The 43,742-nt window shown below is 71.7% G+C and carries 43 protein-coding genes and 2 pseudogenes (1 of these 45 only partly in view); 18 read left to right on the top strand and 27 right to left on the bottom strand.

Translation table 11 applies throughout. The annotated features are described in order from the left end of the window. Nucleotides 1–94 precede the first annotated feature (94 nt). From ACWGJB_RS32555 to ACWGJB_RS32545, 3 genes are all read right to left on the bottom strand, one after another. A complete protein-coding gene (locus ACWGJB_RS32555) occupies nt 95–1,120 on the bottom strand; it encodes a 6-phosphofructokinase (protein ID WP_453383629.1) in 1,026 nt (341 codons plus the stop codon). A 179-nt stretch (nt 1,121–1,299) separates the two neighbouring features. Beyond that, nucleotides 1,300–2,028, bottom strand: a complete 729-nt coding sequence (locus tag ACWGJB_RS32550) for a type 1 glutamine amidotransferase (RefSeq protein ID WP_453383628.1) — start codon at nt 2,026–2,028, stop codon at nt 1,300–1,302. Nucleotides 2,029–2,051: 23 nt separating this feature from the next. After that, the gene (locus ACWGJB_RS32545; protein ID WP_453383627.1) at nt 2,052–3,290 is read right to left on the bottom strand and encodes a MurT ligase domain-containing protein; all 1,239 of its coding nucleotides are present in this window, start codon (nt 3,288–3,290) and stop codon (nt 2,052–2,054) included. A gap of 151 nt (nt 3,291–3,441) precedes the next feature. Between ACWGJB_RS32545 and def the strand changes: the two genes are divergently transcribed. Beyond that, the gene (gene def / locus ACWGJB_RS32540; RefSeq protein WP_453383626.1) at nt 3,442–3,981 is read left to right on the top strand and encodes a peptide deformylase; all 540 of its coding nucleotides are present in this window, start codon (nt 3,442–3,444) and stop codon (nt 3,979–3,981) included. A gap of 95 nt (nt 3,982–4,076) precedes the next feature. Here the strand turns inward: def and ACWGJB_RS32535 are convergent, their stop codons facing one another. Beyond that, entirely contained in the window at nt 4,077–4,721 is a 645-nt protein-coding gene (locus ACWGJB_RS32535) for a TetR family transcriptional regulator (protein ID WP_453383625.1), read from the bottom strand. 172 nt (nt 4,722–4,893) lie between these two features. On the opposite strand from ACWGJB_RS32535, the gene ACWGJB_RS32530 reads away from it, so the two are divergent. Next, entirely contained in the window at nt 4,894–6,120 is a 1,227-nt protein-coding gene (locus tag ACWGJB_RS32530) for an acyl-CoA dehydrogenase family protein (protein WP_453383624.1), read from the top strand. A gap of 83 nt (nt 6,121–6,203) precedes the next feature. Here the strand turns inward: ACWGJB_RS32530 and ACWGJB_RS32525 are convergent, their stop codons facing one another. From ACWGJB_RS32525 to ACWGJB_RS32515, 3 genes are read right to left on the bottom strand one after another with little or no spacing between them, the layout of a single operon-like run. Further along, on the bottom strand, nt 6,204–6,725 hold the full coding sequence (locus tag ACWGJB_RS32525; protein WP_453383623.1) for a cupin domain-containing protein: 522 nt from the start codon (nt 6,723–6,725) through the stop codon (nt 6,204–6,206). A 7-nt stretch (nt 6,726–6,732) separates the two neighbouring features. After that, on the bottom strand, nt 6,733–7,992 hold the full coding sequence (locus tag ACWGJB_RS32520; RefSeq protein ID WP_453383622.1) for a cytochrome P450: 1,260 nt from the start codon (nt 7,990–7,992) through the stop codon (nt 6,733–6,735). After that, nucleotides 7,989–9,053: a type III polyketide synthase gene (locus ACWGJB_RS32515; RefSeq protein WP_453383621.1), complete on the bottom strand. Its 1,065-nt coding sequence runs from the start codon at nt 9,051–9,053 to the stop codon at nt 7,989–7,991. The genes ACWGJB_RS32520 and ACWGJB_RS32515 overlap by 4 nt, the downstream gene beginning before the upstream one ends. Before the next feature lie 185 nt (nt 9,054–9,238). On the opposite strand from ACWGJB_RS32515, the gene ACWGJB_RS32510 reads away from it, so the two are divergent. Continuing rightward, nucleotides 9,239–9,892, top strand: coding sequence for a thiaminase II/PqqC family protein (locus ACWGJB_RS32510; protein WP_453383620.1), 654 nt, complete (start codon nt 9,239–9,241; stop codon nt 9,890–9,892). Between the two features lie 59 nt (nt 9,893–9,951). On the opposite strand, the gene ACWGJB_RS32505 is transcribed toward ACWGJB_RS32510, so the two are convergent. The 5 genes from ACWGJB_RS32505 to ACWGJB_RS32485 form a co-directional block, all read right to left on the bottom strand. Continuing rightward, nucleotides 9,952–10,188 (bottom strand): DUF6213 family protein, encoded by a 237-nt coding sequence (locus ACWGJB_RS32505; RefSeq protein WP_382530053.1) that lies wholly within the window; start codon nt 10,186–10,188, stop codon nt 9,952–9,954. Between the two features lie 24 nt (nt 10,189–10,212). Then, nucleotides 10,213–11,598 (bottom strand): NADP-dependent succinic semialdehyde dehydrogenase, encoded by a 1,386-nt coding sequence (locus ACWGJB_RS32500; protein WP_453383619.1) that lies wholly within the window; start codon nt 11,596–11,598, stop codon nt 10,213–10,215. 75 nt (nt 11,599–11,673) lie between these two features. Beyond that, complete coding sequence (locus ACWGJB_RS32495) at nt 11,674–12,141, bottom strand: NUDIX domain-containing protein (RefSeq protein ID WP_453383618.1); 468 nt, start codon at nt 12,139–12,141, stop codon at nt 11,674–11,676. Next, nucleotides 12,138–13,676, bottom strand: coding sequence for an ATP-dependent DNA ligase (locus ACWGJB_RS32490; RefSeq protein WP_453383617.1), 1,539 nt, complete (start codon nt 13,674–13,676; stop codon nt 12,138–12,140). Before ACWGJB_RS32490 ends, ACWGJB_RS32495 begins: the two co-directional genes overlap by 4 nt. A gap of 29 nt (nt 13,677–13,705) precedes the next feature. Further along, nucleotides 13,706–14,635: an NAD(P)/FAD-dependent oxidoreductase gene (locus ACWGJB_RS32485; protein WP_453383616.1), complete on the bottom strand. Its 930-nt coding sequence runs from the start codon at nt 14,633–14,635 to the stop codon at nt 13,706–13,708. Between the two features lie 78 nt (nt 14,636–14,713). Between ACWGJB_RS32485 and ACWGJB_RS32480 the strand changes: the two genes are divergently transcribed. The 6 genes from ACWGJB_RS32480 to ACWGJB_RS32455 all read left to right on the top strand — a co-directional run bounded on the left by ACWGJB_RS32480 (nt 14,714) and on the right by ACWGJB_RS32455 (nt 19,991). Further along, complete coding sequence (locus tag ACWGJB_RS32480; RefSeq protein WP_351698402.1) at nt 14,714–15,289, top strand: helix-turn-helix domain-containing protein; 576 nt, start codon at nt 14,714–14,716, stop codon at nt 15,287–15,289. A gap of 91 nt (nt 15,290–15,380) precedes the next feature. Continuing rightward, nucleotides 15,381–16,349: an NADPH:quinone oxidoreductase family protein gene (locus ACWGJB_RS32475; RefSeq protein WP_453383615.1), complete on the top strand. Its 969-nt coding sequence runs from the start codon at nt 15,381–15,383 to the stop codon at nt 16,347–16,349. Next, nucleotides 16,346–17,527 (top strand): acyl-CoA dehydrogenase family protein, encoded by a 1,182-nt coding sequence (locus ACWGJB_RS32470; RefSeq protein ID WP_453383614.1) that lies wholly within the window; start codon nt 16,346–16,348, stop codon nt 17,525–17,527. Before ACWGJB_RS32475 ends, ACWGJB_RS32470 begins: the two co-directional genes overlap by 4 nt. Beyond that, on the top strand, nt 17,524–18,606 hold the full coding sequence (locus ACWGJB_RS32465) for an acyl-CoA dehydrogenase family protein (protein ID WP_453383613.1): 1,083 nt from the start codon (nt 17,524–17,526) through the stop codon (nt 18,604–18,606). The genes ACWGJB_RS32470 and ACWGJB_RS32465 overlap by 4 nt, the downstream gene beginning before the upstream one ends. 224 nt (nt 18,607–18,830) lie before the next feature. Further along, a complete protein-coding gene (locus ACWGJB_RS32460; RefSeq protein WP_453383612.1) occupies nt 18,831–19,694 on the top strand; it encodes a phosphatidylinositol-specific phospholipase C/glycerophosphodiester phosphodiesterase family protein in 864 nt (287 codons plus the stop codon). Between the two features lie 102 nt (nt 19,695–19,796). Continuing rightward, on the top strand, nt 19,797–19,991 hold the full coding sequence (locus tag ACWGJB_RS32455) for a hypothetical protein (RefSeq protein ID WP_453383611.1): 195 nt from the start codon (nt 19,797–19,799) through the stop codon (nt 19,989–19,991). Between the two features lie 49 nt (nt 19,992–20,040). Here the strand turns inward: ACWGJB_RS32455 and ACWGJB_RS32450 are convergent, their stop codons facing one another. The 4 genes from ACWGJB_RS32450 to ACWGJB_RS32435 form a co-directional block, all read right to left on the bottom strand. Next, nucleotides 20,041–21,213, bottom strand: coding sequence for a phosphodiester glycosidase family protein (locus tag ACWGJB_RS32450; RefSeq protein WP_453383610.1), 1,173 nt, complete (start codon nt 21,211–21,213; stop codon nt 20,041–20,043). Nucleotides 21,214–21,356: 143 nt separating this feature from the next. After that, complete coding sequence (locus tag ACWGJB_RS32445) at nt 21,357–21,722, bottom strand: DUF779 domain-containing protein (protein ID WP_453383609.1); 366 nt, start codon at nt 21,720–21,722, stop codon at nt 21,357–21,359. A gap of 79 nt (nt 21,723–21,801) precedes the next feature. Beyond that, nucleotides 21,802–24,144: an FtsX-like permease family protein gene (locus ACWGJB_RS32440; RefSeq protein ID WP_453383608.1), complete on the bottom strand. Its 2,343-nt coding sequence runs from the start codon at nt 24,142–24,144 to the stop codon at nt 21,802–21,804. Next, nucleotides 24,141–24,833 (bottom strand): ABC transporter ATP-binding protein, encoded by a 693-nt coding sequence (locus tag ACWGJB_RS32435; RefSeq protein WP_453383607.1) that lies wholly within the window; start codon nt 24,831–24,833, stop codon nt 24,141–24,143. Before ACWGJB_RS32435 ends, ACWGJB_RS32440 begins: the two co-directional genes overlap by 4 nt. 173 nt (nt 24,834–25,006) lie before the next feature. On the opposite strand from ACWGJB_RS32435, the gene ACWGJB_RS32430 reads away from it, so the two are divergent. From ACWGJB_RS32430 to ACWGJB_RS32420, 3 genes are all read left to right on the top strand, one after another. Beyond that, complete coding sequence (locus tag ACWGJB_RS32430; protein WP_453383606.1) at nt 25,007–26,242, top strand: sensor histidine kinase; 1,236 nt, start codon at nt 25,007–25,009, stop codon at nt 26,240–26,242. Further along, complete coding sequence (locus tag ACWGJB_RS32425; protein ID WP_453383605.1) at nt 26,239–26,913, top strand: response regulator; 675 nt, start codon at nt 26,239–26,241, stop codon at nt 26,911–26,913. Before ACWGJB_RS32430 ends, ACWGJB_RS32425 begins: the two co-directional genes overlap by 4 nt. A 163-nt stretch (nt 26,914–27,076) precedes the next feature. After that, nucleotides 27,077–28,408, top strand: coding sequence for an enolase C-terminal domain-like protein (locus tag ACWGJB_RS32420; protein WP_453383604.1), 1,332 nt, complete (start codon nt 27,077–27,079; stop codon nt 28,406–28,408). Between the two features lie 12 nt (nt 28,409–28,420). Here the strand turns inward: ACWGJB_RS32420 and ACWGJB_RS32415 are convergent, their stop codons facing one another. Next, nucleotides 28,421–29,284, bottom strand: a complete 864-nt coding sequence (locus ACWGJB_RS32415) for an SDR family NAD(P)-dependent oxidoreductase (RefSeq protein ID WP_453383603.1) — start codon at nt 29,282–29,284, stop codon at nt 28,421–28,423. Between the two features lie 120 nt (nt 29,285–29,404). Between ACWGJB_RS32415 and ACWGJB_RS32410 the strand changes: the two genes are divergently transcribed. After that, nucleotides 29,405–29,968: a TetR/AcrR family transcriptional regulator gene (locus ACWGJB_RS32410; RefSeq protein ID WP_453383602.1), complete on the top strand. Its 564-nt coding sequence runs from the start codon at nt 29,405–29,407 to the stop codon at nt 29,966–29,968. A 46-nt stretch (nt 29,969–30,014) separates the two neighbouring features. Here ACWGJB_RS32410 and ACWGJB_RS32405 read toward each other — a convergent pair whose 3' ends face one another. From ACWGJB_RS32405 to ACWGJB_RS32395, 3 genes are all read right to left on the bottom strand, one after another. Further along, nucleotides 30,015–31,097: a hypothetical protein gene (locus ACWGJB_RS32405; RefSeq protein WP_453383601.1), complete on the bottom strand. Its 1,083-nt coding sequence runs from the start codon at nt 31,095–31,097 to the stop codon at nt 30,015–30,017. 48 nt (nt 31,098–31,145) lie between these two features. Continuing rightward, nucleotides 31,146–32,279 (bottom strand): SPFH domain-containing protein, encoded by a 1,134-nt coding sequence (locus tag ACWGJB_RS32400; RefSeq protein ID WP_453383600.1) that lies wholly within the window; start codon nt 32,277–32,279, stop codon nt 31,146–31,148. 433 nt (nt 32,280–32,712) lie between these two features. Next, nucleotides 32,713–34,305, bottom strand: a complete 1,593-nt coding sequence (locus ACWGJB_RS32395) for an MFS transporter (RefSeq protein WP_453383599.1) — start codon at nt 34,303–34,305, stop codon at nt 32,713–32,715. Nucleotides 34,306–34,495: 190 nt separating this feature from the next. On the opposite strand from ACWGJB_RS32395, the gene ACWGJB_RS32390 reads away from it, so the two are divergent. Beyond that, nucleotides 34,496–35,491 (top strand): Lrp/AsnC family transcriptional regulator, encoded by a 996-nt coding sequence (locus tag ACWGJB_RS32390; RefSeq protein WP_453383598.1) that lies wholly within the window; start codon nt 34,496–34,498, stop codon nt 35,489–35,491. On the opposite strand, the gene ACWGJB_RS32385 is transcribed toward ACWGJB_RS32390, so the two are convergent. From ACWGJB_RS32385 to ACWGJB_RS32365, 5 genes and pseudogenes are all read right to left on the bottom strand, one after another. Further along, the gene (locus ACWGJB_RS32385) at nt 35,488–36,711 is read right to left on the bottom strand and encodes a cytochrome P450 family protein (RefSeq protein ID WP_453383597.1); all 1,224 of its coding nucleotides are present in this window, start codon (nt 36,709–36,711) and stop codon (nt 35,488–35,490) included. The two genes, ACWGJB_RS32390 and ACWGJB_RS32385, sit on opposite strands and share 4 nt — an antisense overlap. Before the next feature lie 89 nt (nt 36,712–36,800). Beyond that, nucleotides 36,801–37,550, bottom strand: a complete 750-nt coding sequence (locus tag ACWGJB_RS32380; RefSeq protein ID WP_453383596.1) for an SDR family NAD(P)-dependent oxidoreductase — start codon at nt 37,548–37,550, stop codon at nt 36,801–36,803. 11 nt (nt 37,551–37,561) lie between these two features. Then, complete coding sequence (gene mdlC / locus ACWGJB_RS32375) at nt 37,562–39,172, bottom strand: benzoylformate decarboxylase (protein ID WP_453383595.1); 1,611 nt, start codon at nt 39,170–39,172, stop codon at nt 37,562–37,564. Nucleotides 39,173–39,214: 42 nt separating this feature from the next. After that, nucleotides 39,215–39,637 (bottom strand): hypothetical protein, encoded by a 423-nt coding sequence (locus ACWGJB_RS32370; RefSeq protein ID WP_453383639.1) that lies wholly within the window; start codon nt 39,635–39,637, stop codon nt 39,215–39,217. 23 nt (nt 39,638–39,660) lie between these two features. Continuing rightward, a pseudogene (locus ACWGJB_RS32365) lies at nt 39,661–39,879 on the bottom strand (zinc-binding dehydrogenase); the annotation flags it as partial. A 164-nt stretch (nt 39,880–40,043) separates the two neighbouring features. Here ACWGJB_RS32365 and ACWGJB_RS32360 point away from each other — a divergent pair. Then, nucleotides 40,044–40,448 (top strand): tautomerase family protein, encoded by a 405-nt coding sequence (locus ACWGJB_RS32360; RefSeq protein ID WP_453383594.1) that lies wholly within the window; start codon nt 40,044–40,046, stop codon nt 40,446–40,448. A gap of 97 nt (nt 40,449–40,545) precedes the next feature. On the opposite strand, the gene wrbA is transcribed toward ACWGJB_RS32360, so the two are convergent. Next, nucleotides 40,546–41,148, bottom strand: a complete 603-nt coding sequence (gene wrbA, locus ACWGJB_RS32355) for an NAD(P)H:quinone oxidoreductase (RefSeq protein WP_453383638.1) — start codon at nt 41,146–41,148, stop codon at nt 40,546–40,548. A gap of 180 nt (nt 41,149–41,328) precedes the next feature. After that, nucleotides 41,329–41,787 (bottom strand): annotated as a pseudogene (locus tag ACWGJB_RS32350) (YceI family protein); the annotation flags it as partial. 178 nt (nt 41,788–41,965) lie between these two features. On the opposite strand from ACWGJB_RS32350, the gene ACWGJB_RS32345 reads away from it, so the two are divergent. The 3 genes in view from ACWGJB_RS32345 to poxB are tightly spaced (at most 47 nt apart) and all read left to right on the top strand, a layout consistent with a single transcriptional unit that may run on beyond the window. Beyond that, nucleotides 41,966–42,598, top strand: a complete 633-nt coding sequence (locus tag ACWGJB_RS32345; RefSeq protein WP_453383593.1) for a MarR family winged helix-turn-helix transcriptional regulator — start codon at nt 41,966–41,968, stop codon at nt 42,596–42,598. After that, entirely contained in the window at nt 42,595–43,440 is an 846-nt protein-coding gene (locus tag ACWGJB_RS32340) for an acetoacetate decarboxylase family protein (protein ID WP_453383592.1), read from the top strand. Before ACWGJB_RS32345 ends, ACWGJB_RS32340 begins: the two co-directional genes overlap by 4 nt. Before the next feature lie 47 nt (nt 43,441–43,487). Continuing rightward, on the top strand, nt 43,488–43,742 hold the beginning of the coding sequence (gene poxB, locus ACWGJB_RS32335) for a ubiquinone-dependent pyruvate dehydrogenase (protein WP_453383591.1). The gene runs 1,569 nt beyond the window's last position; 255 of the gene's 1,824 nt are visible here — the first part of the coding sequence; its start codon is at nt 43,488–43,490; the stop codon falls past the right edge of the window.

Below are 43,742 nucleotides of genomic sequence, written 5' to 3'. Positions count from 1 at the left end.
ATGGGAGCGACGCGACGACATCCACGAGGCCTTCCTCGGCCTCGCCACCTGCCTCATCACCCACCGCCACGTACAGCGCCTTTGTTAGGACCTCTTAAAGCACGGTCTCCGCTTCCTCGTACCGCTCCGCGGGAACCGTCTTCAACGTCTCCACCGCCTCGGCGAGCGGCACCATCACGATGTCCGTCCCCCGCAGCGCGGTCATGTGACCGAACCCCCCGCGATGCACGGCCTCCACCGCATGCCACCCGAACCGCGTCGCCAGCACCCGGTCGTACGCCGTCGGCGTGCCACCCCGCTGCACATGCCCGAGGATGACCGGCCGCGCCTCCTTGCCGAGCCGCTGCTCCAGCTCGATGGAGAGCTGCCGGGCGATCCCGGCGAACCGCTCGTGGCCGTAGATGTCCTTGCCGCCCTCGTCGAAGGCCATCGTGCCCGCCTTCGGCTTGGCCCCCTCCGCCGCTACGACGATCGCGAACCGCTTCCCGGCCTCGAACCGCTCGCCGACCCGGCGGGCCAATTCCTCGATGTCGAAGGGCCGTTCCGGTACGACGATGGCGTGGGCGCCGGCCGCCATGCCGGAGTGCAGGGCGATCCAGCCGGTGTGCCGGCCCATGACCTCGACGACGAGGACCCGCTGGTGGGACTCGGCGGTGGTCTTCAGCCGGTCGAGGGCCTCGGTGGCCACACCCACGGCCGTGTCGAAGCCGAAGGTCACGTCGGTGACAGCGATGTCGTTGTCGATGGTCTTCGGTACGCCGACGATCGGCAGGCCGGCGTCGGACATCAGCCGGGCCGCCTTCAGCGTGCCCTCACCGCCGATCGGGATGATCGCGTCGAGGCCGAGTTCGGCCACATGGCCCCTGGCCCGCTCCACGCCGTCCCGCAGGTGAGAGGGCTGGACCCGGGAGGAGCCGAGGATCGTGCCGCCACGGGCCAGGATGCCGGCCACGGCGTCGAGGTCGAGCTTGAGATAGTCGCATTCCAGGAGGCCCTTCCAGCCGTCCCGGAAGCCGATGACCTCGTCGCCGTGGTCGGCGACGGCACGGTGCACGACGGACCGGATGACGGCGTTCAGGCCGGGGCAGTCGCCGCCGGACGTGAGGACACCAATGCGCATAGCCCGAAACAACCTTCTCCACGTGGGCCGAAGACCGGACCACGCTGTCCGGCTGACATCGCCGTCACCCTACCGGCGGGAGGGGGCCGCGCCGTACCGGGCGTCCGCCTGCTGGACGCGCCCGCACATGTGAGCGGACACCCTGTCAGGCGGGCCCGGAATCGACCACTCCGGTACGGTCAGGCGGGCTGCTGCGCCGACGCGATCCGCTCGCTGCGCAGGGCCTCGTACCACCGGTCGTCGATCGGCGGCAGCGCGTTCACGTCGAGCGCGAGCTTCAGCAGCAGGTCGGCGATGAGCGGGTTGCGGGCGAGGACCGGCCCGTGCATGTACGTGCCGAAGACGGTGTCGTTGTACGCGCCCTCGGTGCCGTCCCCGGTGCCGTTGCCCCGGCCCAGCTGGACGCGGGCGAGGGGGCGGGCGGTGGGGCCGAGCTGGGTGACGCCCTGGTGGTTCTCGAACCCGGTGAGCTGGGGCAGCCCGAGGCGCGGGTCGATGTCGGCGAGGACGTCACCGACGCACCGCTCCCCGGTGCCGCGTACGGTCGTCACGTCGAGCAGGCCGAGGCCCGGCTCGCGCTGGCCCAGGTCGTTGACGAACTCGTGCCCGAGGATCTGGTAGCCGGCGCACACCGAGAACACGATCGCGCCGTTCTCCACGGCCCGGTACAGGTGCCCGTCGCGGCGCAGCCGCTCGGCGGCGAGCCGCTGCGGACGGTCCTCACCGCCGCCGATCAGGTAGATGTCGCCGGAGGTCGGGATCGGCTGGTCGCTGCGCACGTCCAGCCGGGCCACGTCGAGACCGCGCTGCCGCGCCCGGCGCTCCACGACGAGCGCGTTGCCCTGGTCGCCGTAGGTGCTGAGCAGGTCCGGGTAGATCCACACCAGCCGCAGTTGGTTGTCGCTCATCAATGATCGTCCTTCGGGGTCAGTCAGTTGCCGACGCGGCGGCGCAGATCCTGGAACGCGGTGTAGTTCGCGATGACCTCGATCCGGCCGGGCGGGGCCATCTGTACGGCCTGGTCGAGGGAGTCGCAGACCTGGAAGTGCTGGTTCGCGACCTCGAGACGCACCGCGAGGTCCAGCTTGCGGTCGCCGAGCACGAAGATCGGGTGGCCGGTGAGGCGCGTGTAGTCCACGTCCCACAGCCAGGAGGTGTCGGTGCCGTCCGCGCCGCGCGCGTTCACGGAGAGGATCACCGGGGTCGGCGGCGGGTCGATCAGCGAGAACGTCTCCAGCCAGCCGGCCGGGTTCTTCGCGAGGAGCAGCCGCAGGTCACGTCCCTGGAACTGCACGACGTCGTACCGTCCGGCGACGGCCTGCACCTGGTACATCCGCTCCAGGGCGACCTGCGGCGGCACCCCGAAGACGGCGGCGACGGCGGCCGAGGAGGCCGCGTTGGCCTTGTTGGCGCGTCCCGGCAGCTGGAGGTGGATCGGCCAGGCGGACCCGTGCGGGTCGAGGACGTGGTCCCCGGACAGCACCCAGCTCGGGGTCGGCCGCCGGAACCCGCACTCACCGCAGAACCAGTCGTCGCCCGGGCGCTGCATCACACCGCCGCAGGACGGGCAGGACCAGGCGTCGTCCTTCCACATCTGCCCGGCGGCGACCCAGATCACATTGGGGGAGGAGGACGCGGCCCACACCACCAGCGGGTCGTCGCAGTTCGCCACGATGACGGCCTTCGAGCCGGCCAGGCCCTCCCGCCAGTTCTCGGCGAGCATCCGGGTCTCGGCGGCCCGGTCGAGCTGGTCGCGGGAGAGGTTGAGCAGCGCGATGCACTTCGGGTCGGTGTCCCGGGCCACCCCGGCGAGGTACTTCTCGTCGACCTCGATCACACCGAACTTGGCCTCGGAGCCGCCGGCCAGTGCCGAGGTGATACCGGCGGGCATGTTGGCGCCGAGCGCGTTGGAGACGACCGGGCCCGCGGCCTTGAGCGCCTCGGCGATCAGCCGGGTGGTCGTCGTCTTGCCGTTGGTCGCCGAGACGAGCGTGACGTCCAGGTTCTGGGCGAGCCGGGCGAGAAGGTCGGGGTCGAGTTTCAGTGCGACCCGGCCGCCGATCACGGATCCGCTGCCGCGTCCCGCGGCACGGGACGCCGCCGCGACCGCTTTGCCCGCGGTCACGGCGATCTTGGCCCGCGGCGTGAGCGGGTCCGAGTTGCCTGCCATCAGTTCTCGATCCTCCTTGACTACGCGCCGCGCTTCAGCCATCCGGCAACGTGGTGTGCACCTCAGCCTATCGAGATCCATTCGCACACCCGAATTCCGGCCCTCGCCTGCGCGGCGGGCAGGGGCCGATTCGAACCGTACCCTTGCGGCCATGCGACAAGGTTCCATTCCGGGCGCCCATGGGCGGGTCCGGCCCCTCACTCTGCTCGGCGACCCCGTCCTGCACACCCGCTGCGCGGAGGTCACCGGCTTCGGCCCCGAACTCTCCCGTCTGGTGGAGGACTTGTTTGCGACGATGTACGCGTCGGAGGGCGTGGGCCTGGCGGCGAACCAGGTGGGGGAGCCGCTGCGGGTGTTCGTCTTCGACTGCCCCGACGACGAGGACGTACGGCATCTGGGCCATGTGGTGAACCCCCGCCTGGTGGCGGCGGACGGCGTGACGATCCGCGGCCCGGAGGGCTGCCTGTCCCTGCCGGGCCTGGAGGCGGGGACGGAGCGCTACGACCACGCGGTGGTGGAGGGGTTCACGGCGACGGGGGAGCCGATCACGATCCACGGCACGGGCTTCTTCGCGAGGTGCCTGCAGCACGAGACCGATCACTTGGAGGGCCGCGTGTACGCCGACCACGTGACGGGCCGGCGCAAGCGCAAGCTGCTGCGACAGGTGGCCAAATCTTCATGGCACCGCTGAGCGCAACCCTCCAGGGGAGCGGGCCGTATCGATGTGCGGCTCCGCCGCGTGGGCGCGACAAGCCCCCACCGGGCGGTCAGTCGAAACCGAACCTCTCAGAACCCCGGACCTCCGATTTTGTCCCCCGCAGCTGCCAAGCGGCCCCACAGCAGATCGGCCAGACTCTTCACCAGTTCTGCACGAGTGCAGGGCCGTTCCCCCAGCCACCAGTCGCCCGCCGCGTGCATCATCCCGACGATCCCGTGCCCCCACACCCGCGCCAGCTGCTGACTCCCGGGCCCGAGATCCAGCCGGTCCTCGATGACCTGCGCCAGCTCCTCACCCATCCGCCGCAACAGCGGAGCCGAGTGTTTCCCCACGTCGAACCCCTGGTCGGACCCGGTGCTGCCCTCCGCGGGATGCATCAGGAACCGGTACACCTGAGGCCGCGCCTCGATCGCCGCGAGATACGTGTCCAATGTGGCCTCGACCCGCTCGCGTCGGTCCGCCGGTGCGTCCAGCGCCTCCCGCAGGGAGTTCAGCAACGCGTCCGTGTGCCGTTTGGCCAGGGCCGCGTAGAGGCCGCCCTTGTCGCCGAAGTGGCGGTAGAGGATCGGTTTGGTGATGCCGGCTTCCGCCGCGATCGCGTTCATCGACGCTTGTGGGCCGTCGCGCAGCACCACCCGGTCGGCGGCCTCCAACAGCTCCCGCCGTCGGCGGTCGGCGGACCGCTGCTGTTCGGTCCGCTGTGTGGTGTCCATGTGCTCTCCCCACCCCGTGCTGTTTCGGTGACGCCTGCGCAAACTAACACCTGGCAGCCGACCCATCTCGAACTGGCTGCCGAGGTGACCTTGGGAGTTGACTTTTCCTACCGACGAGTAACAGACTCGGGTTACCGCTAGTAACACATTATGCGCTGCCGCTGGAGGGGTCATGGCCGAGTTCACCATGGAACTCAACGACGAACAGAAGGAGGTCCGGGACTGGCTGCACGGCTTCGCCGCCGACGTCATCCGCCCCGCGGCCGCCGAATGGGACGAGCGTGAGGAGACTCCCTGGCCGGTCATCCAGGAGGCCGCGAAGGTCGGCATCTACTCTCTCGACTTCTACGCCCAGCAGTACTTCGACGCCACCGGTCTCGGCATACCGATGGCCATGGAGGAGCTGTTCTGGGGTGACGCGGGCATCGCCCTCTCCATCGTGGGCACGGGTCTGGCCGCCGTCGGCGTCCTCGCCAACGGCACCGAGGAGCAGATCGGCACCTGGATACCCCAGATGTACGGCGACCCCAACGACGTCAAGGTCGCCGCGTTCTGCTCCTCCGAGCCCGACGCCGGCTCCGACGTGGCCTCCATGCGCACCCGGGCCGTGTACGACGAGGCCAAGGACGAGTGGGTGATCAACGGCACGAAGACCTGGGCGACCAACGGCGGCATCGCCAACGTCCATGTCGTCGTCGCGGTCGTCGACCCGGAGCTCGGTTCCAAGGGCCACGCGTCCTTCATCATCCCGCCGGGGACGCCCGGGCTCGCCCAGGGCCAGAAGTTCAAGAAGCACGGGATCCGTGCCTCGCACACCGCCGAGGTCGTCCTGGACGGCGTCCGGGTGCCGGGCTCCTGCCTGCTCGGCGGCAAGGAGAAGCTGGACGAGCGCCTCGCCCGTGCCCGGGAGCGAGCCAGGGCGGGCGGCGAGCGGGTCAAGAACGCGGCGATGGCGACGTTCGAGGCGAGCCGCCCCGCGGTGGGGGCCATGGCGGTGGGTACCGCGAGGGCCGCCTTCGAGGTCGCCCTCGACTACGCCAAGACCCGTGAGCAGTTCGGGCGGCCGATCATCGACAACCAGGGCGTGGCCTTCCAGCTCGCGGACATGCGTACGTCGATCGACGCGGCCCGGCTGCTGGTGTGGCGTGCGTCATGGATGGCGGTGAACGGGAAGCCGTTCACCGCCGCCGAGGGCTCGATGTCGAAGTTGTTCGCCAGCGAGACCGCGAAGAAGGTCACTGCCCAGGCGATCCAGATCCTGGGCGGCAACGGGTACACGCGGGAGTATCCGGTGGAGCGGATGCACCGCGATGCGGCGATCTACACGATCTTCGAGGGTACGAGTGAGGTGCAGCGGTTGGTGATCGCCCGGACCTTGTCGGGTATGCCGATCCGGTAGCGCCGTGGGGGTGCGGGTGCGTTGCGGGCCCACGCGGCGTCGTGGTTGCTCGCGCAGTTCCCCGCGCCCCTGGGTAGATCTCCTCACCGGTGTTTCAGAGGCGTGAGTTGCTCGATGTCGTAGCGCTTGCGGAGTTGCCCGATCGCCTCGAGGTCCGGAGGACCGTCGCTGCCCAGGATCTCCAGCAGTTCCTCGAAGTAGCGCTCGTGGTCGGGTGGCGGGGACGCCTGGAAGAACATCCGCGCCGGGGTGTCCGTCGGGTTGGCGAAGGCGTGCGGGCAGCCGGGGGGTACGGCGATCAGCGTGCCCGGGGTCGCCCGCACCACCCTCGTGCCCGAAGCCGACTCCCACTTCTGCCAGTTGTCGGGAGTGCGGATGCGGGGCTCGAAGGCGAGAACGTCCAGCTCGCCTTCGAGGACGTAGAACAACTCCTCGCTCCGGGTGTGCACATGGGCGCCCACGTCGAAGCCCGGCGGGACCTCCACCTCGAAGGTGGAGGCCATCCGCGAGTGCGTGCCCGTCACCTTGAAGGTGACGCGCTGGGCCGGCGATTGGACCACGCGCCCGTGTCCCGGTGGTACGAGGAGTCCCTCGGTCGTGGTCATGGGCCACTCACCAGGTCACCGGAAGTGCCTCGGGTCCCCGGATCAACGCGCCCCTTCTGAAGGGAACCTGGTCCGGAGGTACGGCGAGCCGCAGTCCGGGGAGCCGGTCGACCAGGGCGTCGACCAGGAGTTCCTCCTCCAGCCTGCCGAGCTGGCCGCCGGGGCAGTAGTGCGGGCCGAACCCGAAGGACACATGCGGGTTGGGACTGCGGGTGAAGTCGATCGTCTCGGGGTGCGGGAAAACGTCCGGGTCGCGGTTGGCGGCCAGGTAGGAGACGTAGATCGCGTCTCCCGCCTGGATCCGCACGCCCTTGATCTCCACGTCCTCCAGGGCGATCCGGGACAGCCCTACCGCGCTGCGGTGCGGGATGTAGCGCAGCAGCTCGTCGAGCGCCCGGGGGCGGATCTCCGGCTCGGTGCGCAGCCGGTCAAGGAGGTCGGGCCGGGTGAGAAGCAGGTAGAACATCTGCCCGCTGTTGTTGGTGACCGCCTCGCCGCCGATCTGGAGGAGGACGGCGAGACCGACGGCCTCCTCCAGCGTGACCTCGCCGCGGCCCACGGCCGCGCCCAGCAGGGAGGCCACGTCCTCGCCCGCACTGCCGTCGCGCAGGGCGATGAGGTCGCCGAAGTAGGCGCCCATCTCGCGCTTGGCCTTCTCGCTGACCTCCTTGCCGTGGCTGGACGACAGGATCAGCTGGGTCCAGATGTGCATGGTGTGCCGGTCGGCGGCCGGAACGCCCATCACCTCGCAGATCACCGCGATGGGGAAGGGGCTCAGGACCGTCGCCGTGAGATCGGCGGGCGGGCCGTCCTGGATCAGCTCGTCGACGAGCTCGTCCAGCATGCGGCGGGCCTTCACCCGGACCCGCTCCACGCCCTTGGAGGTGAGCGCGGAGGCCACCGAGCGGCGCAGCCGCGTGTGGTCGGGCGGGTCCAGGAAGCCGACCGCGCCACGGTCCGGGATGAAGTGCGGGGCGAGCCGGGTGACCGGCTGGTCCATCACCGCCTCGCGGCTGAACCGGAGGTCGTTGGCCACCATCCGTACGTCGTCGTACCGGGTGACCAGCCAGGCCCAGCCGTCGCCGTTGGGCAGCTGGATCCGGGTGACCGGACCCTCCCGCATCAGCTCGGCCAGGGTGGGGTCGAAGTCCACCCCCGCCAGGTCCGGCACCTCCCAGTGCCGGACCGGGCAGCCGGCCACGCCCGGGGCCGCACCGGCGGCCTCGTCGGCGGGGTCGAGTGGTTCGGTGAGCGTCATCTCGGTCAAGCCGCCTCTTCGTCCGAACGCCGCCAGCGACCCAGCGACATTTCCGCGGTGATGCCAGGACCGAAGCCGGCCAGCAGGCCGCGCGCCTGGTGCTCGGCGCCGCCCTCGTCGAACATCCGGCGCAGTGCGTCCAGGACGACGGCGCTCGCGATGTTGCCGTACTCGGTGAGCGTGGACCGGCTGAACCGGAACGCGTGCGGATCGACCTGGAGGAACTTGCTCAGGTCGTCCAGGATTCGTGGCCCGCCCGCGTGGACTATGTAGAAGTCCAGGTCGGACGCGTTCCAGCCGTGCAGCCCTGCCAGGTCCTGGAGGGCCGGCGCGAGCGGCTCCATGGTCGCCGGGACCCGCTTGTCCAGCAGGAAGTGGAACCCGGTGGCCCGGACGTCGTACATGATCCACTCTTCGGTCTTGGGGATCAGGTACGACCCGTTGCGCTCGAGCTCGACGCCGGTGCCGCCCTTGCCGCGGACCACGGCGGCGGCTATGCCGTCACCGAAGAGGCCGTTGGAGAGCAGCGAGCCGACGCCGAGGTCGGTCGGCTGGTAGCACAGCGAGCAGAACTCGCAGGCCACGATGAGCGCGTTGGCGTTCGGGTACGCCGAGCAGAAGTCGTGCGCCCGGTTGATCGCCGCTCCGCCGGCCGCGCAGCCGAGCTGCGCGATGGGGATCTGGCGGGTGGTGGAGTCGAAGTCCATCTCGTTGATCAGCCACGCCGTGAGCGAGGGCATCATGAAGCCCGTGCACGAGACGTAGATGATCACGTCGATGTCGCTGGTGAGCAGCTCGGCGTCGTCGAGCGCTCGTTGGATGACTGCGGGGACCCGGGCCTTGGCCTCGACCTCGTAGAGCTTGTTGCGCTCCTCGAAGCCGGGGTGCTTGAGGGTTTCCTCGATCGGCTGCACGATGTGCCGGGTGCGAACGCCCGTGTTCTCGATCAGTCTCAGCGCCAACGGCAGCTGCGGGTGGTTCTCGTGGTGGGAGCGCGCCAGTTCCAGCGTCTCCTCCATCGTGATCACGTACTCCGGGACCGACACTGAGGGTTTGCACAAAGTCGCCATGAACCGTGCCTGCTTTCAGCCTTCCGGTGGGTTTGGGCCCGACCGGTCAGAGAGGTGGTTCACCTCAGGAGGTGGTTCCCTCACGATCACCCGGGAGGGCGATGATCTCTCGCCGGACTACTCCGAACCGGTGACCCCGTGTCAGGATCGGATCAGCGCAGAGGTATCCGGACGAGGCGGACGCGATGCCCGGCACGGCCGCGGAAATGCTGAAAACGACCAGGTCAGAGCTTGCCCCGGACCCGAACGCCAATCCATTGGTCCCCCTCGTCGCCAGCGGCCGGGCGAGCCTGGAGACACTCGCCGCACTTGCCCTGGAACAACACCACGTGATTCCCGCCGACCACCGCGCGTTCGTGCATCTGGCGCAGCGCGCCGCCGGGGAGCCGGAGGCCGCCGGGTTCTTCACCATGCTGGCCGAGGGCGAGGAACTGGCGGCAGAGCGGCTGGGTGCGTTCACCGAGGCGTGCGAAGTGGATGAGCAGCGCATGCAAGCGTACGAGCCCCTACCGGGCTGCCAGGCGTACCCGGCGTACATCTCCTGGCTCGCCCTCAACGCCGACCCGACGGATGCCGTCCTGGCCATCACGGCCAACTTCGCGACCTGGGGCACGTATTGCGCCCGCATCGCCGAGGGGCTCCGCACCCACTACGGCTTCACGGACGAGTCCTGCGCCTTCTTCGACTTCTTCGCGGAACCGGCCCCGGCCCTGGACCGACAGGCGGAGGCGGCGGTGGAGGCGGGACTGAACACCGGCCGACTGGATGAGAAGCGGGTGTATGTGTACGGGCGCCTACTCCAGGCGTATGTGCAGATGTTTTGGACGTCGCTCAGCTGAATGCTTTTAGGGGCGCGGGGAACTGCGCGACAAGCCACACTCAACCCGCACTCGCCAACTCAGCTGTTCTGCCCACTGCTGTGGGCGATACAAGCCACGTCGATCCGATCGGCGAGCTTCGCCAGCTCGATGGTCAGCGCGGCCACCGTGTCCTCGTCCAGCCCGCTCTCCCCGGCCTCCACCAGCCGCACCCACCGCCCACCCATGGTCCGCAACAACTTACTCACGTCGGCGGCGGCCACCTGCAGGGTCCCGCGGTCGTCGACGATCAGAGGCAGAGTCACTTCCCGGTTCACACCCGGATCGTAGCCGCGCAACCGTCACGCACCCTGCCAAACGGTGGTGATGTTGCAGAACTCGCGGATTCCGTGCCCGGACAGCTCACGCCCGTACCCGGACCGTTTCACACCCCCGAACGGAAACGCCGGGTGGGAGGCGGTCATGCCGTTGACGAACACGCTGCCGGCCTCCAGGTCCCGTACGAACCGGTCCACCTCGGCCTCGTCCCGCGTCCACACGTTCGAACTCAGTCCGAAGGGCGAGTCGTTGGCGATGAGGACCGCCTCGTCCAGGTCCCCGGCCCGGTAGAGCGTGGCCACCGGCCCGAACGCCTCCTCGCGGTGGATGCGCATGTCGCGGTGGATCCCGGCGAGCACGGTCGGCGGGTAGAACCAGCCGGGCCCCTCCGGCCGCTCCCCGCCGCACAGCAGCCGCGCACCCGACCGCTTCGCGTCGTCGACGAGTTCCTCCAGGTCGGCCCGCCCCTGTTCGCTCGACAGCGGCCCGACGTCCGTGCCCTCGTCCATCGGGTCGCCCGTCCGCAGGGCCTGCATGCCCGCCACGAACCGCTCGGCGAAGGCGTCGTACACATCGGCGTGCACGATGAACCGCTTCGCGGCGATGCACGACTGCCCGTTGTTCTGCACCCGCGCGGTCACCGCGATCCGCGCGGCGCGGTCGATGTCCGCCGAGGGCATCACCACGTAGGGATCGCTGCCGCCCAGCTCCAGCACCGTCTTCTTGATCATCTCGCCGGCGGTGGCGGCGACCGCCCGGCCCGCGGGTTCGCTGCCGGTGAGCGTCGCGGCCCGCACCCGCTCGTCGCGCAGGATGTCGTCGACCGCCGCGGAGCCGATCAGCAGAGTCTGGAAACAGCCCTCCGGGAAGCCCGCCCGGTGGAAGAGGTCCTCCAGATACAGGGCGGTCTGCGGCACGTTCGACGCGTGCTTGAGCAGGCCCACATTGCCCGCCATCAGCGCCGGCGCGGCGAACCGGACCACCTGCCAGAGCGGGAAGTTCCACGGCATCACGGCCAGCACCGGGCCGATGGGGCGGTAGCGCACCCGTACCCGGGACGCGCCCGAGTCCTTCACGTCCGTCTCCGCCGGCTCCTCGTCGGCCAGCAGCTCCTCCGCGTGGTCGGCGTACCAGCGCATCGCCTTCGCGCACTTCGCGGCCTCCGCGCGGGCCTGCGCCAGCGGCTTGCCCATCTCGGTGGTCATCGTGCGGGCGATGTCGTCCTGGTCCGCGTCCAGCAGGTCGGCGGCCCGGTGCAGCAGCCGGGCCCGCTCGGCGAAGGCGCTCGCGCGGTACGTACGGAACGTCGCCTCAGCCAGTTCGAGCCGGCGTTCGAGTTCGTCCTCGTCCATGGCGTCGAACGTTTCGAGCGTCTCGCCGGTCGCCGGGTTCACCGTCGCGATGGGCATGGCTGACCTCCCTGGGAGCGGGTTTGCTTCGACCTTCGCGCGCCGCCCGGCGGACCGCAACGCATGCGCATCTGTTCAGTCCGTGTGCTCCGCCAGCCGGTCGAGAAACGCCGCCTGCGCCTTGACGATCACCTCGCGGGCCCGGTCGCGGCCGAGCCAGGCCACCCGGTCCAGCTCGGGGAACTCCTGGACCCGGCCCGAGCGCGGCGGCCACTCCATCGTGAAGGTGCCGGGGTCGACCGCGGCCGGGTCCAGGTCCGCCTCGACCGCCCACACCGTCACGATCTTGCCGTTGCTCTGCCGGACCTCCCCGAGGGCGATCGCCTCGCCGTCCGGCGGCGCGAGACCCAGCTCCTCCTGGAACTCACGGCGGGCCGCCTCCCAGGCGGTCTCGCCGGGCTCGTACTCGCCCTTGGGGACGCTCCACGCGCCCGCGTCCTTCTTCGCGAAGTAGGGGCCACCCATATGGCCGAGCAATACCTCGAGGCCCTGGTCGGTGTGCCGGAACAACAGCAGTCCGGCGCTTCGCTTCGGCTCTGTCAACGCCGTACCTCCGGATGGGCGGCCAGCAGGATCTCCACCGTATCGGCCTCCTGCGGCCGCTTGTCCTCGCGGTAGCGGACGACCCGGGCGAACCGCAGGGTGACACCGGCCGGGTAGCGGGAGGACTTCTGCAGGCCGTCGTAGGCGATCTCGACGACGAGTTCGGGGCGTACGGTCACCACCCAGCCGTTGTCCGATACCTCCAGTTCCTTCAGCCGGGCGGTCTGCCACTCCAGCATCGCGTCGGTCATGCCCTTGAAGGTCTTGCCGAGCATGGCGAAGCCGCCGTCCGGGGTACGGGCGCCGAGGTGGAGGTTGGAGAGCCTGCCGGTGCGCCGGCCGTGCCCCCACTCGGCGGCCAGGACGACCAGGTCGAGGGTGTGCACCGGCTTGACCTTCAGCCAGGAGGCGCCGCGCCGGCCCGCGCTGTAGGGGGCGTCCAGGGCCTTGACGACCACGCCCTCGTGGCCGCGTTCCAGGGTGGCGGCCAGGAACTCCTCGGCGGCCGCCGTGTCCTCGGACCCGGACACCAGCGCCCGTCGGACCCGCATCGGCTCGGGGACCAGCCGGGCCAGTTCCGTGTGCCGTTCGGCGAAGGAGAGGTCGAGGAGGTCGTGGTCGCCGACCGAGAGCGCGTCGAAGAAGACCGGGGAGACCGGCACCTCCCGCGCGGCCTTCGCCACGTCCGTCCGGGAGCCGACCCGGCCCGCCGTCTCCTGGAAGGAGCGCGGGCGGCCGTCGGCGTCGAAGGAGATCACCTCGCCGTCCAGGATGAACCGATCGCCGCTCAACTCCCTTGCCGCGGATGTCACTTCGGGCAGGCGGTCGGTGATGTCGTCGAGGGTGCGGGTGAAGACCCTTACGGTGTCGCCGTCCCGGTGGACCTGGACCCGGATGCCGTCGAGTTTCTCCTCGACCGCGCAGGCGCCCAGTCTGCCGACCGCCTCGGCGACCGAGGAGGCGGTGTGCGCCAGCATGGGCAGCACCGGGCGGCCTACGGTGAGCCGGAAGCGGGCGAGGGCCGGCGGCCCGTCCGCGAGCAGGGCCTCGGCCACCGTCTGGAGGGACCCGGCGAGCATCACCGCCCGGCGCACGTCGGCCGCGTCCGCGCCGGTCGCCTGCGCGAGCCCCTCCACGGCCACCGCGTCCAGGGCGCCCTGCCGCACCTCACCGGTGATCAGCCCCAGCAGGAAGCGCTGCTCGTCGGCGGTCGCCGCGCCCATCAACTCACCTACGATCCGGGCGCGTTCGGCCTGCGATCCGGGCCCGGCGACCCTGCCCAGCTCGGTCAGCCGGGCGTCGACCGCACGGACGGTGAGGGACGGTTCGGCGGCCGGCGGGACCGGTCGGCTCAGCACCTTCCAGCCGACGCCGAGGCGGCCCTGCGGGAGACGGCCGGCCAGATAGGGGATGACGACCGGTACGTCGTCCGGGGCCGTCTCCCGGAAGAGGCCGGCGAGCAGTGCGGTCTTGCGGGACCGGGCCGCGGTGGCGGCGACCTCCCGGGACACTTCGGCGAGCCGGGTCAGCAGCATGCAGCCATGGTGCAACGGGCGGCTCCGGACTACACCCGCACGGCGGCGTCCAGGTCCGCGAAGAGCAGCTCGCCGTTGATCGCCGCACCGGCGCGGTAGCCCCGGCTGGCCGCGTTGACCACCTGCTCGGCGAAGCCGCTCGCGTTGCCCGCCGCCCACAGCCCGGGCACGGTCGTCAGGCCCCGCTCGTCGATCACCGGGTAGGTGCCGAAGGAGGTCTGCGTCATCTCCGCGCCCAGCGCGACCAGCAGGTCGTTCCGCGGGACCGGACGCGGGGCGACGAACAGGGCCTCCCGTGCGTGCACGCCGCCGTCCGAGAGCCGTACGCCGGTGAGCCGGTCGTCCTCGATGCGCAGCCCCGCGACCTCGCCGGGCACCACCCGTACCCCGGCCGCGGTCAGCCGCCGCAGGTCGTCGTCGGACAGCTCGGTCTCGGCGACCTGGTGCAGGAACAACGTCACGTCCTTGGACCACTGGGTGACCATCAGCGCCTGGTGCACGCTCATCAAGGTCGTGGCCAGTACGCCGAAGGCCTGGTCGCGGACCTCCCAGCCGTGGCAGTACGGGCAGTGCAGCACATCCCGGCCGAACCGCTCGGCGACGCCTGGCACGGGCGGCAGCTCGTCCTTGAGGCCGGTGGCGACCATCAGCTGCCGGGCCCGGACCTGGCGGCCGCTCGCCAGCGACACCGTGAAGTCGCCGTCCCTGGACGCGTCCGCCGCCCGGTCCCGGACCAGCTCCACGCCGTACCGCGCGATCTCCTCGCGGCCGACGGCCAGGAACTCCGCGGGCGGCATGCCGTCCCGGGACAGGAAGCCCTGCATATGGGCGGCGGGGGCGTTGCGCGGCTCACCCGCGTCGACGACCAGGGTGCGGCGCCGGGCCCGGCCCAGGACCAGGGCGGCGGACAGCCCGGCCGCACCGCCTCCGACGACGACCACTTCGTACGTATCGGTCATGGTGACCACCTCCGTCGGCGACGGTCGCGCATCCCTGGCCGGATTGACAAACCTCTTTGCCGGAACTGCAATACGACCATGACCACGGACGACGTTCTCGCGGGGGTGGGCCCCCGGCTGCGCAAGCTCCGCAAGGAGCGGGAGGTCACCCTCGCCGCCCTCTCCGAGACCACCGGGATCTCGGTCAGCACCCTCTCCCGGCTGGAGGCGGGCCTGCGCAAGCCCAGCCTGGAGCTGCTGCTGCCGATCGCACAGGCCCACCAGGTGCCCCTGGACGAACTGGTCGGTGCCCCGCCGGTCGGCGATCCCCGGGTGCGGGCCAAGCCGATGGAGCGGTACGGCCGGACCTTCTGGCCGCTGACCCGGCAGCCCGGCGGCCTGCAGGCCTTCAAGGTGGTCGAACCGAAGCGGAAACTCGATCCCGAGCCGCGTACCCATGAGGGCTACGAGTGGTTGTACGTACTGTCCGGGAAGCTGCGGCTGGTGCTCGGCGAGCACGACGTCGTCCTGGCGGCGGGGGAGGCGGCCGAGTTCGACACCCGGGTGCCGCACTGGTTCGGGTCGACGGGGGAGGGGCCGGTGGAGTTCCTCAGCCTGTTCGGGCCACAGGGGGAGCGGATGCACGTACGGGCACGGCCGAGAAGTACGGCGTGACACGTCCGCTGTGGCGTCAGCTGTTCCCTCATCGGCAAGCGACCGCTTAGTATGCGATGGACCCCGACGAAGCAGTCTGTGGAGGCACCGCATGCAGGCATGGCAAGTGCACGAGAACGGCGAGCCGAGCGAGGTGATGCGGCTGACGGAGGTGGAGCGGCCCACGCCCGGCGACGGCCAGGTCCTGCTCAAGGTGCGTGCCGCCAACATCAACTTCCCCGACGTGCTGATGTGCCGGGGCCACTACCAGGTGCGCCCGCCGCTGCCGTTCACGCCCGGCGTGGAGATCTGCGGTGAGACCGAGGACGGGCGCCGGGTGATCGCCAACCCCGTGCTGCCGTACGGCGGCTTCGCCGAGTACGCGGTGGCGGACGCCGCCGCCCTGCTGCCCGCGCCGGACGCGCTGGACGACGCCGAGACCGCCGCCCTGCACATCGGCTACCAGACGGGCTGGTTCGGCCTGCACCGCCGGGCCGGGCTCCAGGCCGGCGAGACGCTGCTCGTGCACGCCGCCGCCGGCGGCGTCGGCAGCGCCGCCGTACAGCTCGGCAAGGCGGCCGGGGCCACGGTGATCGGTGTGGTCGGCGGCGCCGACAAGGCGGCCGTGGCCCGCGAGCTGGGCTGTGACGTCGTCATCGACCGGCGCGCCGAGGACGTGGTCGCCGCCGTGAAGGGGGCCACCGGCGGCCGGGGCGCCGACGTGGTCTACGACCCGGTCGGCGGCGAGGCGTACACCCAGTCGACCAAGGTCGTCGCCTTCGAGGGCCGGATCGTGGTCGTGGGCTTCGCCAGCGGCACCATCCCGAGCCCGGCGCTCAACCACGCCCTGGTGAAGAACTACTCCATCCTGGGCCTGCACTGGGGCCTGTACGCCACCAAGAACCCCAAGCTGATCCTGCACTGCCACCAGCAGCTCACCGAGCTGGCCGCCAAGGGCGCCATCAAGCCCCTGGTGAGCGAGCGGGTACCGCTGACCGAGGCCGCGGCCGCCGTGCAGCGGGTCGGTGACGGCGTCACCACCGGCCGGGTCACCGTCGTACCGACGGGAGCCGGGGCATGACCGACACCGTCGAACTCCAGCGCCGCACAGCCGAGTTGCTGGCCGCGCACCCGCCCGCCACGACGGGCCGGCTCGACTTCCTCAAGGCCCGCTTCGACGCGGGACTCGCCTGGGTGCACTACCCGCAGGGCCTCGGCGGCCTCGGCGCCCCACGCTCCCTCCAGGTCGTCGTGGACGCCGAGCTGGAGGCCGCCGGCGCCCCCGACAACGACTCGCGCCGCAACGGCATCGGACTCGGCATGGCCGCGCCGACCATCCTCAAGTACGGCACCGAGGAGCAGAAACAGCGCTACCTGCGGCCGCTGTGGATCGGTGAGGAGGTCTGGTGCCAGCTGTTCAGCGAGCCCGGCGCCGGCTCCGACCTGGCCGCGCTCGGCACCCGCGCCGTCCGTGAGGGCGACGAGTGGATCGTCAACGGGCAGAAGGTGTGGACCTCCGGCGCGCACAACGCCCGCTGGGCCATCCTGATCGCCCGCACCGACCCGAACGTGCCCAAGCACGCCGGCATCACCTACTTCATCTGCGACATGACCGACCCGGGCGTGGACGTCCGGCCGCTGCGGCAGATCACCGGTGAGGCCGAGTTCAACGAGGTCTTCCTCACCGACGTCCGCATCCCGGACTCCCGCCGCCTCGGCGAGACCGGCGACGGCTGGCGGGTCGCGCAGACCACGCTGAACAACGAGCGCGTCGCCATCGGCGGTATGCGGCTGCCCCGCGAGGGCGGCATGATCGGCCCGGTCGTGAAGACCTGGCGCGAACGCCCCGAGCTGCGCACCCACGACCTGCACCAGCGGCTGCTGAAGCTGTGGGTGGAGACCGAGGTCGCCCGGCTCACCGCCGAGCGGCTGCGCCAGCAGCTCGTCGCCGGACAGCCCGGACCCGAGGGCGCCGGCATGAAGCTCGCCTTCGCCCGCCTCAACCAGGAGATCAGCGGCCTGGAGGTGGAACTCCGCGGCGAGGAAGGTCTGTTGTACGACGACTGGACCATGCGCCGGCCCGAACTGGTGGACTTCGTCGGCCGGGACGCCGGCTACCGCTACCTCCGCGCCAAGGGCAACAGCATCGAGGGCGGGACCAGCGAGGTCCTGCTGAACATCGTCGCCGAGCGCGTGCTGGGCCTGCCGGCCGAGCCGCGCACCGACAAGGACGTCGCGTGGAAGGACCTCGCCCGATGACAACACAGCCCGACCTGCTGTACTCGGAGGAGGAAGAGGCGCTGCGGGCCGCGGTGCGGGACCTGCTGGCCGACCACTGCGACGCGCCGGGCGTCGTCGCCCGCACCGAGTCGGACGCCCCGCACGACCTGGCGGCCTGGAAGGCCCTCACCGAGGGTATGGGGCTCGCCGGACTGCTGGTGCCGGAGAAGCAGGGCGGCCAGGGTGGATCGCACCGCGAAGTCGCCGTCGTCCTGGAGGAGTTGGGGCGGGCCGTGGCGCCCGTACCGTATCTGACCAGTGCCGTGGTGGCGACCGAGGCGTTGCTCGCCTGCGGTGACGAGGAGCTGCTCGGGAAGCTTGCGTCGGGGCGGACGATCGGTGCGCTGGCCGTGGGGCTGCAGGTGGCTCCGGGGGCCGCGGTGCGGGCCGTACGCGTCGAGGACGGACGCCTGTACGGCGAGTTGACCGGGATCGCGGACGCGGTCGCCGCGGACGTGCTGCTGGTGCCGGGGGACGACGGGGGGCTGTACGCGGTCGCGGCGGAGGCCGTGACCGTCACTCCGCAGGTCGCCTTCGACCTGACCCGGCCGCTTGCCACGGTCACCCTCGACGGAGCGGTCGGCCGCCGGGTGGGGGACGCCGAACCCGCCGTCCGGCGGGCCCTGCGGGCCGGGGCCGGGCTGCTGGCCTCCGAGCAGTTCGGTCTCGCCGAGTGGGCGTTGACCGAGACCGTGCGGTATCTGAAGGAGCGCAAGCAGTTCAACCGGCCGGTGGGCGGGTTCCAGGCGCTCAAGCACCGGCTGGCGCAGCTGTGGCTGGAGGTCGTGAACCTGCGGGCCGCTGCGCGGGGGGCCGCCGATGCGCTGGCCTCCGGCGAGGATGCCGACGTGTTGACGGCCGTTGCGCAGGCCTATGCGGGGCCGGTTGCGGTGCGGGCGGCGGAGGAGGCGCTGCAGTTGCATGCGGGTATCGGGATGACCTGGGAACATCCGATTCACCTGTATCTGAAGCGGGCCAAGGCGGATTCGATCGCCTTTGGTACGGCGGGGGCGCATCGAGAATCCCTGGCCGAACTGGTCGATCTTCAGGCGCCGTGAATTTCGGCGTCGACCGCGGGTGCGTGGGGGCTGGTCGCGCACCCGCGGCGGAGCCGCATATTCGATACAGCCCCGCGGCCCCTTGCGGGGCGCCTGTGCCGGGGTCGGCATGAAATGAACCGGGGGTGGCGGTCCAGCCAACTCCCCGCGCAGATGCGGCAATTGGGCTCCGCTCGAACGCATACTCCCTTCGGTCCCTCATGGCCCTACAAGGGAGGCAGAGCATGGCCCTCACCACCCGTCGCAGAGCCCTCACCACCCTCGGCGCCGCCCTCGCGGGTGCTGTCGCGCTGCCCGGCGCGCAGGCCTGGGCGGGCGGCGGTCACCGCGGACCGCGTCCGCTGTGGCGTGCCCACGCCCACAACGACTACGAGCACACCCATCCCCTCCTCGACGCCCTCGACCACCGCTTCGGCAGTGTCGAGGCCGACATCTTCCTCGTCGGTGACCAGCTCCTCATCGGCCACACCGAAGACGACCTGGACCCGAGCCGCACCCTGGAGTCCCTCTACCTGGACCCGCTGGCCCGGATCGTGAAGGCCAACCACGGTTCCGTGTACCGCGGTTGGCGTCAGCCACTGCAGCTGCTCATCGACATCAAGACCGAGGGATCGTCCACGTACCTCGAACTCGACCGGCATCTGCGGCGCTACCGGCACCTGTTCACGACGTACGTCCACGGCCGCGTCGTCCCCGGTGCCGTCACCAACGTCATCTCCGGTGACCGTGCCGCGCGTACGCCGATGGAGGCACAGACCGTGCGCCGGGCCTTCTACGACGGCCGGCTCACCGACCTCGGCACCTCGGCGCCCGCTTCCTTCGTCCCGCTGATCAGCGACAACTGGCAGCTCAACTTCACCTGGCTCGGGGACGGCGCGTTCCCCGAGGCCGAGCGGCAGAAGCTGCGCGCCATCATCGGCCAGGCGCACGACCGCGGCCAGACGGTGCGCTTCTGGAACACCCCCGACGTGGCCGGGTCCGCCCGCGACGCGCTGTGGAGCGAACTGCTCGCCGCCGACGTCGACTACTTCAACACCGACGACCTGGCCGGCCTGGAGGCCTTCCTGGACACCCACCGGGCGTCGTAACACCACCCGATCGGGGGACGTGTCGACCGCACGGGCCTACCCTCCGCTACGCCACACTTGCGGCCGAACGCCCGGAAACGGGCGTGGCGGAGGAGGTTCGCGATGGCCGTTTCCATCTCTGTGGTGCTGCTGCTTCTGCTGCTGGCCGTGATCTTCATGCGCCAGGGCTCCCTGAAGATCTCGCACGCCCTGGTCTGCATGCTGTTCGGGTTCTTTCTGGCCAGCACCAGCATGGCGCCCACCATCAGCAGCGGGCTCACCGCGACCGCCGACCTGGTGAGCAGTCTGCGGCCCTGAGCCGGACGCTCAGGGCCGCAGACGGAGCAGCTCGCTCGGTGGCTCGCGGTCAGGGGGTCGAGAAGACCCCGATCCCGTTCGCCACGGGGCGTTCCGGGCTCTCGGTCGGGTGGTTGAGCACGCTCACCGTGCTGTCGCCCGGGGTGCGGGCCACCAGCGTCGTGGAGCCGCCGCCGTCCAGGCTGAACGCGTCGACCGCACCCAAAGCCCGCATTTCGTCCGCCACTTCGGCGATGGTCATGCCGCTGCGATAGGCCACCGCGCCGTCCAGCGCGAGCAGCAGGAGCTTGCGTCCGCCGCTCGTGTAGCCGGCGGCGGTGCGTACCGCCGCCGTGGTGTCGTTGAGGCCGGCCAGCGGTTCGCGGCCGCGCAGCACCGGGTAGCCGCCGACCGCGAAGCGGTAGGGGACCTTGGAGGCGGACGCCACCATCTGCCTGCGCACCGTGACCCGTTCGCCCTTGGTGAGCTCGCGCAGCCTGTCCGCGCCGGCCTCCCGGCCCAGCAGGACCGTCGTACCCGCCGCGATGGCACCGCTGCCCGGGCTGTCGGCGGTGGCGACGACCCTGCCGCCGCGGATCCGCACCTCGTAGGTGTCCGTGCTGCAGCCGGCCGCCCGGCTGGTGTCCGAGCCGCAGGTGGCGCGCTTGCGGGAGGCCGAGCCCCAGGCCGCGGTGTAGGCGCCGACGGAGTCCTGCGCCAGCGCGTACTGGTTGAGCCCGCGCAGCGTGAGGTTCCCGTCGGGGGTGTGGACGGTGCCGACGAGCGTCAGCCGGTCCAGCCGGGCCCGGCGGTCCACGCCGACGCCGAGGACGTCGGTGGTGTCGGTGCCGGGCGGCAGCGCCGGGCCGAACCGCTGGGCCGTCGGCACCGCCCCTTTGAGCAGCCGGCCGTGGGCGATCGCCGGGCCGACGCTCGCGCCGGTCGCCTCGACGCCAGGGTGCTGGGTCTCGGTGATGTTGAAGAAGTCGCCGTTCACGCCCGCGACCGCGCCCACCGTGTCCGCCATCGTGGAGACCGGCGACCGGGCGGCCACCGCGCCCGGTTCGAGGAGGTCCACATGGACGTGCCGATCGGTCAGGTCGACGGTCAGCAGATGGGCGTGGACCGTGCCCTTGGCCGCCGGGACGTCGAACTGCCGGTAGGTGACGCCGGACGCGATCTGTCCGGTGTCCGACACGGCGCCGGCCGGTGCCGCCCCGGTGAGGGCCGCACCGGCCAGCACACCGGACGTCGTGAGAATCGTGAACAGAGTTCGGGTCGTCGCTGCATATCGTCTCCGACGATGCGTCACCGCACCCCCTGATGTCTCGTCAAGTACCTCAGGACTCAGGGAAGTGCAGCAGACGGGAGTGACCGGCAGGGCGGCTAGACGTCGACTACGCGCGAACGGGTGAGAAAACGCACCCCCTCGGGTGCCTCCAGGGAGAAACCGCTCCCTCGTCCGGGTACCACGTCCACGATCAGCCGGGTGTGGCTCCACGCCTCGTACTGGCTCCGGGACATCCAGAAGGTGACCGGCTCCTCGACGCCGTCCACCGCCAGCTCGGCCAGCAGTACGTCCGAGCCGCCGGTGCGGAACTCGCCGTCGAGGTAGCACATCGGCGCGCTGCCGTCGCAGCAGCCGCCGGACTGGTGGAACATCAGCGGGCCGTGCTCGGCGCGGAGCCGGCGCACCAGCTCGGCGGCGCGCGGGGTCAGCTCGACACGCTCAGGCGCTGTCCGGTCGTCCATGGTCGCCCTCCTGGGGCCGGGGTGTCGGATCCCCTCAGTCTCACCCCTCGTCACCGGCCGGTCCAGAAGCGGTCGTTGACTACTCGGTGCGCAGCGCAGTCGCCGTACGGACGCGGGCCGCCCAGCCCGCCGGGATCAGCGCGCCGAGGATCGCGATCACCGTGCCGCCCAGGGCGAGGAGGAGCAGTTCCGGTGTCCGGTAGACGTCCAGGACCACGTCGGGCAGGCGCAGTCCGGCGCTGTCGCCCATGGCGGGCATGACCGTGCGGTGCACGGCGAGACCCAGTGGGACCCCCAGCGCCCCGCCCGCCAGCCCGGGCAGCACGACCGAGGCGATCACCAGCGTCACCGTCTGCCGGGGTGTCATCCCGAGCGCCTTGTGGATACCCAGGTCCCGGATGCGCTCATGGGTGTCGAGCACGACCCCGCCCAGCACCCCGAGTCCGGCCACGGCGACCAGGATCAGGGTGAGCGCCACGGTGAGGGAGTCGAGGGCGACCACTGTGTCGCTGCCGTTGACGGACTTGGCGTCGGTCGCGGTGACTTCCAGCGTCTTCAGCGCCGAGTCGAGGTGTTTGACGTATGCCTTCACGTCGGTGTCCGGCGCGAGCCGCACGGCGTGTTCGGTCGGGTACAGGTCCGGGGCGGCGGCCCGGAGTGTCGCCAGGTCCGTGAACACCCGCATGCCCTGCTCGCCGGTGTCGAAGACCTCGCCTACGATCCGTATCCGCACCGGTGAGCCGTTCACGGCGAGGGTGACCGTGTCGCCCACCTCGGCTCCGCTCGCGGTCAGGAACGGGGTCGGCACCACCGCCTCGCCCGCTGTACGGATCCAGCGACCGGAGACCATAACGAAGCCGCCCCAGGAGGCGTCGCCGTCGTAGGCGATCACCGGGACGCTCCCCGTCACTCCGGAGACCTCGGCCCCTGTCGTGACGCTGCCGTACTGGTCGCGGGTGCCCGGCTGGGCGGCGATCGCGGCCTTCACGGCGGCGGCCCGGGCGGCCGTCACCTGTGGCGCGCCCATCGGGACGGGCCTTCGAACTCCCGGCCGCTCGGCGCTCACGGTCACATCGGCCGCGTCATGGTTCTTGGCCGCGATCACCTCACCCAAGGACGCGGCCATCCCGACGGCGAAGGTGACCGCCGCTGTGCCGAAGACGACCGCCGCGACCATCGAGGCGGCGCGGCCCGGCCGGTGGAAGGGCCGGGCCAGACCGAGGCCGACCGGTCGTGGCACCGGCAGCCGCGCCGCCAGCCGGGCCGCCGGGCGCCCGCGGCCCGCCGCCGGGGAACGGCCCACGGCCAGTGCGTCGACCGTGCGCAGCCGCCCCGCCCGCCAGGCACTCACCCACGCCGCGCCCGCGACCACACCCAGCACCCCGCCGACCACCGCCAGATCGACGCCGACGGAGACTCCGAGCCCGACCGCCCCGTACACGGCCGCGGTCTCCGCCAGCAGGGGCGCGGCGAGCAACTGCCCGACGACCACGCCGAGTCCGCTGCCGAGCGTGGCCGGCACGAGCGCCTGCGCGCCATGAGCCCGGACGACCTGTCCCGGAGTGCAGCCGATCGCCTTGAGGACGCCGATCCGCCGCAGCCCGGTGCCCACCGCACCGGCGACCACGTTCCCGACGACCAGCGCCGACATCACCAGGCCCAGCACCCCGAAGGCGGCCAGGAACGGCACGTACAGCGCGGTCTCGCGGGTCGCGAACTGCCGTACCGAGAGCCAGGACTGGGTACCGGACAGCGCGCCCTTCGGTGCCGTGGCCGCCACCGTCGCGCGGTCCTGGGCGACTTGGGCCTTGGTGGCCGCGCGGTCGAAGCGGAACAGCATCTGATAACCGTTCGGCTGACCGGACTTGGTGAGCCCGGCGAGCTGGGCGGGCACCACCCAGGCCTCCGCGGTACGGCTCACCGAGCGGGCCGTACCGACCACGGTGAGCGTCGGACTGCCGGGCAGGGCGGAGAACTCCAGCGTCTGCCCGAGGCGTACGGGCGGCGCGTCGGAGTCGGCGGCCAGCACGATCTCACCCTTCCGCCGTGCCCACCGGCCCTCCGTCACCGTGACCCGGTCGACCGGCCCGCCGGGATCCGCACGTCCGACAACCGACAGCGCGCCCCAGTGGTCCGGCGTGACGGTCGCCGTCGGGAACGGACCCGACGACGCCGTCACCCCGGAGGCACGGGCGGTAGCGGCGACTTGGGCACTGGTCGCCCGGCGCGCGTCGAACTGCGCGGCGAGCTGCGCCCCGTACTGGCGGGCGAACGCCTTGTCGAAGGGCGCCCGCGAGGCGACCAGCAGCGCGCCGGCCAGCACGGACGCCGTCACCGCCAGCAGCGCGGCCAGCGCGATCACCAGCGTCTGCGTACGGCGGCGGGCCATGCCCGACCGGACGACCCGGACCAGGGCGCTCATCGGACCGCCTCCGCCGTGACGTCGGTGGCGATCCCGCCGTCGGCCAGGCGGACCGTGCGCCGGGTGCAGGCCGCGGCCAGCCCGTGGTCGTGGGTGACCAGGAGGAGGGTCTGGCCGTCATCGTTGAGCTCCTGCAGGAGACGGCTGACGTCCTGGCCGGACGCGGAGTCCAGGGCGCCCGTCGGCTCGTCCGCCAGCAGCAGCGCGGGACGGTTCATCAACGCCCGGGCCACCGCGACGCGCTGCCGCTGCCCGCCCGACAGCCGGCCCGGGTAGGCGGTCGCCTGAGCGGCGATGCCCAGCGACTCCAGCAGCTCGTCCGCCCGGCGGCGGGCCTCGCGGCGTCCCGTTCCTGCGAGTTGGGCAGGAAGCACGACGTTGTCGGCGACGGTCAGGTCGTCCAGCAGGTTGAAGAACTGGAACACCATCCCGACCTTCGCCCGCCGGTAGCGGGCCGCGCCCGCCTCGCCCAGCCGGTCCACCCGCACCCCGTCCACGGTCACCGTGCCCTCGTCCGGCCGGTCGAGTCCCGCGATCAGGTTCAGCAGCGTCGACTTGCCACTGCCGGACGGTCCCAGCACGGCGACCGCCTCACCGGGCGCCACGGTCAGGGTCACGTCCAGCAGAGCGGGCGGTCCGGCGTCGTAGCGCCGGGTCACGTCCCGCAGTTCTATCAGCGGTGCCGTCATCAGGAAGTCTCCGTTCGTCGGTGGCCGCCGACGCTAGGCAGCCGGCCGGGGCGGGCACGACGGCCGCCGGGCGTAATCGCCGTACCGTGCCGGAAGTACCCGGCGTGGGGTCATCCCTGAGATGTAGTCGGGGGAGGGATGCCCGGGCGGCGGAGGACGCCGAGAATGGGGCGATGACGACTAAGCGGGCCGGGGAGCCGGTGCGGGTACGGCTGCGCGCGCTGGCCGAGCCGAGCGGCCCCACGCCCACGCCCACCGTACGCAACAGGCTCTTCGACGCCGCCCTGACCCTGGTCGTCCTCTTCTCCTCGCTCGACTACGCGACCGGTGATCTCGACGAGCAGTGGCACACGCACAGCACAACGGCCCTGGTCTGCCTGGTGCTCCTCGCCTCCGTGCCGCTCGCCTGGCGTCGCCGCTACCCGCTGGCCGTACTCTGGATCGTGCTGGCGGCGAACGCGCTCACCCCCGACGACGTCACCCGGCTCACCTTCTACGCCTGCGTCATCGCCGCCTACAGCGCGGCCGCCTACAGCCCCTACCGGACGGCGGCGACGGCCACCCTCGCGCTGGCCGTGCTGCTCACCTTCACGATCGGGAAGTCGGTACCGCACAGTCCGTTCGGAGTCGAACCCACCGTCCCCACCCAGTACGTGCCGCTGATGATCTCCGCGCCGCTGGTCGTGGCCACCGTCGGGCTGCGCACCTGGAAGGTCCGGGCGGCCGAGAGCCGGGTCCGGCTGGCGGAGGTGGAGCGGCGGCAGGCCGAGGCGCTGCGCAGCGCCGTGGCACACGAGCGGTCCCGGATCGCCCGGGAGTTGCACGACGTCGTGACGCACAACGTCAGTGTGATGGTCATCCAGGCCGGCGCCGCCCGTAAGATCATGGACAGTTCACCGGAGCTGGCGCGCGAGGCGCTGCTCGCGGTGGAGGCGGGCGGCCGTACGGCGATGGGGGAGCTGCGGCAGGTGATGGGGCTGCTCACGCTGGACGACCCGGACGAGCCTGAGCTGGCGCCGCAGCCCGGTCTGGAGCGGCTCGGGGCCCTCGTCGACGGCTTGCGCGGCGCCGGCACCCCCGTCGAGCTGACCGTCTCCGGGGCCGTCCGCCCGCTGCCCGGTGGCGTCGAGCTGACCGCCTACCGGGTGGTGCAGGAGGCGCTGACCAACACCCTGAAGCACGCGGCCGGTTCGAAGGCGAGCGTGCGCGTCGAGTACGGCGCCGACGAACTGCGGGTCGAGGTCACCGACTCCGGCGGCGCCCGCGGGCCGGGCGCCGCCACGGGCAACGGGCGCGGGCTGATCGGGCTGCGCGAGCGGCTCGCCGTACACGACGGCACCCTGAGCAACGGACCGCGTCCGCTGGGCGGTTACCGGGTCCGCGCCCTGATTCCCCTGGAGACCGCGTGAGTTCATCGGCGAGTCCGCCCCGGGTCGTCGTCGTGGACGACCAGGCCCTGGTGCGCACCGGCTTCCGGCTGATCCTCACCGCCGACGGCATCGAGGTCGTCGCCGAGGCCACCGACGGCCATCAGGCCGTGGACGCGGTCCGGCGGACCCGGCCCGACGTCGTCCTGATGGACATCCGGATGCCCGAGCTGGACGGCCTGGAGGCGGCCCGCCGGATCCTGGCCACCCCCGAGCCGCCCCGGATCCTGATGCTGACCACCTTCGACCTCGACCGGTACGTGTACGCGGCGCTGTCCGCCGGAGCCAGCGGCTTCCTGCTCAAGGACGTCACCCCCGAGCACCTGACGGCCGCGGTCCGTACGGTCAGGGCCGGGGACGCGCTGCTGGCACCCGCCATCACCCGCCGCCTCGTCGAACGCTTCGCCCGCGTCGGCGCCGACAGTGCCGCCCTCCACCGCGACCTCGGCCATCTCACCCCACGCGAACTCGACGTCCTGCGCCTCCTCGCCCAGGGACTGTCCAACGCCGAACTCGCCGCCCGCCTCCACCTCTCCGAGGCCACCGTCAAGACCCATGTCTCCCGCGTCCTCGGCAAACTCTCCCTGCGCGACCGCGCCCAGGCGGTGGTCGTCGCCTACGAGACGGGACTGGTCACGCCGGGCGGCCGGTAGGAGCCCCAGCCCGGTGTCTCCGTATGTAGACGTAGTCTCTGTACGCAGGCATCATTCACGGACATGGATGTGACGCTCGGTTCGAAGGGGAACCGGCTCGCCTCCACTCGTCGCCGTCGGCGTGGCCGTGTGTGCAAGCCCCTCTCCCGTAAGGACGTTCCCCATGAGCCAGCCCGTCGTCACCCGCTTCTCCGTGTACCCGGTGGCGGGCCGGGACTCCATGCTGCTCAACCTCTCCGGCGCCCATGCCCCGTACTTCACCCGCAACGTCCTGGTCGTCGAGGACTCCGAGGGCCGGACGGGGCTCGGTGAGGTGCCCGGCGGGGAGGCGATCACCCGGACGCTGCGGGACGCGGAGTCCCTGGTCGTCGGCGCGCGACTGGGTGACCACAAGCGGGTGCTGCGGGCCATGGGGGAGGCGTTCGGCGGCCGGGACGCCGATGGCCGCGGCGAGCAGACCTTCGACCTGCGGACGACCGTGCACGCCGTCACCGCCGTCGAGTCCGCCCTCCTCGACCTGCTCGGCCAGCACCTGGAGGTACCCGTCGCCGCCCTGCTCGGCGACGGCAAGCAACGCGACTCGGTACGTGTCCTCGGCTACCTCTTCTACGTCGGCGACCCCGACCGCACCGACCTGGACTACCTCCGCGAACCCGACGCCGACGTGGACTGGTACCGCATCCGCCGGGAGGAGGCGCTCACCCCGGAGTCGATCGTCCGGCAGGCGGTGGCGGCCTACGACCACTACGGCTTCCGGGACTTCAAGCTCAAGGGCGGGGTCCTGGCGGGCGCCGAGGAGGTCAAGGCCGTACAGGCGCTGAAGGAACGCTTCCCCGAGGCCCGGATCACCCTCGACCCCAACGGCGCCTGGTCCCTGCGGGAGGCCGTCGAACTGTGCCGGCCGCTGCTCGGCACCCTCGCCTATGCCGAGGATCCCTGCGGGGCCGAGGGCGGCTACTCCGGGCGCGAGATCCTCGCCGAGTTCCGCCGGGCCACCGGCCTGCCCACCGCGACCAACATGATCGCCACCGACTGGCGGCAGCTCACCCACGCCCTGGCCCTGCAGTCGGTCTCCATCCCGCTCGCGGATCCGCACTTCTGGACCCTGAGCGGTTCGGTGCGGGTGGCACAGCTCTGCCACGAGATGGGGCTGACCTGGGGTTGCCACTCCAACAACCACTTCGACATCTCCCTGGCCATGATGGCCCACTGCGGCGCCGCGGCTCCCGGCGACTACAACGCCCTGGACACGCACTGGATCTGGCAGGAGGGCCGGGAGCGCCTCACCGTCGCACCCCCGAGGATCGTCGACGGCGAGGTCGCCGTCACCGACGCCCCGGGCCTCGGCATCCGCCTCGACCCGGACCGGCTGCTCGCGGCCCACGCCCTCCACGAGGAGCGGAACCTCGGCGCGGGCCGGGACGACGCGACCGGGATGCGTTACCTCGTGGACGGCTGGACCTTCGACGCCAGGCGGCCCTGTCTGGTGCGTTAGGGGGGCGGCGGATCAGCCCAGCAGGCTCGGGTGTGGCTCGGGCGGGCCGCCCAGCGTGTAGCGCTCGGACCGGGGCCGGGAGCCGTCGATGTCGGTGACCCCGAGCAGTGCACCCAACTCGGCTCCGATCAGTGCCCTGCCGGAGAGGGCCATCAGTTCGCCGGAGGTGTACAGGGCCGCGATCACGCGGCCAGTGAACTGGGGCGACTCCCGCTTCTCGGCCGGCCGGTCCCGCCGGGGCAGGGAGTCCAGGTAGGCGCGGGCCCGCTCGGTGTCGAGATGGCCCATCCACAGCGAGACCGCCGCGACGTTGTGCGGCCGCAGCTCCTTGGCCATGTCGGCCGCCATCTTGTCGGCGCCCGCCTTCTGCGCCCCGTACGCGGGACCGTGGTGGTACGACACGGCACCGTAGTGGCCGGTGTTGACGATGAGACCGTGGCCGTTCGCGATCAGCAGCGGTGCCGCGTGGTAGCTCGCCACGTAGTGCGAGCGCAGACCGACCGTCAGCAGGTCCGCTGCCGCCAGGGGTTTTTCCCAGAACCCGGCCGGCGCCGGCGTCCCGACGACTTCGGCGGCGTTGTTGACGAGGATGTCCAGCCGTCCGTGGTCGCGCCGGACGGTCTCGAAGAGGTCCGCCACCGCCTGGTCGTCCCCGTGGTCGACGACCATCGGGACCCCGGTGCCGCCCGCCTTGTCGACCAGGGCCGCGGTCTCCGTGACGGTGCCTCCGTACGGCGAATCGGAGGCCGACCGGCTGCGGCCGGTCACGTAGACGGTCGCCCCCTGGCCGCCCAGTGCCTCTGCGATACCCCGGCCGGCGCCCCGGCTCGCTCCGGTGACGACGGCCACGACGGGCCTGCTGTCCGGTGATGCCATGGTGCTTCTCCCCGTGCCGGGCACGGGTGCCACAGGCGCGGCACGTTAAGCGGACACAGTGTCCGCTTATGTTTCCGACGATATGGACACCGTGTCCGGTTGTCAAATAGGATGATCCCCATGAGCACCCCGCCCCTCGATGCCAAGCCGCTGCGAGCGGACGCCCGCCGTAACTACGAGGCACTCGTCGCCGCGGGGCAGAAGGTCTTCAGCCGTGATGGCGCGGACGCCCCCATGGATGGCGTCGCCAAGGAAGCCGGGGTGGGGCGCGGCACGCTGTACCGGCACTTTCCCAGCAGGGAGCACCTCTTCGCCGCGATCATGAGGGACCGCGTCGACCTCCTGGACGCGCAGGCCCGTGAGCTGCTCGACGCGCCCGATGTGGAGCAGGCGGTGGCGCAGTGGCTGCGCCTGTACGACCGGAGCGCTGCCGAGCATGGCGGGATGAGCATGCGTGTCGGGGCCTGTCTGACCGACGACCGGTCCCCGATGGCCGCGGTGGGTGCCCCGATGAAAGCGAGCTTCGCCCGCCTGTGGGCCCGCGCGCGGACAGTGGGCGCGGTACGGGACGACATCGCGGCGGATGAGGTCCTCGCCCTGATCTCCGCACTTCCGAGGAGCCCGGAGCAGGACGTCTCCGCGGGCACCTATCTCGACGTGGTGCTCCGGGGCCTGCGTCCGTAGGGCTCGCCCCGCGGCCGGGGTCCGCCCCGGCCGGCCGGCGGCGTCCTCAGTTGCGCAGCATGATCACGAGCAGCACCACCAGGGCGATCAGCAGCGCGCCGCCCACCGACGCCAGGGTGATCTTCAGCGCGCTGTACGGCCGCTCGCCGATGACCTCGCCGGTACGGGCGTTGACCATCACCGGCCACGCCTTGCCCGCGTGGAGGTAGGTCAGGAACCAGACGGGCAGCAGCACCAGTTTGTAGGTGAGGCCGCTGTAGGAGGTGGACATCGAGTGCACCCGCTGCTCGTCGCCGCCGATGTCCCGCTTGCAGTCGGCGCGGATCACCGGCGCCATCCGCGCCTTCGCCGACTCCAGGCCGGCCTCCGGCTCCACGTCGTACCGGACGGCACGGAAGCCCGCCAGGTACTCCTCCTGGTAGGGAACCGTCTCCTCCAGCGGCCAGGGGGTCAGCTTGTCCAGTTCCTTCTCGGGCACCTGGCCGCTGCCGGGCACCAGCACGTCGTCGAAGAACCGGCCGACCGTTCCGGACCTGTGGTACCAGCGGGTGTGCCGTACCCGCCGGGTGTTGCCCTCGGAGTCCTTCTCCTCCACCCAGTAGTACTCGCCGCGTTCGCGGGAGTACTGGGTCGTGGTCTGCGCGTCGTACGTCCAGTGCGGCAGATAGCTGCCCCGGAAGGTCTCCGCCTCGGTGACCTTCTTCAGCTCGTTCGGCGCGAACCAGCGGGAGCTGGTCCACTTCGCCAGCGCGTCGCGGGCCTGCTCGCGGCCCACCCCGAAGGGCAGGACGGCCTCGGGCACCACGCGCTCGGTGGCGGAGGCGTCCGCGACCAGCGGGGTGGCGCAGAACGGGCACTTGTCGCTGAGCGAATCGCTCTCGGTCACCGCATGGCAGCCGGGGCAGGTGTACACCTTCACCCGGTCCGGCGCGGACGCCCGGCGGGGCAGCACGGCCAGCTCCTCGATCGGGTGCTCGGTCACCTGCCGCGGTATCGGCGTGATGTCCTGCTCGTGCTTGCAGTACGGGCAGCGCAGTGCGTACGTCCCGGGCGCGTACTCGCTGACCCCGCCGCACGCCTCGCACTGGAACGCCCGGTCGGGTGCCGGCGCGACATCCTGATCCGTCAACTCACTTCTCCTTGTGCCCTGTTGCCGGGAGGTTCCGGATGGCGGATCTCAGCCCTGCGGGGGCAGCGGCGGCGGGACGTCGGCGAGCAGCGACGCCAGCTCCGGGACCTGGTCCGCGGGCTGCCAGGTGGCCTGCCCGCTGCGCCAGACCAGCGTCGTACGGTTCAGGTTTCCGGTCGCCACCTGCCCGGCCAGCGCGCTCTCGTCGTACGGGCCCTGCTGCTGTCCGCCGACCGCGATGAACCAGCGCGGTGCGCTCGGCAGCGGCGGCGGGACGTCGGTGGGGGCGGGTGCGGGCTGCGCCGGGGCCTGTGTCACCGGGACCGGGGGAGCCGCCGCACCGGACGTGCTCTGCACGATCCGCTGGCCCAGCGCCATGCCCACGCCCAGCCCGACGGCGTCGCCGCCGGTGCCGGGGTTGGCGGCGGCGATCGGCATCGCGTCGGCCGCCTGGAGCTTGGCGTAGTCGTCCAGATTGCCGGTGATCGTCATCCGGGAGCGGGTGTCGATCGCCGCCTCGACCTCCGGCGGGACGCTGATGTTCTCGATGTAGAACCGGGGGATGGCGATGCCGGTGGAGGCCAGCTCCAGGGTCAGCACCTTGGCCAGCTGCTGCCCGATGCCGTCCTGCCGGGCGGCGAGGTCCAGCAGCGGTACGCCGGACGAGCCCAGCGCGGAGCCCAGCTTGGAGACGATCAGCTGCCGCAGGTGCTCGCCGACCTCCTCGGTGCGGAACTGCGGATCGGTGCCGACCAGTTCGCGCAGCAGTGCGGCGGCGTCCACCACCTTGGCGGCGAAGGTGCCGAAGGCGCGCACCCGGACCATGCCGAACTCGGCGTCCCGCAGGATCACCGGGTTCTGGGTGCCCCACTTGAAGTCGGTGAACTGCCGGGTGGTGACGAAGTAGACCTCGGCCTTGAACGGCGACTCGAAGCCGTGCTTCCAGCCCTTCAGCGTGGACAGGACCGGCATGTTCTGGGTCGAGAGGGTGTACGTGCCGGGCTGGTAGACGTCGGCCAGCCGTCCCTCGTTGACGAAGACGGCCACCTGCGACTCGCGCACCACGAGCCGGGCGCCCATCTTGATCTCGTTGCCGTAGCGCGGGAAACGCCACACGATGGTGTCCCGGCCGTCGTCGGTCCACTCGATGATGTCGATGAACTCACCGCGGATGCGGTCCATCAGCCCCACAGCAATCCCCCACTCCCCGCGCTCCGGAGACCGCCGCTCCCCGGTCGGCCCCTGGGACGGCGGCGGCGCGGCGATCAAGCGATCAGCCGACAGTATGCCCAATGGGTCCGACGCGGCTACGGGCGGGTGCGTACCCCCAGCGTGCCTGCCCCTGCCCCTGCCCCTGCCGCTGCCGCCCGTCGGGCGTCCGTTTCCGGCCGCCCTGCGCGCCCCCGCCCTTCACCGGCCGACCGCGCCGCGCGCCCGGACTCCTCACGCGTGGACGCGCGGCACGCCGGGGGCCGGGCTTTCCCACGCCCGGACCGAGTCCGCCGGGGAGGGTCCCGCAGGCCCGCACTCGGCCTTGACGGGACGGCGCTCCTGCTCACCGGCCGGCCTGATCCCGAAGACACCCCCGGCGGGTGCCCTCGGGGGCGGCTTGCCGTCAGGCGCCCTGCAGGGCAGAGGCCGTCTCGTCGGCGGCGTCTCCCGCCGCCCTGGGCGGCGACTGCGGCCGGGGACCGCGCAACAGGACCACCGCGACCAGGGCGGCCAGTACGGTGAGGCTCCCCGCCGTGATCAGGCACAGCCGCATCCCGTCCAGGAAGGAGTCGCCCAGCGCGCCCAACGCCTGCCCGGTCTGTGCTCCCAGGTCCAGCTTGGCGACCGCGCCGAGACCGTCCGCCTGCGCGGCCGAGACGACACGGTCCCGCGTCGCGCCGGTGACCCCCGCGTCGGTGAGGTGACCCGGCAGCGCGTGGAGCGCCCGGGTGGTGAGCAGCGCACCCAGGACGGCCGGCCCCAGGGCACCGCCGACCTGCCGGAACGCGTTGTTGCCGGCGGCGGCCATGCCGGCCTGGTGGTACGGCACGGAGGCCACCGCGGTCGCCGTCATGGGGGTCATGACGAAGCCCATGCCCAGGCCCAGCAGGGCGAGCCGCCAGGCGGCCGAGGCGAAGGAGGTGTCGGCGGCCAGTCCGGTCAGCGTGAACTGGGCGGCGGCGACGAGCAGCAGACCGCCGGTGATCATCCAGCGTGCGGAGACGCGGTGCATCAGCCGCCCGGCCGGACCGCCGACCAGCAGGGCCGCCCCGGTGACCATCAGCAGCCGCCAGCAGGCCTGCAGGGTGTCCAGCCGCTGCACCATGCCGAAGTAGAGGCTGAGGACGAAGAAGAACCCGATCAGCGCCAGGAAGCTGATCATCGCTACGAGCGTGGTGGCGGTGAAGGCGGGGCTGCGGAACAGGCTCAGGTCCAGCATCGGGCTGTCGCTGCGCCGTTCCACCAGGACGAAGGCGACACCGGCGGCCACGGCGGTGAACAGCGCCACCATCACCTTGGCGTCGGTGAACGAGCCCGCGCCGCCCTCGATCACGCCGTAGACCAGCGCGGTGATCGCGAGCGTGGCGGTGAGCTGGCCGGGCCAGTCCAACCGGCGGCCGTGCGGAGCCCGGGAGTCGGTCAGCTGCCAGGCCGCGACGGCGACGGCGAGCAGCGCGACCGGAACGGCCGGCAGGTAGATCCAGCGCCAGGAGAAGTGCGCGACGACCACACCGGCGATCACCGGACCGATCGCCAGGGCCGCCATCAGGCAGGTCGCCCATATGCCGATGTACTTCCCGCGCTCCCGGTGGTCCGGCACCACGTGGCTGATCAGCGCCAGCGTGGTCGGCAGCAGCGCGGCCGCGCCGACACCGGCCAGCGCCTGCCCGGCCCAGACGACCTCGATGGAGTGCGCGCACAAGGCCGTGACCGCGCCCGCCGCCGAGAAGAGCAGGCCGGCCTGGAAGACCTTCTTGCGTCCGTGGACGTCCCCGAAGACGCCCGCGGTCAGGATGAACGCGGCCATCGGCAGCACGAACGCGTCCTGCACCCACGACAGTTGGGCCGTCGAGGCGTTCAGCGCCCCCTGCAGGGCCGGCAGGCTCACGGCGACGGTGGTGACAGGAAGATAGGCGACGAAGACGCCCAGGCAGGCCATGACGATCGTGGCCGCCCGCCGCTCGACCGGCGCGCTCGCCGGTGTCGTGACGTTCACGGAGAAACTCCTTCGCGGCGCACCGCACCGCGGTCGAGGCCCCCGGCGAACCCGGCGGCCTGTGTCGTACGGACTTCCGGTGGGAAGCCCGCCGCCACAGCATCCGGTCCCGCTCGCGCAACCACCAACCAACCACCCCTCCGGCAGCAGAATCCTCCAGATCACTCCCGCGCCGTGACAGACTTCCACCATGCTTGACGATGTGGACAGAAAGATCCTCCGTGCTCTGCAGTGCGCGCCCCGGCTGCCCTTCCGCCGGATCGGCGAGGTGGCGGGCGTCTCCGAGCAGACCGCCGCCCGCCGCTACCAGGCGCTGCGCCGCAGCGGCGCGCTCCGGGTGGTGGGACTGGTCAACCGGCGGGTGTACGGCGCCGCGGAGTGGGTCGCCCGCATCCGCTGCCGACCCGACCGGGTCGCCCCGCTCGCCGAGGCCCTCGCCCGCCGCCCCGACATCTCCTGGGCCCATCTGGCCTCGGGCGGCTCGGAGATCATCTGCGTCATCCGCGCGCCGCTCGACATGCCTCGCGAGGACGTGCTGCTCCGGCAGCTGCCGAGGTCCGCCTCGGTCCTGGACGTCAGCATCGACCTGATCATCCACAACTACGACGCTCCCGGCACCGCCGGCTGGACCGGCTACGGCGACAACCTCGACCCCGAGCAGGTTCGGCGGCTGACCTCGGAGCGGCCGCCGCTCACCCCCGGGCCCCCGCTCCCGCCCGCCGACGAGGACGCCCCGCTGCTGGACGCCCTGGCCCAGGACGGCCGCACCACCCACACCCGGCTCGGCGAACTCACCGGCTGGTCCCTGTCCCGGGTGGCCCGGCGGCTGGAGTCGCTGGAGAGCTCCGGCACCCTTGAGTACGAGGTCGAACTGCTCCCGGAGCGGCTGGGCCACTGGCTGCACGCCGTCCTGTGGCTGCGGGTGGCCCCCGCCCACCTGGAGCGGGTCGGTACGGAGGCCGCCCGGCACGACGAGGTCCCCTTCGTCGGGGCCATCAGCGGGGAGCACAACCTGATGGTCACCGTCATCGCCCGCGATCCCGAGGACTTCTACCGCTTTCTCACCACCCGGATCGCCGCGACCCCGGGCATCGACGGCTATGGCGTCAGCATCAGCGTCCACCACCTGAAGAAGGCGGCCTCCCTCATCTCCCGGGGTCGACTGGTGCCCGCGTCCTCCGTCTAGACGGAGTCCCGGAGCACGACCGACACGGGAAGCCGCCGGACCCCGTGCATCAGCAGCCCCGGCGCCCACTTCAGATCGGCCTCGGGCACGGCCAGGGCGAGACTCTCCACGCGCTGGACGAACACGGTGATCGCGACCTCAGCCTCCATCCGCGCCAGCGGAGCGCCCAGGCAGTGGTGTACGCCGTGCCCGAAGGCGAGATGGCCGCCGGCCGGACGCTCGAGGCGGAAGGAGTCCGGCTCCTCGAACCTGGCCGGGTCCCGGTTCGCCGCCGCCAGGGAGACCAGCAGCATGTCCCCTCGCCGCACCGGCACCTCCCCGACCCGCATGTCCTCGGTGGCGAACCGTTCGGTGGCGGTCACCACCGGCCCGTCCAGGCGGAGGAACTCCTCGGTCGCGGCGGGGATCAGACCGGGATCGGCGCGCAGGGTCCGCAGGAGGTCCGGCTGCCGGGCCAGGCCGAGCAGTACGGTGCCGATCAGGTTCGCGGTGGTCTCGTACCCGGCGATCAGGAGCAGGAAGGCCATGCCGATCAGCTCCGGGTCGGAGAGCCGGTCCTCGTCGGTGTCCACGGCCAGCGCGCTGAGCAGGTCAGGTCCGGGCTCGGCCCGCTTCTCCGCGATCAGCTCCGCCAGATACCCGCTCAGCCATAGGTAGGCCTCCTCCCGGTCCGAACCGGCGACCGGGGCCACGACCTGCTCGGAGGCCCAGCCGAAGCGGTCCCGGTCCGCCAGCAGCACGCCGAGCAGTTCGCAGATCACCGAGATGGGCACGCGGGCGGCGAAGCCGCCGACCAACTCCGGGGTCTTCTGGGCCAGTACGGCGTCCGCCGCCCGGGACGCGATCTCCCGGGTCCGTGGCCGCAGGGCCTCGACGCGCTGCGGCGTGAAGGCGCGTGCCACCACCTTGCGCAGCCGGGTGTGCTCGGGCGGGTCCACGGTCAGCATGTAGTCGATCCCGACCTCGTCCCGTACCCCGCTCATCAGCCAGCCGGACTCCAGGCCCGCGCGCTCGCTCCGCTTGGACACCCGCGGATCGGTGAGTACCTTGCGCGCCGCGTCGTACCCGGTGACCAGCAACTGCGGCGGAGCGCCGTCCGGTTCGCAGCGGTGTGCGGACGCGGAGTCCGTCAGGGTCCGCAGCACCGCATGCGGGTCCGCCTGGAACGCGGACCCCTCCAGGGCGGCTCGCAGCGGGCCGCCCGGGGTGTGTGTGGTCATCGACTTCTCCCGCCGAACAAGTTGCTTTCTTCGGCAAGCATCATGGTCAAGTGGGAGTGTGTCAAGGAGAGTTGAATGCCGGGAGCTTGCTAGAAACTGGCCCGCGTTCCGCCGTCGACCGTCACCATGGTGCCCGTGACGTACGACGCGGCGGGCGACAGCAGGAAGGCGGCGGTGCGGCCGAACTCCTCCGGGGTGCCGAGGCGGCGCAGCGGGATGCCCGCGGCGGTGCTGTCGGCGTCGCCGGTGATCGACTGGAGTTCGAGGGTGCGGTCGGTCCCGATGTGGGCCGGCACCAGGCCCACCACGCGGACGCCCCGGGGGCCGAGTTCCCCCGCGAGGGTCTTCGCGTAGCCGGCCAGCGCCGGGCGCAGGGCGTTGGAGACGACGAGGCCGGGGATCGGCTCGTACACCGAGGTGGACAGGACGAAGCCGATCACCCCGCCCTCGCCGAGCTGCGCGGCGACGGCCCTCGACAGCCGCACCGCGCCCAGGAAGCCCGACTCGAAGGCCGTACGCCACTGTTCGTCGTCGATGGCGTCCGTGGTGCCCGTCGGCGGGCCGCCGACGCTGATGAGCACGCCGTCCAGCCCCTTGAACGCCCCGTGTGCCGAGGTGATCAGCCGGTCCGGGGTCCCGGGGTCGGCGTTGTCGGCGACGACGCCGACGGCCTGCCCAGGGCCGCCGAGCTCCGCCTCCGCCGCGGCCAGCGAGTGCGTGCTGCGCCCGCTGACCACCACCTTCGCTCCGTCGGCGGTCAGTTCACGGGCGGCGGCCAGACCGAGGCCGCGGGTGCCGCCCGTGACGATGTAGACGCGGTCCTTGAGTCCGAGATCCATCACTGCTCCCGTTACAGCATCGCCTTCTGGGGCTGGGTGGCCACCACGATCACGGTGGTGGTGTCCGCGGTCAGGGCCGCCTTGAACTCGCGCTGCAGGTCCTCGGTCGTCTCGACGTCGACCGCATGGCAGCCGAAGCCGCGGGCCACGCCGGCGATGTCAAGGCCGGGCAGGTCGAGGCCGGGCACGCCCGGCGTCTCCTCCAGTACCGCGAACGACTTGAGGATCGAGTACTCCTGGTTGCGCATCACGACGTAGACGATGGGCAGCCCGTGCTGCGCCGCCGTCCAGACGGACTGCACGGAGTACTGGAAGGAGCCGTCGCCGATCAGTGCGACGACCGGCCGGGCCACACCCCGCTGCCGGTCGGCCAGGGCGACGCCGACGGCCGCCGGCGCGCCCCACCCGATGCCGCCGCTGGCGGTGGCGAAGAAGGATCCGGTTCGGGTGGTGGGCAGCCACTCGATCTGCTGGGCCATCGTGGAGGTCGACTCGTTGACGATGACCGCGTCGGCCGGTTTGACGCTGCTCAGGGCGGCATAGACCTCCGGCGGGGTCAGCGGGCTGTTCGGCGCCTCCGGGAGTACCCGGGGACGCTCCATCGGCTGCGGAGCGGTCCGGGCGGTGCCCTCCTCAACCGCGCCCAGGAGTTGCTCGATCGCCGCCTTGGGGTCGCCCAGCAGGCTGTCGCCCACGCGCGCGGACGCGGCGACGTCGGGGTTGCCGGTGATCTGGAGGAGCTCGGTGCCGTCCGGCAGGTAGGGGCCCGGGACGTAGGGGTAGTACCGGAACACCTCGGCACCGATCACGACGACCAGGTCGTGTCCCTCCAGCCGGTCGCTGATGGTCTTCACCGACATGCCGAGGGGGCCGCGGAAGAGCGGGTGGTCCTCGGGGAAGGATGCGCGGTCCAGCAACGGGGAGCCGTAGACGGCCGCGCGCAGTCTCTCCGCGAGCGCGACGGCCACGTCCCAGCCGCCGGCCTTGTCGACCTCCGGCCCGAAGACCAGCGCGGGACGGCTGCTGGCGGAGATGCGGTCGGCGAAGATCCGCAGCCGGTCCGGGTCGGGCATCACCCGGTCGCTGAAGGTCCGCGTGCGGGTGAAGCCGGACAGCGGCCGCTTCCAGTCGTCCATGGGGATCGACAGGTAGACGGGACCGGCGGGCGGCTGCAGCGCCATCGCGTAGGCCCGCAGGAACGCCTCGGGCACGTCCTCGGCGCGGGCGGGTTCGTACGACCATTTCACCCACGGCTTGGGCAGCGTGGTGGCCTCGCGGTTGCCCAGGTAGGGCTCGCCGATCAGCAGTTCCCGGTGCTGCTGCCCCGAGGTGACGATCAGCGGGGTGTTGCCGTGGTAGGCGGCCACCAGATTGCCCACGGCGTTGCCCAGCCCGGCCGAGGAGTGCACGTTGACCAGCGCGGGCCGGCCGGTCACCTGGGCGAAGGTGTCGGCCATGGCGATGACGGAGGCCTCCTGCAGGGCCAGTACATAGGTGAAGTCCTCGGGGAACTCCTGCAGGAACGTCTGCTCGGTCGACCCCGGATTACCGAAGACGGTGGTGAGCCCGAGGGAGCGCAGCAGGTCGTAGGTCACGGTTCGGACGGTGGCTTGTTCGGTCATGGCAACCTGCCGGTTCTCGTGGCGGGCCCGATATCGGGATGATCACCCCCATACTGACTGGAGGGTGGCCGCCACGCCTTCCGTCCGATGACTGAAGTGTCTGCTGAGACGACGGGCCCGGGCGGCTCCCGGCCGGGTGCGGGCTCCTACCGCAGTTCGGGCGTCAGTCGGATGACCGAAGCCGGAACACCTTGGGCCGTCGGAGTGTGGGGTCAGCTCGTTCGGTGCTACGAACACCTTCATCACCTCGGCCGATCGAAGGGGGTCGATGGCTCGCAGCGCCTCACCGACCGGGACGATCTCCGTGGTGAGGTCGTCGACGCGGACGTCGCCGCGGGCGAGCAGGCCGACGGCGTCGTCGAACTCCGAGCCGTACACGAACGACCCGCGGATGGTGATCTCCTTGAGCAGCACGACATCGGGGTCGAAGCCGCCGCCGGGACCCGCGCCCACGTTGACCAGCACCCCGCCGGGGTCAGCAGCCGCAGGGCCTCCGTACGGGCCGCCGCGTTGCCCGAGTACTCGAACACGACGTCCACCCAGGACTCGGCGAGCCCGGCACCGGATTCGGCCGGGCTCAGCGTCAGGTCGGCGCCCGAGGCCGGGCCGAAGCGGCGGCGCTCCGGCGCCGGCTCCGCCAGGACGATCCGGTCCGCGCCCCGGTGGGCGGCGATACGGCAGGCCAGCTGCCCGATCGGATGCCGCACAGGTCGACCGCCACGACCACCTGATCGGGACGGACGCCGGGTTCGGGCCTCGACTCCAGCACGATCTTCCGGTCCACACCCAGGACCACTGCTTCCATCACGGCCGATCACAGCCCTTCCGTCGTTGCCGTGAGCGATTCCGCCCCGTTCGAGGAGGAGCCGAAATGCCCGTCTACACCTGCACCGCAGCACAGGGAACTCTGACAAGTGAGTCGAAGGCCGAGCTGGCGGCCGAGATCACCCGGATCCACGTGGCGGTCAACCATGTGCCACCGGCCTACGTGAACGTGATCTTCTCCGAGCCGCCGCCGGACAGTGTCTTCGCCGGCGGGGTGCCGGGGGCCCCGCTGATCGTCAGCGGCTGGGTCCGGCGCGGGCGTCCGCAGGAGGAGGCGACCCGGCTGGCGCTGGAGCTGTCCTCGGCGGCCGCCCGTGTCACCGGGGTGCCGGAGAGCCACGTCATGGTGGTGCTGGAGGACGGCCCCGCCCGGTCCGCCGTCGAAGGCGGCCAGGTGCTGCCCGAACCGGGCGCGGAGCAGGAGTGGCTGGCGCGCCGGGGCGAGGCCTGACAGCGGACAGCCGTGCACCGTGACCCGGCCGGGGGGGGGGGGGGGGCGGGCGCGCCCCCCCGGCCCCCCGCCCCCCCCCCGTCCGCGTCATCGCCGGTTACGCGGCCTTGAAGCGCGCGGTGACGGAGGCGACCCGCTTGCCCTGGTACTCGGCGGCGCTGCGGGCGGTGTCGTCGACCGGGATCGCACCCTGGCTGTTGACGTGGCTGGTGCCGTAGGGGTTGCCGTCGACGAACTTCACCGGGTCGGTGTAGCCGGGGGTCACCAGGATGCCGCCGAAGTGGTGGACGGAGTTGTAGAGCGCGAGCAGCGTGGACTCCTGGCCGCCGTGCGCGGTGGCCGTGGCGGTGAAGCCGCTGTAGACCTTGTCGGCCAGCTTGCCCTGCGCCCACAGGCCGCCGAGCGTGTCGATGAACTGCTTCAGCTGGCTGGCGATGTTGCCGAACCGGGTGGGGGTACCGAAGACCACGGCGTCCGCCCACTCGATGTCGGCCGCGGTGGCGACCGGGACGTCCTTGGTGGCCGCGGCATGCGCCGACCAGGCGTCGTTGCTCGCGATGGCCTCCTCGGGCGCCAGCTCGGACACGCGCAGCAGCCGTACCTCCGCGCCCTCCTTGCGGGCGCCGTCGGCGACGGCCTCCGCCAGCTCGTGGACGGTACCGGTGGACGAGTAGTAGACGACGGCGACCTTGGGAGCCATGGGGAATTCCTCTCGCTGTGCTGTGGTCTCGGCGGCGGACGCCGCCTTGCTTCCGGCGGCGTGAGCCGCTTCGGTGTCGACGGCGGAAACCGTCGTGGTCTCGACGGCGGGCGCCGTCGTGGCGCCGGCGGCCGAAGCCGTCGGGCCGGGGTCGGGACGGGCGGTGGCGGACAGGGAGAGCCGCAGGTGACGTGCCGCGAGCCCCTTCGCCGCGGTCAGCCCGTGGCGGTACCGGTCGACGGTCGCGGAGGCCGAGATCTTCAGCGAGCCGTTCTCGACGGACAGCGCGTCCACCGTCAGCTCGACCGGCGCGCGGTGACCACGGACGGTGAGGTGGCCCCGGACCACCCAGAGGCCGGCCGTGTCCCGGCTCACCCCGGTCGACTCGAACCGGATCCCGGGGTGGCGCTCCGCGTGCAGAAAGGCGGGGGAGCGCACGTGGTCGTCCCGGCGCGGGGTCCCGGTGTGGAAACTGCCCGCGTCGACGACGGCGGTCACGGCCGACTCGGTGACCGGCGCGGCGATCGTGATGCTCGCCGACTCCACCCGGAAGGTGCCGTCCACCCTGCCCAGGCCGAACATGTGCCGCGTGCTGAAGCCGATGGACGACCGCTCCGGATCGACCGCGTAGGTCCCCATGGGGGGCAATTCGACGCTCATGCCCTGCTGGCCTCTCGGTTGGCGTCGCGCGGCTGGTCCGCTACGGCGCTGTTGCTTGCCTCGGCAAGCATCTTGGCGCGGCTCGAAATGCTTTGTCAAGCAAGTAATCATGTGCTTCAGTGGTAGGACCGGGACACTACGGAAGGGAGGCCGGTACATGTCCGCACAGTCACCCGAACCCATCTGTCCGCTGAACACCGACGAGGACCGACTCTGGCGTGCACTGCAGAGGATGCTGGTCGCTCTTCCACGGGCGCTCGACGAGGACCTGCTCTGCGCCACGGGCCTGTCGCTCACGCAGTACATCGTCCTCATGCACCTCTCCGAGGCCGAGGACGACAGCATGCGGATGACCGAGCTGGCCACGGCGGCCGCCCTGTCCGCGAGCCGCATCACCCGGGTGGTGGAGAACCTGCGCGACCAGGGCCTGGTGACCAAGCGGCGGCACTGCACGGACGCCCGCGGATACGTCACCGAGCTCACCGAGGCCGGCCGGCAACGGCTGCTCGGCGCCTATCCGGCGCACCTCGCCAGCGCCCGCAGACGCGTCATGGACCAGCTCGATCCCGCTCTGGTGCGGCGGCTGGCCGACCAGGTGGGGTCGTTGGCCGAGCCCCTCCTCTCCCCGTACGAACGGGGCGCGGGACGGAAGGAGAGCCCCACCGGCCGGGACGGCACCGCGGCCGAGGAGTCCGCGGCAGCCGACGCCGACGAACCCCCCGGGTATCCGGCAGCGGCCTCCAGCTACCGGGAAGCGGTCAGTCATTTGACCCAAGCCGGGACCGGGTGACCGAGCACAGCATGGGCCTGTTCCAGCTCGACCTTCGTTCTCTGGAGGCACCCTTGCTGAAGGGCTACACATACCCGCTGTCACCGCGCGGCGAGGCCAACCTCGCCCCCGCTCCGCCGTGGCACTACGCCGGCGACATCGTCGGCGTCGAGTTCTGGACGGACCCGGCGGCCGCCGCGGCGACCCTCCCCGAGGGGCTGACCCCCGATACCGAGTCCGACGGGCGTGTGGTGGCGCTCTTCGTCGACTGGCAGTTCTCCGCCGGGAACGACGAGTACCTCGACCCGGTACGCAGCCAGTACCGCGAGTTCATGCTGCTGGTGGACGCCCGGTTCGGGGACGAGCCGGTGTCCTGGTGCCCGTACATCTACGTGGACAACGACCTCGCCATGGCCCGCGGTTGGGTGCAGGGCTTCCCGAAGAAGCTGGGCTCGGTCGCCCAGACCCGGGTCTTCGCGTCGCCCGGCAAGGCGTCACCGTCCCTCGCGGCCGGCGGCAGGTTCGGCGCGTCCCTGTCGGCGGCCGGGCACACCCTCGCGGAGGCCGGGGTGACCCTGGAGCAACCGGCGGACGACCCCGCGAGCCTGTTCCGGCCCACGGTCAACCTCCGGCACTTCCCGACGCTGACCGCCGGCCGGTACGACAGGCCCGCCGTGCACGAGCTGGTCATGGCCGAGTTCGAGGACCGGGCGCTCGCCGACGTCTGGGTCGGCTCCGGCGACATCACCCTGTTCGAGGCCCGGGGCGAGGAACTCGCCGACCTGGCCCCGGTGCGCACCGGCAGCGGCTTCCGCGCCTCGACGTCGTACACCGTGACCGAAGTGCACCGGCTGAGCGAGTAGCGGAACAGGACCGGGAGCGCCCCGGCCTCCGTAACGAAAGGAAGCTGATGCACACCATCGCCGACCTCATGGTCGACGGCCTGCGGAACGCGGGCGTATCCCGGATCCACGGACTGCCCGGCGACTCGCTCAACGGACTGACCGACGCCCTGCGCAGAGATCCGTCGGTGGCCTGGGAGCACTACCGGCACGAAGAGGCCGCCGCGTTCGCCGCCGCCGGCGAGGCGGCGGTCACCGGCTCGCTCGCCGTCTGCGCGGGCAGCTGCGGACCGGGCAACCTCCACCTGGTCAACGGTCTGTTC

This window comes from Streptomyces sp. NPDC054813 (assembly GCF_053611365.1).
This window is presented reverse-complemented; position numbering and strand designations above follow the sequence as displayed.

What these genes read in the sequence shown, in the direction of transcription:
- ACWGJB_RS32555 (WP_453383629.1), bottom strand. Translation starts at nt 1,120, where the DNA reads ATGCGCATTGGTGTCCTCACGTCCGGCGGCGACTGCCCCGGCCTGAAC.
- ACWGJB_RS32550 (WP_453383628.1), bottom strand. Translation starts at nt 2,028, where the DNA reads ATGAGCGACAACCAACTGCGGCTGGTGTGGATCTACCCGGACCTGCTC.
- ACWGJB_RS32545 (WP_453383627.1), bottom strand. Translation starts at nt 3,290, where the DNA reads ATGGCAGGCAACTCGGACCCGCTCACGCCGCGGGCCAAGATCGCCGTG.
- def (WP_453383626.1), top strand. Translation starts at nt 3,442, where the DNA reads ATGCGACAAGGTTCCATTCCGGGCGCCCATGGGCGGGTCCGGCCCCTC.
- ACWGJB_RS32535 (WP_453383625.1), bottom strand. Translation starts at nt 4,721, where the DNA reads ATGGACACCACACAGCGGACCGAACAGCAGCGGTCCGCCGACCGCCGA.
- ACWGJB_RS32530 (WP_453383624.1), top strand. Translation starts at nt 4,894, where the DNA reads ATGGCCGAGTTCACCATGGAACTCAACGACGAACAGAAGGAGGTCCGG.
- ACWGJB_RS32525 (WP_453383623.1), bottom strand. Translation starts at nt 6,725, where the DNA reads ATGACCACGACCGAGGGACTCCTCGTACCACCGGGACACGGGCGCGTG.
- ACWGJB_RS32515 (WP_453383621.1), bottom strand. Translation starts at nt 9,053, where the DNA reads ATGGCGACTTTGTGCAAACCCTCAGTGTCGGTCCCGGAGTACGTGATC.
- ACWGJB_RS32510 (WP_453383620.1), top strand. Translation starts at nt 9,239, where the DNA reads ATGCCCGGCACGGCCGCGGAAATGCTGAAAACGACCAGGTCAGAGCTT.
- ACWGJB_RS32500 (WP_453383619.1), bottom strand. Translation starts at nt 11,598, where the DNA reads ATGCCCATCGCGACGGTGAACCCGGCGACCGGCGAGACGCTCGAAACG.
- ACWGJB_RS32490 (WP_453383617.1), bottom strand. Translation starts at nt 13,676, where the DNA reads ATGCTGCTGACCCGGCTCGCCGAAGTGTCCCGGGAGGTCGCCGCCACC.
- ACWGJB_RS32485 (WP_453383616.1), bottom strand. Translation starts at nt 14,635, where the DNA reads ATGACCGATACGTACGAAGTGGTCGTCGTCGGAGGCGGTGCGGCCGGG.
- ACWGJB_RS32480 (WP_351698402.1), top strand. Translation starts at nt 14,714, where the DNA reads ATGACCACGGACGACGTTCTCGCGGGGGTGGGCCCCCGGCTGCGCAAG.
- ACWGJB_RS32475 (WP_453383615.1), top strand. Translation starts at nt 15,381, where the DNA reads ATGCAGGCATGGCAAGTGCACGAGAACGGCGAGCCGAGCGAGGTGATG.
- ACWGJB_RS32470 (WP_453383614.1), top strand. Translation starts at nt 16,346, where the DNA reads ATGACCGACACCGTCGAACTCCAGCGCCGCACAGCCGAGTTGCTGGCC.
- ACWGJB_RS32465 (WP_453383613.1), top strand. Translation starts at nt 17,524, where the DNA reads ATGACAACACAGCCCGACCTGCTGTACTCGGAGGAGGAAGAGGCGCTG.
- ACWGJB_RS32460 (WP_453383612.1), top strand. Translation starts at nt 18,831, where the DNA reads ATGGCCCTCACCACCCGTCGCAGAGCCCTCACCACCCTCGGCGCCGCC.
- ACWGJB_RS32455 (WP_453383611.1), top strand. Translation starts at nt 19,797, where the DNA reads ATGGCCGTTTCCATCTCTGTGGTGCTGCTGCTTCTGCTGCTGGCCGTG.
- ACWGJB_RS32445 (WP_453383609.1), bottom strand. Translation starts at nt 21,722, where the DNA reads ATGGACGACCGGACAGCGCCTGAGCGTGTCGAGCTGACCCCGCGCGCC.
- ACWGJB_RS32440 (WP_453383608.1), bottom strand. Translation starts at nt 24,144, where the DNA reads ATGAGCGCCCTGGTCCGGGTCGTCCGGTCGGGCATGGCCCGCCGCCGT.
- ACWGJB_RS32435 (WP_453383607.1), bottom strand. Translation starts at nt 24,833, where the DNA reads ATGACGGCACCGCTGATAGAACTGCGGGACGTGACCCGGCGCTACGAC.
- ACWGJB_RS32430 (WP_453383606.1), top strand. Translation starts at nt 25,007, where the DNA reads ATGACGACTAAGCGGGCCGGGGAGCCGGTGCGGGTACGGCTGCGCGCG.
- ACWGJB_RS32420 (WP_453383604.1), top strand. Translation starts at nt 27,077, where the DNA reads ATGAGCCAGCCCGTCGTCACCCGCTTCTCCGTGTACCCGGTGGCGGGC.
- ACWGJB_RS32415 (WP_453383603.1), bottom strand. Translation starts at nt 29,284, where the DNA reads ATGGCATCACCGGACAGCAGGCCCGTCGTGGCCGTCGTCACCGGAGCG.
- ACWGJB_RS32410 (WP_453383602.1), top strand. Translation starts at nt 29,405, where the DNA reads ATGAGCACCCCGCCCCTCGATGCCAAGCCGCTGCGAGCGGACGCCCGC.
- ACWGJB_RS32400 (WP_453383600.1), bottom strand. Translation starts at nt 32,279, where the DNA reads ATGGACCGCATCCGCGGTGAGTTCATCGACATCATCGAGTGGACCGAC.
- ACWGJB_RS32390 (WP_453383598.1), top strand. Translation starts at nt 34,496, where the DNA reads ATGCTTGACGATGTGGACAGAAAGATCCTCCGTGCTCTGCAGTGCGCG.
- ACWGJB_RS32385 (WP_453383597.1), bottom strand. Translation starts at nt 36,711, where the DNA reads ATGACCACACACACCCCGGGCGGCCCGCTGCGAGCCGCCCTGGAGGGG.
- ACWGJB_RS32380 (WP_453383596.1), bottom strand. Translation starts at nt 37,550, where the DNA reads ATGGATCTCGGACTCAAGGACCGCGTCTACATCGTCACGGGCGGCACC.
- mdlC (WP_453383595.1), bottom strand. Translation starts at nt 39,172, where the DNA reads ATGACCGAACAAGCCACCGTCCGAACCGTGACCTACGACCTGCTGCGC.
- ACWGJB_RS32360 (WP_453383594.1), top strand. Translation starts at nt 40,044, where the DNA reads ATGCCCGTCTACACCTGCACCGCAGCACAGGGAACTCTGACAAGTGAG.
- wrbA (WP_453383638.1), bottom strand. Translation starts at nt 41,148, where the DNA reads ATGGCTCCCAAGGTCGCCGTCGTCTACTACTCGTCCACCGGTACCGTC.
- ACWGJB_RS32345 (WP_453383593.1), top strand. Translation starts at nt 41,966, where the DNA reads ATGTCCGCACAGTCACCCGAACCCATCTGTCCGCTGAACACCGACGAG.